A 57,671-nucleotide genomic window follows, 5' to 3' on the forward strand; every position below is an offset into this window, starting at 1 on the left:
TAAAATCTTTCAAAGAACTCTTTCTTTAGTTGCTAAGAGAAGTTGTATTTCTCAAAAGCGAGTGCAAAGGTATAAACATTTTCCGAAACCACCAAATATTTCCAAGAAAAAGTTTGAAAATTAACAGTATTTTAACACTTTCATCTTATTTTGCACTTATTTTGATACCAAACACTTTATTATATACATACACGCGCTCATATCTGCGTGTGGGCACACATGCATGCACATATACATAATGGTACCAGAAAACTATTCTGCCTCCAGATAGAGAACACGAGACGACCAGTCGTTCTTCTTACCCCAGTCTACCTCATGAACATACGGCATTTCCAAGCCATGTTCCATAAGATACTTACCAGAGTATGATTTTCCCTCACAATCAAGAGGCCTGTTATCAATTACATCAAGTTCTTTTACCTTATACATCTTATTCTCATCCAAACCAGCCATCTTAACTCTTGGCAAATGAACATTATAGAAGTTTGCCAATTTCCACCAATAGAAGACAGCCTTGTCTTTTGCTTCACTAACATACATAATAGAAGATAAGCCCTGATTATCGTACGGAGAAACCAAACGATAAAGGTCGCCAAACTGAACGACAGGACGGATTTCCTTGTATTCAGAGATAGCCTTTCGACAAAGAGCCTTCTCCTCATCCGTCATATTCTTTGGCTGGATTTCCATTCCAAGTCGTCCGCTCATAGCCACATCAATACGATACTTCAAAGAAGTAGTGCGGAATACGGTATGGTTTGGCACAGCAGAGATATGACTTGCCATGGCGATGGCTGGGAAGAAATAGCTGGTTCCATACTGCATATAAATACGCTGCATGGCATCCGTATTATCACTTACCCAAAACTCATCAAAACCACGGAGCATGCCCCAATTGGCACGGCCACCGCCACTTGCGCAACATTGAATCACCACATCCTTATACTTAGCACGAATACGGTCGACAACCTTCGCAAATCCCTGATGATAAGCGATGTAGAGATGGCTCTGATCGGCTGCAGACAAGTATTGGCTGCCATGATTCATAATAGGCATATTGGCATCCCACTTAATGTAGGCTATATCTGGATATTTAGTAAGTAAATTGTCTACTACACCGAAAACAAAGTCCTGTACTTTTGGATTTGAGAGATCGAGCACCAGCTGGGTACCGCCACGGCCCAGAACAGCATCTCGCTTAGGAGCCTTGATAACCCAATCAGGATGCTTCTCATAGAGCATACTGGTAGTATTGGTCATTTCCGGTTCGATCCAGATACCAAACTTTACCTGGTTTTTCCTGGCATCATTCAGCAAGCCTTCAATGCCATTAGGAAGTTTCTTGGTATCAACCACCCAGTCGCCGAGTGCACAGTTATCAGTAACACGAGGATATTTGGTTCCGAACCATCCATCATCCATTACGAAGAGTTCACCACCCATACTATGGATATCAGCCATCATCTGGTCCATTCCCTTCTGGTTGATGTCGAAATAAACACCTTCCCAAGAGTTGAGCAAGATATCACGCTCCTTATCTCCATGTGCCAAGATATATTTGCGTCCCCATTTATGGAAGTTTCTACTTGCACCGCTCAAGCCCTGCGTTGAATAAGTCAAAGCGAGTGCTGGAGTCTTGAAAGTTTCACCCTTCTTGAGATGATATTCTGAATTCTGCTCATTGATACCAGCAAAGAAATAATGATATTCTGTATCATCAGTTACAGTCTTAAGCTTATAGTTTCCGCTATAGGCAAGTGCAGCACCTATAACGGCACCCGTATTCTCCTGTCCCTTTCCATTGAGAGAGAACATCACCTCGGCATGATCGGTATGAGAATTACGCACACCATCATTATTGCGGATGACAAACTCGCCTGGCTGCAACTTCTCATGACTCAACTGAGCCTCAGCAGCCCATGTGCCAGAGAGATGACTCATCCATACATCACCACGGCGGATAGGAAGCATAGCTGATGCAAAGGTAGTCAGAGTAACAGTACCCTTCTCTCCATTACTGATTTCAGTCCAAGCCTCAATCATATCCACATCCTTATAGGCACGGTACTTCAGATCCACCTTGATATTATAAACAGGATCCTTGAGATGGATGGTAGTAACTGTGGCATTAGCCTCCTGCTTCACATCGCTACCGGTAGCCACGAGAGCAGTAGAAAGATTACCATCGCTGTGACGCATGGCGAGTGCAGCTTCTACAGGAGTATTCAGACCGTATGCAGGATAAGCATCCATACGACCATTGGTAGCTACTGTGAGATTCTGCAAATCAGCAGCGTTCAGCTTAGAACCGAAATAGAGATACTGTGCAGGTTTTCCGTTCTCCACATCGAGGATGAGCGAAATCCCCTTACTGTTTACCGAAACTTGTTCTGCCATCGCAGGCATGGCGATGGTCATCAGCAAGAGTGCAAGTGATTTTAATTTCATCATATTTATTATATACGTTATTAGTTATTGCTATTGATAAGTTTTCGAATGCAAAAATAAGAAAATAAACAAGAACCACCAACCCTTTCTTGATTTATTTTTGGAATAAAGCATAAAAAGTCAAACATCAAGCAAATAAAGCAAATAGAAGAGCCGGAAGCAGGGATAAACACCCCAGATTATCACATCCATATCATAACAATCACTAAAAAAATCATTAAAGTCGGAATTTCTTAGTATCTTTGCCCCGCAAACATCATATATCATACAATCCAAAAGAGACAAAAGAAATAAAGCTATATGAAACTCAAAATACATTTCAGTCACAAGGAGGAACTTTGGAACACCTGGTCGCATGCCGGAGGCATCCTGATGGGCGTTGTCGTAGGAGCCATCTTCCTTTATTGGTGCTTTACCATGCACAACGGATGGGCCACGGCAGGCATCATCCTCTACCTGTTCGGTATGCTGATGTCTTACATCGCATCTACCACCTACCACGCCATCTCTGCATGGAGCAAGTGGAAGGAGCGACTGCGCAAATGGGATCATGCCGCCATCTACTGGCACATTGCCGGTTCTTACTCTCCTATCACCCTGATTGCGATGCGCGAACAAGGCTATTGGGGATGGAGCCTCTTTATCTTCATCTGGACATGCGCCATAGCAGGCACGGTGATGAGCTTTGCCAAACTCAAGGACCACAGTAATCTGGAGACGCTCTGCTTTGTGGGTATGGGATTATCGGTACTTGTCGCATTCAAGCCTCTGATAGATTCCGTATCCCCAGCCACGGTTATCTGGATTATCGCAGAGGGCGTCTGCTACATCACGGGTGCCGTGTTCTACAGTATCAACAAGAAGAAATACATGCACTCCGTGTTCCACTTCTTCGTCCTGGCAGGTAGCGTCTGCCACATCATCGCCGTTTGGGACATTCTGATGAAATACATTTAAGGAAGTGTGAAGAGCATTTCATGACTCCATGGTTTATTCAATTCTCGAAATCAGGAATCCCGAGGTGCAAGTGGAGTATGTACTTCCTTGAAAAACAGAAATGAAGGTGCGTCATGGATTTATGACACACCCAAATCGGACTTCATTGAAATACGGATATTGGAAATCAAGGAATTACACAACAAGCGGCTGCAAAATCTTGCGGTAACTCTTGAAAACTTTCGACCTGTACGGTTGAAATTACCTTATACGCCCTGACAGGGCAGAGAGGGTGTGTCATAAGTTCTTTTCTTATTATTAACAATATACCAGCAAGGGTTCGCCACGCGCACACGTATAGATATTTTTTCTCGAAAAAAGTATCAAAGTCTCATTATTTATATAAAACCTAATGCTATATATCTAACACTCAGATGTTTTTAACGAATGAGACTTCTCTAAAAATAGAGAAAGAAGTATCATAGAAGTATCATTAATTAAGGAAATGTATCATAAAAATGCTAACAAGAAGCAGAAAATGTGCCCTCTGTGCCCACTAGCGGGTCCCACCATGCCCGTCGCATGGGCATCCGCAGAACAAGCGCTGGGCATCCGCAGAACAAGCGCTGGGCAACAAGTGCCCGTAGAACGGGCAACAAGTGCCCAAAAGACGGAATCAATTTTGGGCAATACAGATAAGAGTTTACACTGTTTACAATTGCAGCTTTTTGCCCAGGCACTTTCTGTCTTGAACAATGGCGAAAAGAGTTATTTCGATACGCAGCAGGTGAGGGTGACTATCTTACTGCCGTCGAGATTTTCGACTATCTGAAGAAGCAGATTGGTTCATCGTTCAAGGTAAACAGTCTGATGGGATTCGGCAGAAAACTGGCGAATATGAGTGAGTTGAAACACAAGAAATTTGCAGATGGAACGAAGTATCTTGTAAAGAAAAAGTGAAACAATGATACTTCTATGATACATTAATGAGACTTCCCGGCATCAGAACCGAGAAGTCTCATTCTTCTTATCTTATTATCTATCAAGTATTTAAGTCGGTATTTTCAACAAAAAAAATGAGACTATGAGACTTTTTTCAAAAAAACTATTCACGTAAGCGAAAACTATGAACCTTTTAAGCTGACCTTAGAAGAAAGTTCCATGGAAAATATGTCTTACCGACCATAATCAATCTTGCCATACTGTATATTGGTTGTTCCCTGCTATTAGGGCTTACTAAGGTCTAGACCCATTAGACAATGCTCATGCCGAGCATACAAACAACAGAAAAGCCTATCCTCTCGGACAAGCTTTTTCAACCGTACAGGTCGAAAACTTTCCTGCTATTATTTCACAAGAACATATTAAATAATCATCTTAAAATACCAAATTCCCCATCCAAGTAAAACCAACACAAGAATGTTAACCAACAATGAAATACGAGTCAAAAGAACCGGAACTTTACCTATAAAGTTACGCATCTTTTCACTTCTTAATTCAATACCATTTCTTTGTTTCATTTCTGAACTAGCCATATCTACTAAACTTAATTTCCTAATTCCAATTGATTTTTCACCAAATTATAATAAACACCCCGCATAGCGGTCAAGGTTTTATGATTACCCACTTCTACCACAGAGCCATGATCCAATACAATAATCTGATCAGCATTTTTAACTGTACTTAAACGATGCGCTACTACCACAACCGTTTTACCTTGGTAAAACCTATCCAAATTTTCTACTATCTTTCGCTCGTTATTGGCATCCAAAGCATTAGTAGCCTCATCCAAAAAAATATAATCGGGGTTTCTGTATACAGCTCTCGCTATCAAAATACGCTGCTTCTGCCCTTGACTCAATCCTACTCCGCCTTTTCCCACCAACGTATTGTAGTGTAAAGGCAATTTAACTATAAACTCATCGGCACATGCTATTTTCGCTGCCCATAACAATCGGTCTTTGTCTATACTATTGTCATCAGCAGCAATATTACGCGCAATCGTATCAGAAAACACAACACCTTCCTGCATAACAACACCACACTGACGTCGCCACCACTTTTTATTAATAGCTTCAATATCCACACCCCCGATTTTCAGTTTACCTCGCAATGGTTCATAATATCCTAGCATCATTTTAGTTAAAGTAGTTTTTCCACTTCCAGAAGCTCCTACAATAGCAGTTATCTTACCTTTAGGAATATGAATATTCACATTATCTATAGTATATTCCTCAGCATATTCATCATATTTGAATACCAAATCATTCATTTCAATGCCTTTTTGCGGCTCATCCAAAGCGACCTTCAAACCCGGTTTTCCATCCTCTATTTTCTTACGATGAATCTCATTGATACGCTCCAAGCTAATCCTGACATCCTGAATGGAATAAAAGAATTGCATCAATTGCTCTAAAGGATAATTAAGCTGACCTATGATATACTGTACCGCAAGCATCATACCTAATGTCATCTGTCCATCTATTACTGCAGCGGCAGCAATTACTGTAATAATTATATTTTTAATCTCATTTACAAAAATACTACCAGCCTCTTGTATTTGCTGGAGTTTCTGTATCTTCAACTCCACTTTGAACAATTCTGCTTGGACATCTTCCCAGTCCCAGCGACGTCGCTGCTCGCAATCCTGCAATTTGATTTCATGTATAGATGTTATGAACTCATACGTTTTATTGTTGTTTTCAGACTGCGCCTCAAAAAGTTCACAATCCAATATTTTTCTTGATTTCAAAAATAGAGCCATCCAACCACCATATAACAAACTGCCAACAATAAATATAGTAAATATCAATTTGTTATAAAATAACAAGACTATACTAAAAACGATAAAAGTCAACATTGCAAAAGAAACATTCAACACCTTTTGAGTTAAGAAAGTATTCACCCTCTGATGATCATTCATTCTTTGCAACAAGTCACCCATCAATTTTGTATCAAGGAATGACATCGGCAACTTCAATAATTTAATAAAGAAGTCGCTGACCATAGAAACATTGATACGTAGATTGACATGAAGTAACATCCATCTTCTTAAGAAATCAATGACCGTTCGACTTACAGTCAACACCAATTGCCCCAAGAGAATCAGCCAAACGATTTTCAAATCATTATGCTTAATTCCAACATCAACTATAGATTGAGTCAAAAAGGGAAGAACCAATTGAATAAGACACCCGACCATTAAGCCCAACAACACCTGTAAAAAATAAGAACGGTATTTCTTAACATACCCCCATAAGAAGCCAAAAGAACGGCGTTCCCCATTTTGATTATCCCCATTCATATTGTAAGAAAAGAACTTCTGAGTTGGTTCCAAGAACATGACAATTCCTTTATCTAACCCTTGCGAACAAGTACTAGTCCAATGCTGAGCAAACTCCTTTTGATTATAAGTCACCAATCCCTTTCCAGGATCTGCAACATAAAATTTTCGAGAACCTTTTACTTTATATAAAACAACAAAATGGCACTGGTCCCAATGTAACAAACACGGCATTGGACCTTTAATTAAGTCAGAAACAGCAACTTTTGCACAAAGTGCATGGAAACCAATTTCGGTAGCAGCACCATTTAATCCAAGCATAGAAACCCCTTGTGTCGTAGCCGAACAAATCTTTGACAGAGAATCAATCGAATAATCCCTGCCAAAGTACTTACATATCATTTGCAAACAAGCCACACCGCATTGCATGCTGTCGTGTTGGAAAATTATTGGAAATTTCATTATCTTCTTTTATTTAAAATGTCCCTTTATCTGTATCAACATTTTGAATTTTCTTCTTAATGTTTATCTTTTTTCCTGTGGAGAAATTCCAGCTAAAACCTATTGTCCACATAGATTTATTATCTAAAATCTTTGAATTACAAGAATTCTGCAAAACTTTATTTGGCAAAGTTTCAGTATGGTATTTAGAAACCGAAAACAGCCAATAGCATCCCATAGTCAAGCGGAAGTCCTTGTGCTGCCAATACATTTGAAAGTTATTGGCATTTTCATCTTGTAAAAGACAAGAACCATCATTTTGTCGAGAAACCACACTCCCTTGATAAGATGCACCAAAATTTCCTTTTCTCACATCTATTGAATAATATAATGGTGCATACAATCGTTTATATTTCCCGATAAAAGAACTGCTTGACTTCTGTTCAACTATCATACCATATAATTTGAAATTCAGCAACTCATTCTTAAAGGGCTTGATATTTAACAAATACATACCACCATACTGCAACATGCTTTTAGCATTTTCTAATGTAGAGATTACATATTGCTTACTATTCTTTATTTCCAGTCTATAACTTGTATAAATAGGATCTTTCTCGTATGAACAAAGACCACCTAATCGCATTTTCAACCAACCAAAATCTAAACCATACACCACATTTGACATATAATTATTGCCGCTGTGCAAATAAGGATTTCCACAACGCAACAGTTCACGGGTTATGAGCACGGCATTGTCACCCAATTGTGATATGGTAGGAATAATTGGTGTAGATGTTATCTGAAACTGAAAATTCTGGTGCTCATTCACATTATAAGCCAATACAATCTTCGGCGTAAATAGCCATTTCAAGAATCTCGTATCATCATTATAAGTTCTGACAAAAGTCTCACCAATACTAATCTTATACAACAGTTTCTTCCAAGAATTACCATACTCTGCATACAAATAATGGTTATCATTACCTGAATGATACTTGTATTCTTTGGCTGCTGAGAAAATATTGGAAATCGTAGAAAGAGAAGAAGACAAAGTTGCTTTATATCCAATAGATATCGTACTTAAACCATTCTTCTTAGTATAAGCAACTTCTCCTATCAAAGACTTCTTATGATTTCTAAGTTTCATATCATCATTCATCAAACACTCTTCATTTTCAGACGACACTTCATATTTATTCCTTTTCTGTTCATTATAATAATATGTACCGGTCAAATCCACCACTATTTCTTGCTCATGAGGCAGATTCTTGGAAAAATAAACATCTAAAGAAGGATTAAATGTTCTTATATGACTATCTTCTTCTCCATTTTCTTCCCTATAGCCTTGACCATCAAGAGAAAGAATCTGACTATTGGCTTGCTTAAAATTCGTTTCAAACTTAGGAGAAAAAGCTATTTGAAATGTATGAGACCCAGAAATGTTTTGCGAAAACTTCATGTTGACATCATGAGTCGTATATCCAAATTTATCTCTCGAATTATAGAGATGAGCGTATTCCGTATCCTCTATTCTGTAGCGATAGTCATCCGAAGTTAGACGTTTCTTATAGTCACGATAACGCAAAGAATAATCTAAAGAAAACTGATGATTGCCAACAACTCGTTTAATATAAACATCATCATTTCCAAATCCTGTTGCAAATGCATGATCTGCCTCAAAGCCACCATTCCACCCTGTATCTAATCTTCTAGTAATCACATTAACAACAGTACCTGCTGCTGCATAACGAGCTGGAGGGATATTATAGTATTCCACCTTCAAAACCTTATCTGCCGGAATCATCTTTAAGTCATTATCCGTGGCTTTTATTCCATTGAGGAGTATCTGCACAGAACCACCACTTATTCTTTTTATTTTTTTACCCACCACATCCATAGACAAGTCCTCTACCGTTCCCAACAAATCACTTGACTGACGAGCATTTTTAATTTGTTCTTTGGAAAACGTATAAACAGTCTTATCTATATAATTTATCTTGCGAGAGCCCTTTATCACCACATCACTTAAGTTAAAAGAGGTCTCCTCTATCACAAAATCTTTAGTGATGACATTTCCTGTCGATGGCATACGCAATCGGATTATTTCTGTTTTAGATAGGAAACCAACAGCAGACGCAACTACCCGATACTTTCCTGCCACCATAGCAGGAAGAGTATATTTGCCTTCCATATCAGAAACACAGCCACACAAAAACTTAGTTGAATCGACAGAAGAATAAACTGCCACATTGACGAATGGCTGCATATTTCCCGCAGAATCAGTAATCTTACCCTGTAAAACAACTTGAGCATCAACAGGAACAAGACAAATCATATGAAGTAATAAAATTATAAGCGTTCTCATTTTCATCCTATAAGATAGTTTTGAATTTCAACATATTGTAAATCTTAAAAAATCAACTCATTTTCCTTAAGAGTGTAATCAGGAGCTTTACATGTCTGTCCTACAGAAAGATGAATATTAACCACAGCACCATAATTTCCCCCCTCAGGCAGTTTATAGTACTCTAATTCTACTATCATGTCTAAAGGAATGACTTTTAATTGAGTATAGATGCCAGGAGTAACATACGTCCCATTCAAGAAAAAGCAAACACTTTCACCCGTACTAGAGTCAATCCAATCATTGCCATCTTTTTTAATTTCAGGAAGCATTGCCAAGGCATCAACAACATATTTTGCATTGCTTTTCTTCTTTAATCCTGCCAAAGGATACACTATCTTTTTAATCCTTGGAGTCAAAGCATCATTACATTTTTCCATTTTCACATTGATAGTAGCATTACCACTAAAAGGCTTACCATCCATGTATTCAGGAATCTCCTTCAAATTAAACTCCTTAGTCTTATATCCGAAAGCACTGACCACATAATGATATTGCTTCTTATAATTATATGGCTTCAAATAATAATTACCCTGCATACCACTTACAGAGAAATATTCCATTTTATCAGTATCCGTCAAATCATAAACACAGATTGTAGCAAAAGGTATCATCACCTGCTTACCTTCCACCTCTGTATATACATTTCCACTTATCCAAATTTCAGATTGCGCTTTCAACATAATGCTAATCATCAGCATTACCAATATCATCATGCTCTTTTTCATATCTCTTTAAAATCATTTTTTGTTTAACATTAAAAAGAATAACATCCTCCATTGTCATTCCTTTATCGAAAGGGAATGGACAAGATATATCATCAGGATTTGTATGTTCTAATAATTTCTGAGAACAAATACCAGGACAACATGGAAGCAATTTGCAAGCCTGACATTTAGCCGGAAACTTTAGCGCCAACCGCGTTTCTAACCGCTGAGTATCCCAAACTATCAAACCAGACTCTGCCAAATATCCATAATGATATTCCTCTCTAAAATCTCTTGCTGTACATTTGAATATCTTACCATCATAATTAATTATTGCCTGATTGTAATTATCAGCCTCGCAACCACAATAAGTATGAGTAAAGGCCATTGAGCTTAACATGAAACCCGCCTGATTAATCTTATTTATTGCATTCCACAAACTTTCAAGACCAATCTTCCCTTCATCAGTTTGCCAAACTTTCTGAAGACAACACTTCAATCTCAAACTCATTAAACTTTACCAAATTTTTCTTTTTCATTTTTTCAAATTTAAAAATTGTTACTAACTTTCTAATCACAATTCGTAAAAGAATTTAACATTTAATTCTTTTGTCAGAATTCTAATAATTATATAACCGGTCAATATTACTTATTATACAATGATTAAAGGAAGATTATTTCATCTTCATCACCTATCTCATCACCATCAGGAATATAAATTTTGGTTCCATTCCCTAATGTCACCCAATAGCCTCCTCCATAGACCTGTGACATTTCATCTTTTGTTAATATTTCTATTTTCATATTTCTGTTATTTTTGTTTTACGGCTGCAAAGGTACAGACTTTTCTGTATATCATTTCTAACGAAAAACTAATGTTTTTCTAATATTTTGCCTGCATTTTTATTAGAACACACTACACATTATTATATTAAAGCAAAAAAACAAGCATTAATCATTTGCAGTTTCCTTTTTTTTAATTACCTTTGCACGAAAAAGCATTCATATGAAGAAAGTACATATCATTTCGCTAATTGCTATCATTACAATTACTTGCCTGCAAGGATTTAATATATTCTTGCAATACAAGAACTATGCATTCGAGGAAATGGATAAGATAAATGAAACCTTATACAGCTCCATAGACGAAGAACTAAATTTAAGAAACAGAAAAGCTATTCAACCCGATAAGCTGGGAGAACAACATTTCATATACAAAGAATGCACACCAAATGAAAGAAATATAACAAATGGAGACAAGGAAATCGACCTGAGAGTTTTTGATGCCAAAGAATTAAAAAGAAAAGGATTGATTCGCTCTTCCACTGACATTCTCAATCTCACAATGCAAGACCATAATCTGGAAAAAGGAAATGATATCAACCTTTCCACATTAGACACAGTATTTACAAAGAATCTGAAGACAAAATACAAGCATATCATATATTTACTTGACAATAAGAAAAAGCATATTAAGTTTGCTGGATGCAAGGAAGAAGACATAAGTAATTGGCACATATCTAATGACGTGGCTGTCAATCTTGCCAAACCACGTTTTATACGAGTTGCTATACTTATCACTCCATCACAATTCATCATACAATCTTTTTGGGCTTTAGTCTTATCTGTCCTTTTCGTTATAATAGCAGCTATTTGCATTGGCTACCAACTGCGTGAGATAAAAAAACGTGATGAACTACTAAAGAGCAGAGCATTAACCGTAAACAGTATTATCCACGATTTAAAGTCTCCAATCAATAGCATCATTGCACTTATGGGAGTCATCAAACTCAAAATCATGGATGAGCCAACTAAAAGACTAACTGGACAAATAATCAACAAGTCCAAACTGCTCGTAAACGACATAGAGACTATCCTTTCCACAGCTAGTGATGGAAGAAGGATTATCTTAAATCCCGAAAAGGTTGATGTTGTTGAGTTGGCAAATCAGGCTAAGTCTGATATTGACATTATCTACAAGGACAAAGAGCATACTATTACCATCAACAACAACGATGTAAAAGGCGACTCTATCATAAACGCAGACAAAATGTACCTGCTCAACGTTATCAGAAACCTCATGGAGAATGCTGTAAAATATGCAGACAAAGGCGTTATTGTTAATGTTTCCATCAAAAAAGACAGCAATGGACTACAGGTTTGCATAGCAGACAACGGATGGGGCATCAGCAAGAAAGATCAAAAACTGATATTCAAGCAGTTTTATCGAGTACCACATGAGCATGGACCTAGAGGGCATGGCATCGGATTGGCACTTGTAAAATATGTAGTAGAATCACATGGAGGCCATATTTTAGTTAAAAGCGAAGTAGGTAAAGGCAGCAAATTTATCTTTAATATTCCCTCAATTTAAAACATAATAAAAAGACATCATGGACAAGATAAAAGTTCTCATCGTTGATGACGATGCTATATTAGGCGCAACTCTTACACTAGGGCTGGATGCACTAGGCATGCAACCTATCTATCAAACCTCCTTGACAGGTCTGCAGTCTGCCATACAATCAGCATCCCCTAACATCATATTGCTTGATGTAGAAATCGGAGAAGACAATGGTATCGACCAAATGCAACAGCTCAAACTATATGCACCCAACATACCTGTTATATTCATGTCATCACATATAGACGCAGGATATTTGACTAGAGCCATTGGAGAGGGAGCTGTCAACTTTCTTAAAAAACCCTTTGAAATAGAAGAACTTGTAGCCTATATTCTGCGATTTGCCAATATTGAAAATAAAAAAGATGCAGCATCCATCGTATCCATAGGAACACATTCACTCAATATCAAGACAAGGGAGCTATCCTTAAATGATAAAACAGAATACAGACTTACAACGAAACAATTTCAAGTCATTGTTTTCCTCTTGGAACATCAAGGCGAAACGGTCACCCGACAAGAATTGAAACACGAACTTTGGCCAGACGGGAATGACTCCGATGCTAGTCTCGACAACTACATTTCGCAACTGCGCAAGATATTTGTTGCAGATAAAGGCATCAATATCATAACTGTCCCTAAAATGGGCTTCAAACTCGAAATCTCTTAAAGTGTAAAGGCACTGAAAAGTGAAGGCTTTTCGGTGCCTTTGCTTTTTATAATAAGGTGATATTGTTAACATTACGTTAAAGTATGAAAATAATTGCCCAAAAGTTTGGAACTTATTGAGAAAAAGCATACCTTTGCAGTGTTCTATTGAAGTAGTACACTAAAACATTAAAGATTATGATACAGATTAAAGACATTGATTTTAGATACCCAGGTAGCAAGCACCTTGTATTTAGAGATTTCTCTTTGGAACTCAAGGAGAACAATATTTATGGCTTGCTTGGTAAGAACGGTACAGGCAAGAGCACCCTGCTCTACCTCATCAGCGGATTGCTCCGCCAGCAACAAGGTACCGTTCTCGTGGATGGCATTTCGGCACAAGATCGCAAAGCCGAGATGCTGAAGGACATCTTCATGGTGCCTGAAGAGTTTGAACTGCCAAACGTTTCCCTCGCCACCTACGTGAAGATGAATCAGGGGTTCTATCCTAACTTCTCGCAGGAAGTGCTGGACCGTTGCCTCAAGGATTTTGATTTACCACTCTCTCTCAAGTTGAACGAACTCTCGATGGGACAGAAGAAGAAGGTATTCATGAGTTTCGCACTCGCCACGGGTACCCGCTTTCTTCTGATGGACGAGCCAACAAATGGTCTCGACATCCCATCGAAGAGCCAGTTCCGTAAGGTCATCGCCAACAACATGACGGAAGACCGCACCCTCATCATCTCAACTCATCAGGTGCACGATGTAGAGTCACTGCTCGACCACATCATCATCATGAACCAGAGCCAGCTTCTGCTCGATGCATCGGTTTCAGAAATCTGCGGGAAATACACCTTCGAATATCGCAACCCACAGGAAATGGACGACACCGTGCTCTACGCCGAGCCAACCCTGCAGGGCAATGCCGCCATCTGCAAGCGACAGGAGGGTGAGCAGGAAACACAGATGAACCTGGAATTGCTCTTCAATGCAGTGATTAATAAAAAATTAAACGATTAAATGATTAGACGATTATGAAAAAGAATTTCGATTTACATAGATTAGGAATGATTATCCGTTGGGATGTATTAAACAACTGGACCCATAATTTGGGAGTTATTGCAGGACTCGCCATCTGTTTTTCAATCACAAACATCATCCGGCTTTACAAAATTAGTGGCTTTATTGCAGCATCCCATGAACTAGATGCCATGACCGACAGTTATAAGAAATCCGCATATATGTTCTTTGGATTCATTTCTTTTATGGTCATTTACGTATTGGCATCTTGCATCTTCAGAAACATGAAGACCAAGTTACAGCGCGAAAGTTTCCTGATGCTTCCTGCCACTAACCTGGAAAAATATGTGGCTCGATTCCTGGTTGTTACCGTTGGTGGTCTTGTGACTTTGCTAGGAGCCTTGGTCATTTCAGATGTTATCCAGCTCATCTTTAGCTTTTTCATCACTCCAGGCTTCCATATCAGCCTTACATGGCCAGTACTCAGCCACACCATTTTTGCCCTTTCCCCAATAGACAACTCTTGGCAAACAATTCTGGAGTTCTACTCCTTCCTGATATTTGCCCATTCCTTCGCAACCCTGGGAGGAGCCTTCTACCGTAAGTTTCCTGTGCTTCTGACAGCATGTACGGGATTGGCACTTTGTCTGATTTTGGGTTATATTATCAACGAACTGGGTGAAGCCGGATGGCTTGATTTCGTAGGAACCTTGCACATCGAAGAGGGTTCTTCTGCTCAATATTGTGCTGTATTCACCTCGTCTGCAGTATTTCTTGCTTTGACTGCCTTCAACTATTGGGCATCTTACAAGCTCTTCACCCGTATGCAGGTTATCTGCAACAAGTGGATCAACATCTAAGAATTAAAATTTGAAGATTATGAATTTCAGTAATGATAAAGCAATATACGTACAGATAGCCGAGCGACTGAGCGATGAGATTCTGGCGGGCAAGTACAAGGAAGACGAGAGAATACCGAGCGTCAGGGAATACGCCGTGCTGCTGGAGGTAAATGCCAACACAACCGTGAAGGCATACGACCTGCTTGCCACCGATGAGATTATCTACAACAAGCGAGGCCTAGGCTACTTTGTTTCCGCTGGAGCCAAGAAGCAGATTAAAAAGACCCGCAAAAAGGAGTTTATGAAAGAAAGACTCCCGGAACTCGCCCGACAAATGCAGCTTCTCGACATCTCCATCGATGAAGTGAAGGAAGAGTTGGAGAAGAATCTCAAAAAGATAAAGATATGATGACACTATTCATCCTCAAATATATATTTATAGCTTCTGTTTTTGCCTTATATATAATAAGGTGTATGTAATAACGTTTTAAAAAAAGAGTTACGCTTGCAACTTTCTGAAAGTTGCAAGCGTCTAATGGTTTAAATTGATATCCATAAAACGAAAGTAATATGTCATTAATTCATCTAAAAGACGTCAACAAGACCTATCAGGGTGCTCAGCCACTCCATGTGCTGAAGGGCATCGACCTCGACATCGAACGTGGCGAGTTCGTCAGCATCATGGGTGCTTCCGGCTCGGGAAAATCCACCTTATTAAATATACTGGGTATTCTCGACAACTACGATACGGGCGAATACCGACTCAATGATGTGCTCATCAAAGACCTCTCGGAAACCCGTGCTGCCGAATACCGCAACAAGATGATCGGCTTCATCTTCCAGTCGTTCAACCTCATCTCGTTCAAGACAGCGGTAGAAAACGTAGAACTTCCACTCTTCTACCAGGGCGTGAGCCGCAAGAAGCGCCACGAACTGGCGATGGAATATCTCGAAAAACTGGGCTTGAAGCAATGGGCCAACCATTATCCTAACGAGATGTCGGGAGGACAGAAGCAGCGTGTAGCCATCGCCCGTGCCCTCATCACCAAACCCGAAATCATCCTTGCCGATGAGCCTACCGGAGCTCTCGACTCCAAAACGAGCGTGGAAGTGATGGACCTGCTGAAGGAACTGCACCAGAAAGAGGGAATGACTATCGTGGTGGTAACCCACGAAAGCGGTGTTGCCAACGAGACCGATAAGGTTATCCATATCAAGGACGGACTCATCGGAAGCATCGAAGACAACAGAGACCATCATCTCGTATCGAAAGACTACGTGAAATAACTTTGAACTTGGAACATGAGAGAATTAATCAAAGAAATATGGAGCACGTCGAAGCGCAACAAGCTCCGCACTTCGCTCACGGGATTTGCCGTTGCCTGGGGAATCTTCATGCTGATATTCCTGCTGGGCGCCGGAAACGGACTGATTAATGCCCAGTTGCAGCAAAGCACCCGATTCCTTGCCAACTCCATGCGAGTATTCCCGGGCGAAACCTCCAAGGCTTACAAGGGACTGAAGGAAGGCAGAAGCATCACGCTCAACGACAAGGATATCCTCATCAGCAACAAGACCTACGGTCAATACATAGATGATGTGGGCGGAAGACTGGAACAGTATAACGTGAACATCAACTACGGCGATAATTATGTGGCAAGCCAGTCATTGGTGGGTGTGGCTCCTACGCATCCCAAAATCGACAAGACGGAGATGATAGCCGGACGATTCATCAACGAAATCGATATGAAGGAGCAGCGCAAGAATGTGGTGCTGAGCCGAAGCCAGGCCAAGGAACTCTGCAAAGACTACCGTTCGCTGGTGGGCAAGAACGTAAAAATCAGCAACCTCAACTTCCAGGTGGTGGGAATCTACAAGGATGATGAATCGCGCAATAATACCGAAGCCTTCATCGCCTACTCCACCATAAAGACCATCTACGCCAAGGGCGATGATGCGGGAAGTCTGGAGTTTACCATCAAGAATCTGAAGACCAGGGAGGACAATAAGCAGTTTGAAAAGAACTACCGCGCCAGCATCAACAACAACCATCAGGCAGCACCTGATGACGAGCGAACCATCTGGCTCTGGAACCGATACATGGACAACATCCAGATGAACCAGGGAATCGCCATCATGCAGACGGCCCTCTGGATAGTAGGTCTGTTCACCCTACTGAGCGGAATCGTGGGCGTAAGCAACATCATGCTCATCACCGTGAAGGAGCGAACCCGAGAGTTTGGCGTAAGAAAAGCCATCGGCGCCAAACCTTGGTCGATACTGAAGCTCATCATCACCGAGAGCATCATCATCACCTCGTTCTTCGGCTACATCGGAATGGTATGCGGCGTGGCGGCAAACGAAATCATGGACGCAACCATCGGCCACACCACCGTAGATACCGGACTGTTTAAAGCCGCCATGTTTGTGAACCCTACGGTGGGCCTCGGCACCTGCATCGGCGCCACCATCACCATCGTCATCGCAGGCACCATCGCAGGACTCATCCCAGCCATCAAGGCTGCAAGAATCCGACCGATAGAAGCGCTGAGAGCGGAGTAATGCAAAATGTTGAATGTTAAGTGTTGAATGTTGAATTCATTCTTGCTTACACCTTATTATATATATAGAATAGGCTATGCGATTAGATTTAGATACATATAAAGAGATTCTCGACACCATCACGAGGAACAAGAGCCGCAGTCTGCTTACGGGCTTCGGTGTGTTCTGGGGCGTGTTTATGCTCATCGCCCTGATGGGTGGCGGACAGGGACTGAAGGAGATGCTGCAAAACAACTTCACAGGCTTTGCCACCAACACCGCTATCATCTGGGCGCAGAACACCACCAAACCCTACAAGGGATTCAACAAGGGGCGCTCCTGGCAGATGGAAGAGAAAGACCTGGACAGATTGCGCCACCAGGTGCCCGAACTCGATGTCATTACCCCGCTGCTCTTCGGCGGCAACAAGTCGGTGGTATTTGGCGACAAGAAATTCAGCGGCAGCACCCAGGGCGTAAATCCTGACTACGCCAAAGTTTCTGCGCCACAGATGTTTTACGGCAGATACATCAACGAGATGGATGTGCGCCAGCAGCGCAAGGTTTGCGTCATCGGTAAACAGATTTACAAGAATCTCTTTCCTGGCGGCGGTGATCCGTGCGGCAAGAGCGTAAGAGTAGACTCTACCTATTATATGGTGATAGGCGTAGATTACCGCTCGGGCAACGGCGTGAACTTCGGCGGTCGTGCCGATGAAACCATCACCCTGCCCCAATCGGTTTTGCGCAGCGCTTATAACCGGGGTAAGGCAGTAGACATCATAGCCACCACCGGCAAACCGGGCGTAGTGATGAGCAGCATTGCCCAGCGGATGAGAGAAACCGTGGCAAGAGCCCACAGCATCGACCCTACGGACGAAAAGGGCATTATGGTGTTCAATACCGAAGTTCTCTTCCAGATGCTCGACAACCTGTTCAAGGGCGTCAACTTCCTCATCTGGCTGGTAGGCATCGGTACCCTTCTCGCCGGCGCCATCGGAGTTTCCAATATCATGATGGTAACGGTAAAGGAGCGAACCACCGAGATAGGCATCCGCCGAGCCATCGGAGCCACGCCTAAGATGATTCTCTCGCAAATCATCTCCGAGAGTATTCTCCTCACCCTGGTAGCCGGCATGAGCGGCATTCTCTTCGGTGTTGCCATCCTGCAGATGCTGGAAGTAGGAAGTACCACGGATGGCATTCTTACCGCCCACTTCCAGGTAGATTTCTGGACGGCCATCTCTTCTGCCATCCTCATCTGCATCCTTGGCGGCCTAGCCGGACTCGCCCCTGCATGGCGAGCCATGAGCATCAAACCGGTAGATGCAATGAGAGACGAATAAATAACTTTGAACTTTGAGATTTGAACATTGAACTTTATGAAATGCTTCAAGTCAATATCTCAGAGTTCATCAGGTAATCATAAAGTTCAACGTTCAAAATTCAAAGTTCAATGTATAAAAAGTATTCAAAGTTGATTGTTGCGGCGATTGTCGCCTTGATTTTCATCGGAACCTTCGTGTTCCTTTATGAGAAATCGCAGCCGAAGCCTGTGGAGTATACTGAGTTTACTCCTAAGATGGCTGATGTTTTGAAAACTACCGTCATCACGGGCAAGATTGAGCCTCGCAACGAGGTGAGCGTAAAGCCTCAGATTAGCGGTATCATCACCGAGATTTGCAAAGAAGCGGGTGATTATGTTCAGGCGGGTGAGGTTATCGCCAAGGTAAAGGTGATTCCGGATATGGGACAGCTCAGTTCGGCTCAAGCACGCGTGCGCCTTGCTGAAATCAACCTGAAACAGGCACAGGTGGATTATGGCCGTGAGGAACAGCTCTTCAAGAAACATCTGGTCAGCGCCGATGAGTTTGATAAGGTAAAGCAGGCGATGAAACAGGCACGCGAGGAGGTTACCGCTGCTGAAGATGCTCTCCAGGTGGTGCACGATGGTGTAAGCAAGAGCAATGCCAGCGCTTCTTCCACCCTCATCCGTTCTACCATCTCAGGCATTATCCTCGATATTCCGGTCAAGGTGGGTAATTCGGTGATTCTTGCCAACACTTTCAACGATGGTACTACCATCGCCAGTGTAGCCAACATGAACGACCTCATCTTCCGTGGCAATATCGATGAAACCGAAGTGGGAAGTCTCGTTACAGGAATGCCGATGAAGATTACCATCGGAGCCTTGCAGAACCTCAACTTCGAGGCAAACCTGGAGTATATCTCTCCTAAGGCTGTAGAAAACAATGGTGCCAACCAGTTTGAGGTAAAGGCAGCCATCCGTTCTACCAAGGGCGGCAAGATTCGTTCCGGTTACAGCGCCAATGCCGAGATTGTACTGGCCAAGGCTACCCATGTACTCACCGTTCCGGAGAGTGCCATTGAGTTTAGCGGCGATTCTACCTTTGTATATATCATAAAAGGTAGCGGCGAGAAGAAGACTTATGAGCGCAAACAGGTAACTACCGGTTTGAGCGATGGAGTAAATATAGAAATCAAGAAGGGTCTGGGCCTCAAGGACAAGGTTCGCGGTCCTCAGGTAATAGCAGAAAATAAGGATGATGACGAATAGTCATCATCCTTATTCTTTTTTATAGGCATCAGATAACTTAGATGTTATCCTTTTCTATATCCTTGAAATAGCGGTAAGTACCCACCTTCAGTTCATCGCAGGCAATCTCATCACAAACGATGATACCATGCTGGTGCTGCTGCAGAGCGCTGATGGTCCAAGCCTGGGTAACAGGACCTTCGATGGCAGCCTGCAGGGCGCGGGCCTTGTTATGACCGTTGCAGAGAATCATTACCTCTCGGGCAGCCATCACGGTACCCACACCTACGGTCAGAGCCAGACTAGGTACCTTCTCAGGATCATTATCGAAGAAACGGGAGTTGGCAATCTTTGTATCTGTAGTGAGCGTCTTTACTCGGGTGCGGGAGGTAAGAGAAGAGAATGGCTCGTTGAAAGCGATATGGCCATCAGGACCGATACCACCGATAAAGAGGTCGATGCCACCCGCTTCTTCTATCATCTGCTCATAATGACGGCACTCCTCTTCCAGATTCTCGGCATTACCGTTCAGGATATGAATATTTTCCTTAGGGCAGTCGATATGATTGAAGAGATTGGTAGCCATGAAAGAGTGATAGCTCTCAGGATGGGATTCCGGCAAACCTACATATTCATCCATATTGAAGGTGATGACATGCTTGAACGAAACCTTGCCTTCTTTTACCGCCTTTACAAGATTGGCATACATGCCCTGAGGTGAAGAACCGGTTGGCAAACCCAGAACAAAAGGACGTTCAGCAGTTGGTTGAAATCTGTTAATTGTTTCAACTACATGATCAGCTGCCCACTTTGACAACTTCTCATAATCTTTTTCGATAATAACACGCATAATCTATTTCTTATTGTTTAGTTGTAAAATTCAGAAAACAAAAGTAATAAAAATCTGTTTCATTACCGCTAAAAGATGGCAAAAATTATATTTTTTTACAGTTTGCGGTATCTACTTCTTCATAGCCCTCCTGCTCTACATATTCATCAAAACCGATGCTGATATCGGCGCCATTCTGCTCGAAGAGACGCAGTAATTTCTGCTGCATATCGGGTGCGATGAGGATGGCGCCGCGCTTCGCCTTGCAATAGGTGCTTTCGCTGATATAGGGCGAAAAGTGCCAGAAATGAGGCGTATTGGCAGAAGGTATCGTGCCGAACATGCGGCGGAATCCGCGTGCCATGCGTATAATCTTCTTCTGAAGACGATAGGCGCAGCCCTGCTCGTTGCAGGCTATATGGTCCGGGTTCAGAATACTGAACACCTTTTCCGACTTACGCAACTTCTGATAACGCTCAAAACGAGCACAAAAATGATGTACCGGACACGCCTCCTTGAGACATACCGTATCAATGGAATGGATTGAAATATTGTTCATACTCATTACTTTTTTAGTTGGATAAATAATTTTTTCTACGAAAGATTGAGGGGCTGTTATCGGCAAACAGGAAACTGGCGAACCACAGACAGCCAACTAGTCGCTATGAGAACAGTGGGCTGTTCTAGCCAGACAGCTATCGGAAAAGCCTGAGAAAGAATTTTAAGAAAGGAACTGCGAGAAACTCTTCACTCTTCACCTAATCCTCGGAAATGCCGATAAACAGAGGGGATTCGAGGGGTGAAGAGTTGTTTCTCACTCTTCACCCACTCTTCACCACTCTTCACCCGCCTGCCGCTTAGCTATATTTTCAGATTCTTACAAGCAGATAGGCCTGACCCTTCTTGGTATGCTTCATCTTGCAACCCAGAAGTTTGAGCGACTGGCCTATGCGAATCTTGGTACTCAGATTGCTTATCAGCATCGGAAATCTTTCGTGCAGAACCTCGAAAACATCCGAACAGATGAGCCATTCGCCCGTTTCATTATCTTCAGGAACACGGAAGCAACTCTTCAGCATCGATTCAAAATCATCTACCTTGAAGAAAGGAAGATTGCACTTCTGGATACGATCCACCTCGGCATTGGTAAACCAGTAAGGCGTCTTCTTATGGCAAAGCTCATACATAACTTGTGCATAGAGCTGGTCATAAATGATGGGTGAACCGTTGTCGATATATTCACCTGCCGGAATGTGCAGACAGACGAAGCGGCGGCTACCCGTAGGGTCGCAGAGCGGATGCTCATCATTGGTGGTTGCCAGGAAGGAAGCATAACGTGAACGGTCATCCTGACACTTGCCGAAGATAGGACGCCCGTTCACCTTCACCTTCGAAAGCATCTGCTTCAGCTTGCCCTGCTGCGATGGTCCCATATTCGCAAACTCATCTATGTTGACAAAGAGATTATGAGTGAGCGCCATCTCGGAGTCAAACTTATTGGCAAAGTTGATGTGGTCGAGGAAATACTGGCGCAGATGATCCGGCAGCAGGCGATAGGCAAAGGTACTCTTGCCGCAACCCTGCTTGCCGATAAGCACAGGAGTGGTTTCGTTGCCATGAAACATATCCATCTGCAACCAGTGGGCGACAGCTGAACGGAGCCAGGTGGCGCACCATCCCAACTGTTCACTTGTAAGCCCCGGAATCCTGCCAAAGAGTTCAGCCACATGATTCTTACCATCCCATTCCGGCAGGTTCTCGAGATATTCCCTGATAGGGTCAAACTCCGGAACCTCTTCAGAACGTACGAACTCCTCAATATCCTGTCGGGGCGACTTCTTACCTCCTACACCCAACCGCTTGGCGTGACGGACGATGGAATTGAAAGCCTCCGGAGTCAGCACCTTCCAGGTTGAGTCAGAAGATTCCTCCTCTTCCCCACCGATTTCCGGTTCCTCTTCTACGGGCTCCTCTGTTTCGTCCTCATTCTTTGAGAGAGTGAGATACTCGGTTTTACCACTTAGCACATTTCTACGGAAGAGATAATACTCATCGAGAAAACTCTCAACAAGAGAGAGTGCAGAAATTTCGTTTGTCATCTTATCTGATGACGATAAAGCTGTAACTTTGTTCATATATTAATTTTTTTAGTTAATAATATTCATTCTTTTAGCCCTTATATATAATAAGGTGAAGAGTGGTGAAGAGTGGGTGAAGAGTTGTCTCTGACTCTTCACCCCTCGAACCCCCTCTGTTTATGGGCATTTCCGGGCTTCAGGTGAAGAGTGAAGAGTTTCAGCTCATTCATGGCTCAGCATTTCGCCGCTCTTTCGTTTTCGATTGCAAAGTTAATACTTCCCTTCGCCGATTCCAAATTTTCCCCGCCACCTTCCCGCTACTTTTCTGAAATCAGGGAAGAAACAAGGGGGCTACGGGGAAAAATATGGGGAATTTCTCCAAAATCCTTGTCTTAATCTGGATAATTTGCTTCGAATTCGCTCATTTGTGTAGAAGATAATTTGCCTAAATAGTGACAACAATTAATACTTTGTAATTTGGGTGTATAAATAGAACTTTTAGCAAACGTGTTACACGAATTGAGACACCTTAGCCGTAATTTTGCAGCCGAAATAAAAAATAATTGTATTATGACATTAAAAAAATTACTAGACTCGCTTTCGTTTGACGAAATTGCACCATACCTTATAAGGCATTATACATGCGATTATGCGCCAGGAGTTTTTTTTGTGGATCTGCTTCCTAAAATATTTTGTCACAGACTTGACAATACTCTTGGTAAAGAAATAAGAATAGATGTGGCTTATTACGAATAAAGAAATGACTTCAAACAATATTGAAGAGTATAGAACGTTTTCCATATAAAAAGATTCAAAATATGACTGCATTGGAGAAATATATTTGGATAGTAAGAACACTCTATAACAAAGGAGATAGAGGGTTGTCGCTGAAAGAACTCAACGACAAGTGGATACATGACGAGAACATCAGCAATGGAGAGCCTTTGCCACGGCAAACCTTCGACCGGTGGAAAGGAAACATTCTGATGATACTCGGCGTGAACATTGAATGCCGGTTAAAAGGCGGTTACCGGTATTACATCTCCAATCCAGAATGTTTGAGTAAAGGTGGGCTGGTCCGTTGGCTACTGGATACATATTCTACAGCAAATACCTTGTCGCAAAGCACTCAGTTGAAAGACAGAATTCTTGTTGAAGAAATACCATCTAACCGTAACTACTTGACAGACATCATAGAGGCGATGAAGAGTAATAAAGTGGTAACGTTGACGTACAAGAGTTTTATACATGGCTCCTCTCATACGTTTTCTGTAGAACCTTACTGCCTAAAGATGTTCCAAAAAAGATGGTATTTATTGGCGAAGAATCTCGTTGATAACAATCTGCGTATCTATGGGCTTGACCGTTTGGAAAATTTTGAGGAAACCAAAGAGCATTTCACGATGCCCAAGAATTTTGATGCAAACACCTATTTTTCCTCATTCTATGGAATAGTAACAGACGAGACCATCCCATTGCAACGCATTGTGGTTCGGGCAAATAGGCAACATCAGCATTATCTTCGTTCTCTGCCATTGCATTCTACGCAGAAAGAGATATTCACCTGCAAGGACTACGCAGACTTCGAACTGACATTGCGACCTACCTATGATTTCATCATGGAACTGTTACATTTTGGAAATATGATAGAGGTATTGGAACCACAATCCCTACGACAGACCATGAAAGGTTGGGTAAGTGACTTGTGGGAGTTATATGAAAACGACTAACAAAATCTAGATTATGGAAAGATTTGATATTAACAAAGAGCTCAAAAACTTAGAAGGACTGTCTGTCAGAGCTAAATGCTCTGCATTGGATGACCTATGCTGTACACTAAGAGAAGCCATATCAGATATCAGTAATGCCAAAAATGAGATTTTGGAAGAATACGAGCGTTCTTGCCGAAAGAAAATCATCGATGAGATCAATTCGGAGATTAAAGCAAACTTCGATGGCAGAATACCCTACGTGGACAATTACGGATATAAAGTTAGCTACGATGGGATTCCCACGTATATCAACTTCTCATGTATAGAAGGAGAATGGTATATCTATTTTACTATATTGGAAGGTAGCCTGAAGCCTGTAAAAGAACTTGTCAAAAGAATGGGAGGTGATTCCGAATCCCTGGAGCTACGTGTTTCAGAAGAAGAACTTATTTGGAAATTCCGGTACGCTTTTTCCTATACGGATGAAGATACCCGTTTAGTCCAGGAAAACCTGGCCATCGAAGAAGAAGTTATCTTCAAGTTCGGTGACCAGGCTAATACTGTCAGTTCAGAAAACTGGAAAACAATACCATTAGAAACCATGGATTCAAGAACAGATTGGGTTGTAATTCTGACTGATGACGCAGAAGCTTATCTCAATGAAATAAATGCGATAGTTGCAAAAATGAAGCATCCCAAGACTTGCTTTGTGATAGATTTGCATCCATGTGCCAATTACAAGCATTTACAGAAACTATGGGACAATTATATCATGACAGACAAGGAATCTGTAGGAGTACTTCTTAATTTTATACATCATCACTTGGTGAATCCAAGTAGGATAACTTTCTTCATACAAGATTTCAGAGAATACAGCGTTCCATATCCACTTGTGAGAGCTGTCTCTACTGAAATCGGGAAGAAAGTCACAATTGATTCTAACGCAAAAGCTATATATTATGGTCTATGCTTCGAACTGAATTGTGAATTTGCAGATTCTTACATGAATACGTTTAATGAAAATTTAGACGAAATGGGTGAAGATATTGGTTTGCAGTGGTCTATCCAAAACTCTACAGACAATGTTGTAGAGGTTCTATACTTGTACGAACCAAAAGTTTAATTATAAAACATATTAATTATGAACAATTTAACAAAACAACTGGCTAACTTATATGAGCCAAAGTGGAATGAACTGAAACAACAGTTGGATGCTAAAGGCATCAAGGTACAAGCACCTTTTATGCTGGGTGTAGCATTGGAACATAACAACCAAGGAGGTTATGTTGACGAAAGTTGGTGGACTGATGCCGACTTGAAAGTCATGGTGTTCGGGCAGGAGCCTCTCAATTGGCCTATGCCAATATTGGATGATGGCTCCCAAGTACAGTCTGATGATTTCGTAGAACTATACCAACGTTTTTATTCTGACAACTATAAAGGGGAATATTTCCTTACAGATTCTGACAACCACTTGGCTAAGAATAAGTTCTTCAGCATGGGATTCAATGGTATCATGTCGGGTATCAAAGACTTCGTTCTCGGCGAACAGTATTCCGACAAGAAAGTAGCATACCTTTGGAACAACATTTCAAAGTTGTCTGTAGGTGGACGCAAGGGTGTTGATTCTGGCATTCATGATTTGGAGAAAGAATACTTCCATGTCATCCCTCAGGAGATAGAGATATTGAAGCCTGATGTTCTCATCTTCCTGACTGGTCCTGGCCAAAACACCTATTACAGCTACATCCAAGAGAACTTCAACGTAAAGGGTTCGCCAATTCCTTTGGCAGGAAATGATATTGACGCAGTGGCAAAACTTGACATTGAAGGCGTCAGCCTTGCTTACAAGACCTATCATCCTACAGCGACCAAGGATGGAGACAGAGGTATAAAAGACGCAGAAAAATGGCAATACTATCATGCCATCTTTGATGATATGAAGGAGCATCTCGATGATATTTTCAACAATAAATAGATGAATCATTCTAAGATTATATTTCTCGATTTTGATGGTGTTTTGAACACAGAACACCATCAAAGACAATTACTGTATGAAAGGAAAGCGTGGCAAGACAAATATGGAACTTGTTTTGACCCAGAAGCCGTGAAACAACTGCAAACCATAGTAGATATGACCCATGCGGACATCGTAATAGAATCCTCATGGAAATATCTCGGTTTGGAGGCAATGCAAGACATGTGGAAAGACAGACAATTGCCAGGAAAAGTAATAGGTATAACTCCGTCTGCTATCAGTGATAACATTTTGCTCTCGACAGACTTGGATGTGTTAGATTCTTCTATGCTTCATTGTAAAGGGGCGGAAATAGCTTCGTGGCTTCATGAGAATAATATGCAAGAGGTTCCGTATGTCATTATTGATGATGAGTATGTTATATTGGAATCTCAACTTCCTCATTTCATTTTAACCAATCCCTACGATGGTATTATAGAAGAATTGGCAATGAGAGCCATTGGTATTCTGAATCGGCAATAAAAAGCAAAATAATTTAATCTTAGTCTCGACGTGTCATAATTTGTGGGACACCATCGCCATATCTTTGCACTCAGTTAAACAATTAAAGTTTCAAAGATATGACTAATGATAAATCAAACAAAGAGTTGGATAAATCTACTTTGCGTATTCCTACATTCAATATGATACTTCGTCAGATTCTTGTTGTTAATGCTTACGGAGACAAAAGCCTTAGCGATGAAATTCTCCTCCAAGATGAACTGTTCTACAACACCGTCAGGCAGTTGAACTTTTCAAAGGATTCAAGCGAAGTAAGACAGCTGTTGTCCTATCTTCTCGAATTGACAGGAGAGCCTGATAGTTATCTGGTGGAGGAGATTCTGCTGGACTTTGTGATAGGAAAGGGATGCACGGAATGTTCGAAGACCATTTGTGAAGATGCTTTTGGCAAGCATCCTACGTTTGCCGACATGATGCGCCATCCTTGGTTTGAACACTTGATGAATCATCCTGCACAAACCGAACCCTACAATCCGCTTTCTCCATTTGTTCGCAATGACGCTTTCTATTGGCGCAATTTCCATTTTCCTCTGTTCTACCATCTTCAGGAAGGTAACAGTTTGGCTTTGGAAGTGTTGGAGCATCTTGCGGCTAAAGGCGACATTCCTTCCATGGAACGTGTGTCACTTTACTACTTCGATAAATGTCAATTTTCCAAGGCGTTTCTTTTATTTAAAGCTTTGCATGAGAAAATGCAGACAACCGAATGGTATGATTGGGCGATTAAGCAAGAAATCACTAACAAACTCGCTCATCTATATACCTATGGATTAGGTGTAGAGCAAAACCTCGACAAAGGGGCTCAATACTACAAAGAGCTTGAAAATGGTTACTGCTGGGGAAACAGAGCCCAATACCAGTTGGGAAGAATGGCAGAGAAAAGGCATAACTATATAGAAGCGATGTGGTACTATAGGAAAAATATTGATAGCCGCGAGTATGGCAAGTACAGCTTCTACAGGAGAGATAAGCCGAAAGACTTGTTTCCACTTCGATTGGAGATTGCTTTTAGACAGATGAAGAAGAAGCTCAACCCTATAGTTGACTGTCTGACACTTGCGACTTGCCAAAAATGTAACGACATGGTTCTTCAGTTGAAGGTCATGATGAATGCAATAGTCACAATTGAATGGGGTGATGGTGAAACTGAATCAGTAAAATGGAAAGTGGATGACTGGGGACAGGTAAGACATTCATATCAATCGCCAGGTTATTACTGTATTACAATAAAAACAGACGAGGAGAACGTATTGACGGGATTCCATATTGTTTCTCACAAGGCAATATGCTCAATAGATGTTTCCGGCTGTAAGGGATTGACGCATCTATTGTGTCCAAATCAAATGTTGAAACAAATGTCTTTAAGCAAGACTGAATATCTCTCTGTGCTTGATGTACATGGAAATAGGCTGCAAAGAATCAACCTCAGAAAGAATCCGTTGCTTACAATCGTTGATTGTTCTAACAATCCGTTGCAAAAGATAGAAGCAGTGAAGCATCCTCCATTCAGTTTAATATGCATAAGAAAAACAAGGCTGGGAACTAAAGCAAAAAGGAGATTTCATGAAATCGTTCGTTTGAATGCAGGTCGATTATTGAGTGAGGGCTTTGTTAACCAATTGACAGAGCCGCTTTTGCCTACGTTGCTGTTTTATATAAAGAACAGCACTTGGGAAGATGTCTTGGCATGCTTGCAACAGAAAAACGAAGATTCAAAGGTAAATAATAACTTCACGGTATTGCACAAAGTCTATGCCTTGCTTAAAGCATATCGTCACGTCACTCCGTGCCCATACAAAAATGGTTTTATGTGGGCGTCAGGAACATGGGTAGTTATTGCACATAAGTTTAAAACCAAAAGGACGGGGCAAATAGTAGAAAGTCAGGCTCTCGAAGAAGAGTTCTATTTGTATGAACGCCCTTGGAGTATGATTCTTGGAACACCAGTAAAAGCATGGGACAATCGCCTGCCTTTCATGATGCTTCCACAACATCCAAATGCCTACTATGCAGCCATGTGTTTATATAATATGGTGGACAATAACACTGAAATGAAGAAACATAAAATTCCTAAGATCACTTATGGAAAAGAAAGTTGCTAAAATCATCTTTTTTGACTTTGATGGTGTTCTGAATACAGAATACCATCAAAGACAATTACAGTTTGAAGGAAAAATATGGCAAGACAGGCACGGTGCAATGAGAGTCATCAACATATTGAATCAACAATAAAACTTTCAATGAATTTTAATTTAGTTCTAACCTGTCATAAATAATGGGGCACCATAGCCATACCTTTGCACCCAATAGCGTAATTAAATTTTCAAAGATATGGCAAATGATAAGTTAAACAAAGAGTTGGTTTCTCGTATGATGGACGATGCTGCATGGAAAGAACTCTCCAAAGACTTTCCATGGACAGAACAGTTGCTTGAGAAGTATATGAACTATGTGGACTGGAAAGAAATTTCAAGAAACTACAATGTAGTGTGGACCAAAAGCCTACTTGAAAAATTCAAGCACAGACTTGACTGGCACGAATTGACATCAAACAGTAGTACACTATTGTTTACAGAAGATAACATAGAGACATTTAAGGATTGTTGGGATTGGGAAGTGCTATCAGACAAGTCTTGTATCGATATGACCCACGAACTTTTAATCAAGTATGCTGACAGATGGAATTGGGCATACATAATAGATCGATATGGTGACGATTCTATTACCTACAATGAGGAATTTCTCGAAAGGTATGGTGAATATATCCCTGCCTCAGAGTTGGGCGGTTCAAAATTATGGGACTGTATTATAGAAAAACGAATAAAAGCACTGAAACAGGAAATACTGGCTTAAATTACTCTTTTATGGTACAGAACACTACTATTGTTAAATGATAGCATGCTGTGCATATGGTCTTAGTTGAAATACCTTTCATCTCTAAAGCTGTATGCATAGCTTTTGTCTTTACTATAATGCCACTTTTCCTGTAAAACCTAAATCAACAGTTACTACACCAAGAGCCTTGAATACTCTTCTCATAGTAGGTATAGTTATGCTGTAACATTTTGAAAGCTGATAAATTGCACATAAAGAACACACAATGGTTGAATTGGAGTAAAGCGAACATCAACTGAAAATAAAATCTAAAAAACAGATATGATTTTCATTAATCCATTTAATTGTTGTACCTTTGCCATCGAAAAGAGTTGTTTGACAAGCAAACTTGTGTATAATGCAGAAGTTGAAACTATTGCCAAATCATCACCTATATTGAGGTGAAAAGCTCAAAAATAGCTCATTTTAAGCTATTCGGCAAATTTTAGTGTATTTTTTCTTAAAAACAAACTGCAATGAATGAAGATAAAGATGAAATAGAATTCAGCTACGAAGTCTTCGACCGACAGCTCGACAACTTCTGCCGAATGCTCAGCATTCTGGTAGATGCATGGGAAGATTACAGTCCGCAGGAACTTACCTTCGATATCCGTTCGCTCTGCACCAAAGCCACCCGGCTCTGCTATATGGCAGAGAAAGATATGGTGCTGCAGCACAACGACATAGCCAAGCAGCGAAAGGAGCAGAACGAAACCCATGAAGTAAGCATCAGCATCATCGTAATGCAGAAGTTTACACCCCTGATGGCGCATATCATGGAAGACATGAAAAAGGGAAAACAGATAGAAGGAAAACGGATGAAAGTGGTGCCGCTGGATATGACCCGCATCCTGCCGAAACTCAACGAATTTTTTGAAACCGATGAACTGGGCAAAGGAAGTACTATCGATGTAAACGAAGTAACCAAACTCCAGAAAGAACTGTTACGCCAGGTAAAACCCACTCATATCCCCGGCGTAAAACCCGTAGAGCGCCTCTGGAATCTCTTCCAGCTATACAGCATGGCCTGTTATCTGATGCTCCACTTCCGCCAGCTGAGCCATTTCACCAACCTCGCCATGAGCGAAGAGCAGACCACCCGCCTCTTCGAAATGTCGCTACAGGAATATCAGGAAGAACCAAAGGGCATCAGCGACATAGACCGATACTTTACAACCCTGGAATATGATAACAACGGAAAGCAGCTCTCCGTCAGCCAATTGCTGGAAGTAAGAAAAACGCTAAAAGACGAGGTACCGGAAAATCTGCGCCTCGACTTTATGAAATATATAAGAGATACCCAACTGCTGGGCGCCCAGCTTGCCCACGTCAATTTTACAGCACAAGAATATCTCAAGCTGGTATCAGCCACCGTAAAATGGCACATCATCGAGCAGGAAATCTACGATTTGGAACATCCCGAAGGCATTCCGGAAACCCTTCCCAACGAGGTTTTCTACAAAGTAAAAGACGGCAAATACATCGACATGCAGAATCTGAAGGCTCAGATAGCCAATATGTTGAAATTTGTTACCCGCAAGAACCATTGGTTCTGCGTATGGTGTGTATTGAATCACAACTGCATGCTTCAGGACAACCAGAACTTCGAAGCCTTTGCCACCCAGATGATGACTCCCGAATGGTTTGGCGACATCGACGATTATCTCCATTTCTCAGGCGACAATCTCCGCGACTACCGCCGTTATTTCTCAGAGATAGATTATCCGCAATGGGAGGAAAAGAAGTTTAAGGAAATCAAGGACCTTTACAACATGACGAAATGGTCAGACAAGCTCCTCAGCAAGTTCCAGCATCTCTGCATCACAATGAATGGTGTATTTGATAAGAAAAGCCTCTGATTCAGGCTTGTTTTATGCATAAAACGTCATTTAAATACCTGATTTACAAAATAATATTAAAAGTTCACAAGTTTGTGGTCCACAACCTTGTGAACTCGATTTTTATCCAAATATTGCAGATACGGAATATAATGGATAATTGGCAAGCCAATCCTGCTCTCTATAAGGTGACATGGATAGGCGCATACCTTTCAATCCCTGATTGCGCTCTACAAACACCCTCAAACTCTTAGCCTGCAAAGGTCGTTGCTTGCTTTCCATTGATATAGGTATTTGATGGCATTTCTCTTCATAACTATCTGATTATTTGATATTTCTGAATGCAAAGATACATTTTTTATTTCAAAGAGTACAAAAAGTCGTCCTTAAAAGTGTATTTTGATAAAGTATATCAAACATATAACAAACAGAATGTTTTTTCCATAACCAATCTCTATATCGACCTTTACTACATCCCCACTTACTCTTCCATATCGAAAAAAATATAATTTTTATTCAATACAACGATTATATTGAATATTTTTATTACCTTTGCGATGTAGAAAAGGAAGAGCCGGCAGGCTCCTAACCACATACCGGTGAAGAGTGGTGAAGAGTGGGTGAAGAGTGAACAAAAACTCTTCACCACGCCAAATGCCTTGGTTATAGGCATTTACAAAGGAAAGGTGAAGAGTGAAGAGTTTCTGGCTCTTCGCCGTAATAAAAAATATAAGGAATAATGGACATTAAAGGTATTTATCATGCTGACGCCAATCGCTATAGCGATGCAGAAGCGCTCTACAAGAGATGCGGCAAGAGTGGTATCTTGCTGCCTAAAATAAGTTTGGGATTCTGGCATAACTTCGGAGAGGTAGATCCTTACGAAAGAAGTCGTGCCATCACTCACTATGCCTTCGACCATGGTATCACCCACTTCGACCTGGCTAACAACTATGGACCTCCATACGGAAGTGCAGAGGAAACGATGGGCAGACTGATGAAAGATGATTTCAAACCCTATCGCGATGAACTCTTTATATCAACCAAAGCTGGTTATGATATGTGGGAAGGTCCTTACGGCAACTGGGGTTCCCGTAAGTATCTGATGGCCAGTCTGAATCAGAGTCTCAAGAGAATGAATCTCGAGTATGTTGACCTCTTCTACAGCCACCGCTACGATCCGAATACACCGCTCGAAGAAACCCTTCAAGCCATGGTAGACATCGTGAAGCAAGGCAAGGCTCTTTATCTCGGCATCAGCCGCTGGCCACTGGAAGCCCTGAAGTTTGCTGACCAATATCTGAAGGAGCGCGACAGTCCGCTGCTCATTTTTCAGGACAGACTCAACATGCTCGACCATGCGCCACAAGAGAATGGAACCTTAGATTATTGCGCAGAAAACGGCATCGGTTTCATCTCGTTCTCACCTCTGGCACAGGGACTTCTCACCGACCGATATCTCAACGGAATACCAGCAGACAGCCGTATGGCAAAAGAGCATTTTCTGAAACACTCTGCTCTAACTCCAGAACTGCTGGAACAGCTCAAGAAATGGAACGCAGAAGCAGGAGAAAGAGACGAAACACTCGCCGAAATGGCACTTGCCTGGATATTGCAGCAGAAAGGTGTAACCAGCGTATTGGTAGGAGCCAGCTCTACCGCCCAGCTGGAAAAGAATATGAAGTGTGTGCATGCTAAGACATTAAATTCATAAAAAACTTGCATTTTATTTTGTTATGTGCCAAAATAAATGTAATTTTGCACCTTGAATAGGGTTACACCTTATTATATTTAAGAAAAGAAACATAATTATTAGATAAAACAATGGAATACAACTTCAGAGAAATCGAGAAGAAATGGCACCAGAAATGGGTCGAGAACAAGACCTACAAGGTGACTGAGGATGAAAACAAGAAGAAATTCTATGTGCTCAACATGTTCCCTTATCCATCAGGAGCAGGTTTGCACGTAGGTCACCCACTTGGTTATATCGCTAGCGATATCTATGCACGCTACAAGCGTTTGAACGGATTTAACGTACTGAACCCTATGGGTTACGATGCTTACGGATTGCCTGCAGAGCAGTATGCTATCCAGACAGGTCAGCACCCAGAGGTTACTACCGTAGCCAACATCAACCGCTATCGTGAGCAGCTCGACAAAATCGGCTTCTCTTTCGACTGGGACCGCGAGGTCCGCACCTGCGACCCTAAGTATTACCATTGGACTCAGTGGGCTTTCCAGAAGATGTTCAACTCATTCTTCTGCAACGGCTGCCAGAAGGCTCAGCCTATCGAAAAGCTCATCAAGCGCTTCGAGGAGAAGGGTTCTGCTGACTTGAACGTGGCTCAGAACGAGCAGATTGACTTCACTGCCGAGGAGTGGAACAGCTTCGACGATGTGAAGAAGCAGCAGATTCTGATGAACTACCGCATCGCTTACCTCGGTGAAACGATGGTAAACTGGTGCCCAGGCCTGGGTACTGTGCTTGCCAACGACGAGGTAGTAAACGGCGTAAGTGAGCGTGGCGGTTATCCTGTCATCCAGAAGAAGATGCAGCAGTGGTGCTTGAGAACATCTGCTTACTCTCAGCGTCTGCTCGACGGATTGGAGACCATCCAGTGGAGCGATAGTATCAAGGAAACCCAAAAGAACTGGATTGGCCGTTCTGAGGGTACAGAGGTAGTATTCTCTGTAAAGGACAGCGACGTGAAGTTCACCATCTTCACCACCCGTGCCGATACTATGTTTGGCGTAACCTTCATGGTTCTGGCTCCAGAGAGCGAATATGTTCAGCAGGTAACTACTGCCGAGCAGAAGGAAGAGGTGGAGAAATATCTCGACTACGTGAAGAAGCGTACCGAGTTGGACCGTATGGCTAACCACAGCGTAACCGGTGTATTCTCAGGAAGTTATGCCATCAATCCATTCACTGGCGAGGCAATTCCAGTATGGATTTCAGAATATGTATTGGCAGGATATGGTACAGGTGCCATCATGGCTGTACCTGCTCACGATAGCCGTGACTACGCCTTTGCCAAGCACTTCAACCTGCCTATCATTCCTCTTATCGAGGGTGCTGATGTTTCAGAGGAGAGCTTCGATGCCAAGGAAGGTATCGTAACCAACTCACCTGTAGCAGGCAAGAGCAGCATGGATGGCTTCTCTCTGAACGGACTCACCGTGAAGGAGGCTATCGCAGCTACCAAGAAGTTTGTTACCGAGAAGGGCATCGGCCGAGTAAAGGTAAACTATCGTCTACGCGACGCCATCTTCTCCCGTCAGCGCTACTGGGGCGAGCCATTCCCTGTATATTACAAGGACGGAATGCCACAGATGGTTCCAGAGGAGTGCCTGCCACTCGAATTGCCTGAGATTGAGACCTATAAGCCAACAGAAACTGGCGAGCCACCATTGGGTCGCGCTAAGAAGTGGGCTTGGGATGCCGAGAAGAAAATGGTGGTTGACAAGAGCCTCGTAGACAACAAGACCGTATTCCCACTGGAACTCAACACCATGCCAGGTTTCGCAGGTTCATCTGCTTACTACCTGCGCTACATGGATCCTCACAACGATGAGGCACTCGTAAGCAAGGAGGCTGATGAGTACTGGCAGAATGTAGACCTCTACGTAGGCGGTTGCGAGCATGCTACCGGTCACTTGATTTACTCCCGTTTCTGGAACAAGTTCCTGTTCGACCTCGGCGTAAGCTGCAAGGAAGAGCCATTCCAGAAGCTGGTGAACCAGGGCATGATTCAGGGCCGTTCTAACTTCGTTTACCGCATCAACAGCGATGACCACGACAAGGCTCCTGTATTCGTAAGTTTGAATCTGAAGAAGGATTACGACGTAACTCCTATCCACGTAGATGTAAACATCGTAAGCAACGATGTTTTGGATATCGAGGCATTCAAGGCTTGGCGCCCTGAGTATCAGAACGCTGAGTTCATCCTGGAGGATGGCAAGTACATCTGCGGATGGGCTATCGAGAAGATGAGTAAGAGTATGTTCAACGTGGTGAATCCAGATATGATTGTCGAGAAGTATGGTGCTGATACCCTGCGTCTCTACGAAATGTTCCTGGGTCCTGTAGAGGCAAGCAAGCCTTGGGATACCAATGGTATCGACGGTTGCCACCGCTTCCTGAAGAAGTTCTGGGGTCTGTTCTACGAGAACCGCACCGACAACTTCCTTCCTTCAGCCGACGAGGCAGCGAAGCCAGAGAGCCTGAAGAGCGTTCACAAGCTCATCAAGAAGGTAAGCGAGGATATCGAGAAGTTCTCTTACAACACTTCTATCTCAGCCTTCATGATTGCCGTGAACGAACTCGGTCAGCAGAAGTGCCGCAACAAGGAACTCCTGACAGATCTCGTCATCCTCATCGCTCCATTCGCTCCACACATCGCAGAAGAGTTGTGGGCAGCACTTGGCGAGCAGGGCAGCGTTTGCGATGCAGCATGGCCTAAGTATGATGAGCAGTATCTGAAGGAGAACGACATGCAGCTCACTATTTCCTTTAATGGTAAAGCTCGTTTCCAGATGACTTTCCCTGTGGATACTCCTAACGAGGAAATCCAGAAGCAGGTATTGGCAGACGAGAAGAGCCAGAAGTACTTGGAAGGATTCAACGTGTTGAAGGTGATCATCGTACCAAAGAAGATTGTCAACGTTGTGTTGAAAAAGTAATTTATAGATAATATACAGAAGGTCGTCTCATCTAAAAATGGGCGACCTTCTGTGCTTTAAAAATACGAGGAAAATATTATGCAAATAGCAATCAGTCAAACAATTAAGAATGAGTGCAAGGATTATTTCTACATTACTCTTGGACTCTTGCTTTACACATTTGGATGGACCATTTTTCTGCTTCCATACCAGATAGTAACGGGTGGCGTAACGGGTATCGCAGCCGTGATTTACTACGGCACGGGGATACCTATCTATTTGTCTTATTTTCTCATCAATGCCGCCTTGCTGCTTGCCGCGCTGAAGATTCTGGGATTCAAATTCATGGTGAAGACCATCTATGCCATCATCATGCTCTCCCTATTCCTGGCTCTGGCGCAAGACTGGATGATAGGTGAAGATGGCAAGATGGTGCAGATATTGGGAGAGGGACAGGACTTCATGTCGCTCATCATCGGCTGTCTGTTTACGGGTTTATCACTCGCCATCGTCTTTCTGCATAATGGAAGTACAGGTGGAACGGATATCATTGCTGCCATCGTCAACAAATATCACAACATCTCGCTGGGCCGTGTGCTTATCTTCGTGGATCTCCTTATCGTGGGCAGTTCATTCTTCGTCTTCAATGCAAAACCAGAGTTTACCACGATAGACGCTGTTAGAAAGGTAGTATTCGGTCTCTGTACGATGGTGATAGAAAACCTGGTACTCGACTATGTGATGAATGCCAAGCGAGAAAGTGTGCAGTTTATGATATTCAGCAAGAAATATCAGGAGATAGCCAATGCCATCGGTATGCAGATGGATCATGGCGTAACCATTCTCGATGGCCATGGCTGGTACACGGGCAACGAGATGAAGGTGCTCTGTATCCTAGCAAAGAAGAACGAGAGCGTCACCATCTTCCGTATCGTCAAGATCATCGACCCAAATGCCTTTGTAAGTCAGAGTTCCGTAATCGGTGTGTATGGCGAGGGATTTGATGAGATGAAGGTGAAAATCAAAGATAAAGACATTAAAACAATTAAAAGTTAAAAGTTTATAGCGGCTTCGCCGTATAGCAAGAAGCACTATTGCAAGAATGCCCTATAAACTATTAACTATAAATTATAAACTTATGAAAAGGATAGTTTTTGCAACAAATAACCAGCATAAACTCCAGGAGATTCGCGACATCCTGGGCAGCGACTACGAGGTTGTATCGCTGAAGGAGATAGGATGCGATGTGGATATTCCTGAAACAGGCAACACATTGGAAGAGAATGCCTTGCAGAAGGCGCAGTATGTTTATGACCATTACCACGTAAGTTGCTTTGCCGATGATACCGGTCTGGAGGTAGAGGCACTTGATGGTGCCCCTGGCGTTCATAGTGCCCGCTATGCCGAGGGTACCGACCACGACAGTGAGGCTAACATGGCTAAGCTGTTGAGAGAACTGGATGGTAAGGAAAACCGCCAGGCCCGCTTCCGCACCGTTATCTGCTACATCGAGAAGCAGGATGTATGTCCTTGCGGCTGCACCAGCATCAAGAAAATTCACCAGTTCGAAGGTATCGTAAACGGCCATATCGCCACCGAGAAGCATGGTACCGAAGGCTTCGGCTACGACCCAATCTTCGTTCCGGAAGGATATGACCAGAGTTTTGCTGAGCTGGGTGAGGAAATCAAGAACGGCATCAGCCACAGAGCCAGAGCCGTGGCTAAATTGGCAGAGTATTTGAAAAAGAAATAATATTCATTCTTGTTCAATACAGAATAGAATAACATTATAACAAAGAAAAGGCATCATGATCAGGACACTCAATTCCCTGCGATTCATTCTTATCCTAATGATTGTGATTTCGCATTCCACCCTACCCATATCCCAAGATTTAATCAATTACTTGGGCGAGTTTCCTGTTGCCATTTTCTTTGTTATCAGTGGTTTTGTACTCTCTTTAAGCAAAGGAGAAAAACTACAGAAAGAAGTATTGGGAAACAGAAATTTTTTCCTTTCCCGTATCATCAAACTCTATCCTCTTCATATTCTGATTCTCGCCATTCTCATATTAATGGATTGGCGATTAGGGCGTATATTACCATGGTATCAGATTCTATCCCATTCGCTGTTGATACAAACCTGGTATCCGGCACATGACTTTATGGCTCATCTCAATGCAGCTACATGGTTTATTTCTGATCTTATCTTCTTCTATCTTATATTTAAGTATTTATACGCTTGGATTATGCGACATTTCTGGTTATACTTATTAGCAACAATAAGTATATATATGGCAGTTTATATCAGTATCTCGCTCTGTGCACAAGCAGATTATTCAGCCGGCTACATTTATGCCCACCCATTATTCAGAATGATAGATTTCATAATAGGTATCCTTTTATATAAAGTATGCAGATCAGAAAAAGGTAAAAAAATAGCAGATAAGATAACAAACTCAACTTCTTTCTGGCAAGTAAACCTATCGGATATGGGAGTGGTATTGCTGTTTATCGCAATGTATTTCCTATCAATCCATTGCAATCCGAACATTCGCTGTGCCATTATTTATTGGATACCATCAGCCATAACCGTGTTCTATTTTACAGCAAGAGATCAAGGTAAAGGTTGTTTTATTAGGATATTCCATAATAAACTCTTGCTATGGCTAGGCAGCATCAGTTTTGAAATATTTCTCTGTCATAATCTCTGCTTTCGCATCATACAGAGTATATTTCTTAAACGATATGGAGAAGGAAATCCACATCAAGAATTCCAATTCATCCTATCCCTCGCTTTTATTATCCTCACAGCATGGATAGCAAAGAAAGCTATCGTTTTACCCATCCAGCATCAACTTCAAAAATATCTATAAGTATCTGTTTATAAAAACAATAAATAATTATATTTGCAGTTAATATAGTATTAGGCTTTAAAATAACAGACAATGAAGACAATAACATTATTAATTACAATACTATTCATGGTACTTCCCTTATCGGCCACAGATAAGGAAAGTTGGGAAATATACACCAGTTATAATGATATAACAGAAATCGAGCCAGCAGGAAACCTAGTGTTTGCCTTAGCATCTAACGGACTTTTTTCTTATCATATAAAAAATGGTTCAGTTACTACATACGATAAAGCAAACACTCTTTCCGACTTTGATATTAATCATATAGCTTGGAATAAGACTACCAAAAAATTGGTAATTACATATACCAATGGCAATATTGACCTGTTGGATGCCAATGGAAATGTAGTTAATGTGCCTGATTTGTATCTGAAAAGTATGACAGATAATAAACAGATAAACCATATAAATATAAGTGGGGCAAATGTTTATTTATCTCTCTCTTTTGGAATTATTAAACTAGATACAAAAGAAGGAAAAATACTCGATACATACAAGTTGGGCTTTAATGTTAACTATAGTTATATAGAAGACAACTGTCTTTATGCAGCTTCGAAAGAAGCTGGCTTATATAAAGGAGTTTTAAAGAATAACTTGTTAGATAACAATAATTGGGAAAAAGCCGGTAATTTCAAAGAACAAACAATAAATTCTACTAACGTCTATGATACAACTAATAAATATTGGTGGACGGTAAAAGAAGGCAAATTGACATACTATACCTTAAATACTGATAAGGAAAAAATATATCAAACGGAAGGTATTATTCCTGATGGTCCTGCATCTAATAAATTCTACCGTTTATACATTAATAAAAATAAATTATATGCAGTAGCGGGTGCTTGGTCACAAGAAAAAGACTGTAATAACATGGGAGAAGTGCATGTTTGGAATGGAGAAAAATGGGAAGAATTTGAGCAACCTTCAGATGCTTCATTAGGCCATCTGTACAGAGACCTGCTCTATCTTGACTTTGACCCATCAAAAGAAGGACATATCATGGTAGGTTCAAAGGCTGGATTATATGAATTTCAAGATGGAAAATTCATAAAGTGTTACAATAAAGACAATACAAGCGTTATTACATCACCGTTGGGTAATAATTATACTATTATTTCATCCGTAAAATATGATGCAAGAGGAAAATTATGGCTTTTAAATAGCTTAGGAGATAATTCTATTCTATCGTTTGACCAAACTACACAAGAATGGAAACACTATCCTCATTCGGAAATAGGTTCTAATGACAGATATAATCTAACAGGATTAATTATCGGCAAGAATAATGGGAATATATGGTTTGTAAACAATTATTATGAAAAGAATAGACTATATAAATATAACTATAATACAGATGAATTAACAATGTATGGACCTACATTTACCAATGAGGATGGAAGAGACATTACTCCAATTTACGTACATTGTTTGGCAGAAGACAGAAATGGTAATATTTGGATAGGAACAACATCTGGTCCTCTTTATCTTTCAATGTCAGACATCAAAAATGGTAACAATATATTTACACAACATAAAGTACCTCGTAATGATAATACTAATTATGCAGACTATCTATTAGATAATAGTAATATACGTTGTATAGCAGTAGACGGAGCAAACCAGAAATGGTTCGGTACCGATAATGGAGTATATTTGGTTAGTGATGATTGCAATACACAAATTTATCATTTTGATACAGATAATTCTCCATTAATATCGAATATCGTATATAGTATTGCTGTCAATAACAATACAGGAAAGGTATATTTTGCTACAGATAAAGGACTGTGCTCTTTCAATAATGGAATTGTCGGTTCTAACTCTGAAATGACCAAAGATAATGTCTATGCATATCCAAACCCGGTGAAACCAGATTATACAGGCAAAATAAACATCGTTGGATTATCTTTCAATGCTAATATTAAAATTGTATCAACAAATGGAACTTTAATAAACGAAGGCAGAAGTGCAGGAGGCAGTTATTCCTGGGATGGTTGTGACCTAAACGGCAAGAAAGTAGCCAGCGGTATCTACATGGTAGAAACTGCGACAGAGAGTGGTGAAAAGGGAATTGTTTGTAAAATAGCTATTATTAGATAAAAGACTATCAATGACAGAAAATAATATATTATCACGTCAAAATACTTTATGGATGCAAGGTGTATCAGCATTATTAATCATGCTGATGCACTTTGTTATGCAGTTAGAGAACTATCTTCGCTTTTTTAATATTTTTGATAGCGTTGCTGTTGCTGTTTTCCTATTTATTTCAGGATTTGGAATTAATGAAAGCCATAAAATAAATGGCATCAATAACTTTTGGAAAAAGAGATTTCTTCGTGTAATCATCCCATGCTGGACTATCTTTTTATTTCAACTACCATTCGTTGAACATTTTAATTCAGTACAACTTCTAAAGAATTTGACTTTTTACGCTTCAGATCTCTGGTTCGTCGATTATATCATACGATGGTATCTTGTATATTGGATAAGCAGAAGATTTTTTACGAAAAATACGAAATACATTCTTTTTGTTTTTGGAATATATAATGTATTCCAGCAACAACTATATAGTGAACAAGCTTTCTCCTTTTTCTGTGGATACTTAGCATCAGAATATGTTGGGAAGCTGAACAAACTAAACAAAAAGCATGTATTGAAGTATACTTTCCTAAGCGTAATATACGGAATTATATTCCTGTTAATCAAAGAAATACCAACTATTCAGCAAATAAAGGGATCGATACTGTTTAATGTTATACTGCTTAACATTAAACTGCCGTTAGCTATGTCTATCATAGCCGCACCTTTCCTTTTTCCACTATTAAAAAAAATTGGTATATTCAATAAATTAGGTAAAATCAGTTACGAATTATATATAGTTCATTACAACTTCATGCCAGCCATCACTGGTATTATATCCATATTCATCTATTCTGCATATTCAATTATCATAAGTGTTATTTTCAGAAGAATCAATCAGCTTCTAAGTAAAAAAAGCTATTTCATTTATAGCTTAACAGGCATTCTCTATATAGGGATATGCTATACACTCATGTGCAAATATAGTATGAGAGTTACAGAACACTATGGATACATCTGTATTGGATACGCTTTAGTTTTGGCTTTAGGTCTACTCTTCTTTGCAACAAAAGAAGAAGAAGAGAAAAAAATAAACAAATATTTACCCTATCTGTTTGCTGCAACAACTACAGTTCTTGTAATAGGACTATTGATAGTACAATACCATTTTGACCCTTTGACCAACAAAGTTGATCGATGGTCAGCCTTAGCTTATCCTATCCAAAATCTTTTCAATGGACAATTTCCGTATTCTGCCAAAACACATCTAGGCGGAAATGCATCACCATTTCCTATATGGCTGGTATTCCATATACCATTCTATCTATTACAGAACGTAGGATTATCAGAAATATTCACTTGCATGATATTTATCTACAGTATTAAGTTATTATCAGGTTACAAAGCAGCCATCAAGGCTACACTTTTATTGTTCCTTTCTATTAACCTTTGGTATGAAGTAGCTGTAAGAAGCGATCTCATATCAAACTTCTTTCTGCTAGCAGCTTTTATCAATATACTGCAAGTCTATCAAATTAATTTCAAACAGCACCCATGGATTCTGTCTGTGTGTGTAGGTTTATGGTTATCTACCAGACTGAGCGTAGCATTTCCTCTGTTCATTCTATTTTTTCCATACTATATAAAATTAAAAGTAAAGAAGCAGATTCTTATCCCACTTCTTATTGTGGGAGTATTTGCAATGACATTTCTACCATTAATATTATGGGATGCCAAGGAGTTATTTGGAGCTGAAAATAATCCTTTTTCCTTACAGTTTAGACAAGGTAGCCCTATTGCAACAATATTCCTTGTTACAATAACTCTTACCATGTCACTAACCTGGAAAGGTAGTTACCAATTTCAGGTTCTATATTCTGTTATAATACTACTGCTCATCCCAATAATCTCCTATGGATATTCTATGTATATTTATGGGAATTGGACAGATATATTTAATTCAAACTACGACATAACCTATATAGATGCAGCCATTCCATTTGCAATAACAATTCTATCTCTTCCTAAACTTAAAGGCTGACGTAATAGCCTAGTTTATAGAGTTTAAATATGAAAAGAGAAGGCATATTGCTACAAAGATTCATAAGCTCCCAACCTTTACAGAGAGCATGAAACTTTCGGAAAGCGCCCAGAAGATGAAACTTTCTCAAGATATTTCTTGCATGCAATAATGGAGAGTAATCATTCAACTCTCCTTCAAATGCATGCAAAGTACGTAATGCTTCTTCTATTTTTCGAAGATAAACCAGATTTTCCTCAAACTCAGTATAGGCAACAGGATTATCAATATGGGTTACTTTTATCTTCTTTTCACTTAATGCCTTTCCCAGCAAAACATCCTCATAACCATACCCCTTAACCTGTTCATTATAAGGAACTTGTTCCAATACAGACTTATGATAAAAGAAATTGGTTGTACGAAAGGATTTATAAGGTTCAGACTTTCTCACTATATATGAATGTTTAGATTCTTCATGCTTTTCGTATCTAAAACGCAAATTCTCACGACATAATTGAACAGTAAGAGAACCACCATCCACACAAACTCCTCCACAGGCAACTTCTCCAACCCGAACACCACAACTAAGATAACGTATCAAAAAATCATTATTCACTAATATCAACCTAGCATCTATCATTAAATGCCACTCATACTTTGCCTGTCTAACTAATGAATTTCGCATCGCAGCACGACAATCATGATGTTCTGAACATATATAACGACAATTTGGCAAAAGAGTCAATGAATAATTATTTTCAATAGTTTTTTTGTTAGTACTACCATCATCAAAAACAATAATTTCATAACACAAACCAGAAACAGCTTGTGCTTGTTTATGAAGAGATTTTACCAGCGAAGTGGCTTCATCATTATAAACAGGAATAAGTATAGACAGCTCTTGTATAATCATACTATTTAAACGAAAATAATCCTGTTTTATTGCTAATAGCAAGGAGTATATGATAAGAATTATTAAATATAACAAGTATTTTTGGTAGATAAATTGAAATATCGTATTTTTGTGAATAAATAAATCTCATTATTATTATATAAAATGGAAATAGTATATGTTATAGAAGATTTTTCAATAAAAGGTGGAGCAGAACGAATTATTGCTGAAAAGGCTAATTATTTAGCCTCAAGATTTCAACATCATGTTACTATTGTTTCCATATATCATGATGAGCATCCTATAAGCTACCATCTAGAGGAAAGCGTGGATTTCATCTCTCTTGAAATTCCGTTCACTCCCAAAAATAATTCTATTCTATTAAAAACTCTTTTTAGAATAATAACAATAGGAAAAATTATCTTTAAATTTCAAACTATTATCAATCGTATCCAACCTAAACTCATATTCTATACTATGAGTTTGGGAGCTATCTTATTACCCTTAATCAAAACAAAAGCAAAAAAAGTATACGAGTCGCATTCTGCTCGTTCATTTACTCCTTATCATAAATTATTTTTTCTTATGGAAAAAGCGGCCGATCAAGTAGTTTGCTTAACTAAAGGTGACGCTAAAGAATATAAACATACAAAAAAAATAAGTATTATACCCAATTTTATCAACACACCCCATAAACTAGTGGAAAACTATGACACCAAAAGAGTAATAGCTGTTGGTAGATTAGAATATGCTAAAGGATTTGATGTTCTTATAGAATGCTGGAAAAAAGTTGCAAAAAAATATCCAAACTGGCAACTCCATATCTATGGAGAAGGTAGTTGCTATGAACAATTACAACAACAAATCAATTTTCTCAATCTAAAAGAACAAATTATACTTTGTGGCAGAACCGATAATATATGGGATATCTATCCTAATTATAGTATTCAAGTTATACCATCAAGATATGAAGGTCAACCCATAACTCTTATCGAAGGGCAAGCCTGCGGAATACCAACTGTAGCATTTGACTTTAAATATGGTGCAAAAGATATTATAACCAATGGATATAATGGTTTTTTAATACCACAAGGGGATAAAAATAAGTTTTCTGAAGCAATCATACAAATGATAAGTTCAGAAAACCTGAGACAAAAATTTGGAATCCATGCTATAAAAGTAGGAAAACAATACTATCGTGAACAGATATTTCCTAAATGGGTAAAACTTATAGAACAATTATATAACACTTATGTTTCTACATGAGTGAAATAAATAATTGTTCATACTCTTTTGCCACCTTCCTATAATCGTGGTATTTCATAACGAAAGAGATACTTTGGTGCGAGAGAGAGGTTAGATTTCCAGGAAGGAAAAAAGCCTGCTCGATGATTGCCACATTCTGAGATTCTGAATACTCAGGACTCACATTGATGATAGGGCGTAATTCTGTTTCACCAATGAACTCATAATATTCTTCCTCTCCTCCACCGATAACCACAGTACCACGTGCCATGGCTGCCAACGAATTCATGGATGGAGTATAACTGTAAAACTGATCTACCAGAACATCTGCTTCATCCAGCATCCGGCAATATTCATCATAGTCTACTCCTTCTACATATTTGAGTTCTATCTTACCAGGATTTTTCTTTGCCAGAATTTCCACAAAATGAGCTATCTTTAAAGCACCTTTCAGATACTCGCGCTTGGGTTGTAAACCTACAAGCACTTTGATAACCTCACCATTCCCTTTCTGCCTGTTTTCATCTATAGCAGGAATTATCATAGGGAGAGGAATATAGTAGAGTTTTTTATGAAATTCAGAAACATCGTAACAGAGGTAATATTCATAAAGACAGGCTATCAAAGCATCAGAATGATAAGATACAATATGCCAGCACTTATCAAACTGAGGCATGAAATGAAAAGCCATACGTTCTTTATTCTCCTCGATATTCTGTAATTTACCATTCCAAAAAGTATCAGAATAAGCTGGAATACCCTTGGCCTGTTGTCTGAACAGATGTGGGTCATCGGCAAAACAGCCTTTAATGATTCGCTTATTGGTAAGCTTGAGAAACCAGAATATCAGCATGTTCCACCACCCCATCAAAGGCACAAATTGATAGTTATGTACCTGAACAATATCATTTCCACATATCTTATGAAGATTGCAGACAATTTTCCACAACACCATAAGCCCGCTCCATCTTCCATAACGCTCCATATTACGGCGCAAGTCGATGTCACGAGGAGAGTTGTGCCAATCATTGCCGTCGGACATCAGCGTTACCTGATGTCCAAGTTCTACTAATCCCTTCTTGAGAGTATTATGTAGCAAACTAGACTCACCAACCAACAGAATCTTCATAACTTTATATGATACTTATTTATAAGATACTTGAATATAAGAAACTTAAGACAATTCAATATACCTATTTTCTACAATATAATCAGATTTGCGCAGTCCCATGCTTACCACCAGTTTTATGGCCATTTTCTCCAGGCAGAACTTCAATGGCATCCAGCGCTTTTCTTTTTCATCACGCCAAGGACTCATCGCTTTATACTTATCAAATTCCTTTTTCCATGGATGCTTGCAGTTCTTATACCATGGTTTAGGAATACCCGTAAAATGGATAATGGCCGGATGAGCCTGAGCTTCCAATATCTGTTCATCAAATTCCCAGGAGATAAGAGAATAACGCAAATCAAACCAATACTCATTCAGTACATTATATTTGATAGGTAATACCAACTTAGAATCCTTGAACAGATAGTTCAGTACATCCTGATCATGACATCTCAACCTTTCCGTATTAGATTTCACATAATCAAAGAATTTGAGAAGCACCTGCTTTTCACGCCAATATTTCAGATTGACAACTAACATACCTGCATTAAAATATCCCAAAGTTTGGGGATAACGCAGGCGATTATAGTGTTCTATCTTATTATTATAACTATCTGGAACAGCAGCAATTGCATAGTTTTCAACAGAAGTATTCCACAATTTAACAAGTTTATCCACAACCAGAATATCGCCATCTAGATAGATAACCTTATCAATATCAGCAGGCAGAATTTCCGTAAGATATAAACGATAATAAGTAGCAAACGAAGTTCCTACATGATCTACCTGAAAATCCAGACCAACTGGAAAATGTTTGAAAATCTCATCGCTGATAAGATAGAAATGAATTGTTTGCTGATAACGGGCAGCTATGGTTCTGATAAGATTCAATAATGCAGCAGAATTCTGATCATGCAAGAGATGTACATTGACAACTTCTCCTCTGTTGCTCTCAAACAAAGAGGTCAACATGATACCGGTCGGCATGATATATTTACTATCAGTAGAACAAACTATTTCCATTTTTATGTTTTTTGTACTACTATTAATACGTAAATTAAATCTTTTTATTATCTTTGCAGTCATAAAAAAGAATAACTTATGCAGAAAGAATTAATATCAGAGATATCTTCACCATTGGTGAGTTTCATCATTACTACAAGCAACCATCAGAAGGAACATCTTGTAGAATGCATCAATAGTATCCTTCAGCTTTCGCTCAATGCCAAAGAGAGGGAAATAATTCTCGTTGATGATGGTAGCGAAGAATTGGTAGCCAGCCAGATAAAAGAGTTGCTGGATAACCTGCTCTATTTAAGATTACCAGGCTTAGGCAGCAGTATGGCACGCAACTATGGCATATACTTAGCCAAAGGAAAATACATCCAGTTTATAGAAGGAGATGATTATCTTCTTCAGCCAACCTATGAACATTGCCTTGACATCGTGAGATTCCATAATCCAGATATCGTTACATTCTGTTTCAGCAAGGATGATACAGGAGAACCGTCTTACGAACTTCCTACCCCAATCAGCGGCACAGAATACCTCAACAACAATACCCTTTTAGGCTCAGCCTGTTCCTATATATTCCGCCGCGCCATTGTGGGGAGCCTGCTGTTCTCACCAAACATCAGTTTTGGCGAGGACGAGGAATTTACACCACAACTCTTCTTACGGGCAGAACGAATATTCAAGACTCAGACCTCACCTTATTATAATAGAGTGGATAAATACGCGCCTGGCGAATTAGAAAATAAGGATAAGATAGATATCCACATGGACAATAAACTGGAGGTGATTCTACATCTTCAGAAGTTGCTCGATACGGTTCCTGTAGCAGAGCGCCAGGCACTCAACCGCCGTATAGCCCAGCTCTCGATGGATTATCTGGTTAACAATATCCGTTTGAAGCATTCATTGATATCCTTGAATCATGCGATCAGAGAATTAAGGAAACACGGATTATATCCTCTTCCGAACAAAGAATATACCAAGAAATATATGATGTTCAGAAAGATGATAAGTACATACGTAGGACGAATTGCACTTCTCTTTCTTATCAAGAAATAAATGAATGAAGGCATAAAGATTTCTCCCATCCGGATAAGCATACAGAGGAATAAGAGAAAATCCTATATAAACAAAAATAGAGCATTCAAATCACTTGAACGCTCTATCTTTATAATTAGATTAAATTTTCTAATATTATTTGTATAAGTAAAAGATGATGAAATGACGTTTCACAACGTCCGTTTGTTTTAACTGATGCAAAGATACGACGATTTTTGTCTATAAAGTCGTAAATTATACATTTTATGGTAGCGAAATATGATTTTTTCACCCATAAAAAAACAAATTTTACCACTAATCTTATAATTTTCACCACATCATTCTACGATAGTGATAACATCTTTTCTATTGGTTTGACCGCTTTTTTCGCTATTTCAGGAGCCACTTCAACTGTTGGCCAACCAAATTTCAATGCATTATATATCTTCTTGAGCGTATTCATCTTCATATACTCACACTCATTGCAGCTGCAACCTACTCCACCCTCGCTTACCTCTGGAGGTACGGGATAGAAAATTACGTTAGGACAATTACGCTCCAGCTCATGCAGGATACCAGCCTCTGTAGCGATAATATACTCCTTGATTTCAGGATGCTCTTGGGCATAATGCAACATGGTGGCTGTAGAGCCCTTTACATCAGCTACAGCAAGTACTGGTGCCTTACACTCCAGGTGAGCCATCACAACAGCCTCAGGATGCTTCTGCTTCAGTTTACCTATAGCCTCTACAGAGAATTTCTCATGTACATGGCAGCCACCGTTCCAAAGCAACATATTGCGGCCTGTAATGCTGTTTATATAGTTACCGAGATTATAGTCTGGACCAAAGATGATTTTTTCGTCCTGTGGGAAACTGTCAATCACCTTCTTGGCATTACCGCTTGTCACTACACAATCAGTTAGCGCCTTCACTGCAGCCGTGGTGTTTACATAACTCACAACCTTATATCCTGGATGCTCTTCCTTGTACTTTTTCAAATCCTCAGCCTTACAGCTGTCAGCAAGCGAGCAACCAGCATTCAAGTCAGGACAGATCACAATTTTGTCAGGACTCAAGAGTTTGCATGTCTCAGCCATGAAGTGCACGCCACACATAACCATTAGCTGGGCATCGGTTTCTGCAGCTTTACGAGCCAAAGCCAGAGAGTCGCCAACAAAGTCGGCGATGTCCTGAATCGCACCTACCGTATAGTAGTGGGCGAGGATAATAGCATCTTTCTCCTTGCAAAGCTTTCTGATTTCAGCTTTCAAGTCCAAGGCTTCGTCAACAGGTTCGTCAACGTATCCTTTCTCAATCCATTCTTTTTTCACCATAACATTCATATTATATTTCTTATTTTTTATTTTTTTAAAAGAGAATATAGAGATGATGATATGCCGTGGATAAGTGGATAACATTCTGCATAAAAACTTGCGTATTTCGTTATCCAAGTCTTATTCCTGTTTATCCGCAGAGACCTTTGAAATCTTTTTCTTGTCTCTTAATGCATTAACCGGTTTATCAACATTTCCCCAATTCGGTGCAAAGTTAATAAGTTTATATCTTTTTTCGGTCAAAAACTGCGAAAAAGTTTCTAAAAACTTAATAATATCTATGTGGATATCCTCTTTTTGTTGGTTTGAGATAGGTATGTGTGGATATTTACAAACTTATTAAAAAGTTATTATTGGGCTTTTCCGTACACTTATCCACGCTTTTGTGGAAAACAAAAAAGAGCAGAAATCCATCAGGATATTCTGCTCTCTGGTCGTATGCTCGGCATGAGCTTATTCTAATGGGTGCAAGTCCCTAACAAGCCCTAATAGCGGGAATTGTATAGCCAATAGCAAGGGTGTCCACTGCGAGATGGAATCTGAAAGAAGCTGGCGGCAAACATCTGACCTAACGTAGAGAAACTTCATATAAGGCATTTGACCATGGATGAGATTGCCACACAAATCAAAGTCCTATAGCTATTCGGAATGGTTGGTGTAAATGAAGTGGGTATAAGATGGAAAGAATAAGCCCTTATCCGAGGAGGTCTCACGGACATGGCGATTAGTTGCCTTTACGAAAGTCATGGAGTAAAGCTTGCTGTGAGAAGTCAGCAGATGCCATAGTAGTGGAGTTCTGGATAACGCTCCATGAAGGGCAGAACCTATAAATTAAACGATAGTAATTGAAACGTACCTTATGAAGGAAAGAATGCAGAAAACATTGGCAGAAGTCAAGGGCTGCCCACAGAAAGATAGGACGGAATCCGAAGGATATGTGGGAGCGCAGACCTTCATGTGGATATGTGAAGACAACATCGTGGAAGTACCATTCGACAAGGAACACCTGTTGGAGCGCATCATCAGTCCTGATAACCTACTCAAAGCCTACAAGGCAGTGCAGCGTAACAGGGGCTGTAGCGGTATCGACAAGATGTCATGTGAGCAAATGCTCCCTTGGCTCTTGGCTAACAAGGATGCCCTAATCCGTTCCTTGCTTGACGGTTCATACCGTCCGAACCCAGTAAAAAGGGTAGAGATACCCAAAGACAATGGCAAGATGCGCCTGTTGGGCATTCCCACGGTCATAGACTGTCTGGTTCAACAAGCCATCAACCAGACCCTAACTCCCATCTATGAGCGTCAATTCTCTCCAAGAAGCTACGGCTTCCGTCCGAGAAGAGGCTGCCATGATGCCCTAAGAGGTGCTCAGAAAATAATCGATGATGGCTACATTTATGTGGTTGACCTCGACTTGGAACGTTTCTTCGACACGGTGAGCCACAGTAAACTCATAGAAATCCTCAGCCGCACGATAAAGGACGATAGGGTGATAAGCCTTATTCACAAATATCTTCGCAGTGGTGTGATGAACAAAGGTATGTTCGAGGCAAGTGAGGAAGGTACTCCCCAAGGAGGACCTCTAAGTCCGCTCTTGAGCAACATCATGCTCAACGAGTTGGACAAGGAACTCACAAGCCGAGGTCTCCCTTTTGTCCGCTATGCCGATGACTTGATGATATTTTGTAAGTCCAAGCGTGCAGCCAAGCGTGTAAAGGAATCCGTAACCCGATTCATCGAAAGAAAACTTCATCTGAAGGTAAGCAGGGACAAGACGGTTGTGTCCTATGTGCAAGGTGTGAAATACCTTGGTTACTCCTTTTATGTAATGAAAGGCAAATGCCAACTCACGGTACACCCAAAAGCCAAATCCAAGATGAAAGCCAAACTCAAGGAGTTGACTTCCCGAAGCAATGGTTGGGGATATGCCAAGAGGAAGCAAAAACTTGAAGAGTACATAAGGGGGTGGGTAGGTTTCTATCACCTTGCCAACATGAAACGTTTCCTCATGGAAACTGACGAGTGGCTAAGGCGACGGCTACGTATGTGTATATGGAAGTCGTGGAAGAGAGTGAAAACGAGAATTGCCAACTTGATAAAGTGTGGTATAGATAAATACCAGGCTTACATGTGGGGCAATAGTCGTCTGGGGTATTGGCGCATAGCTGGCAGTTACATACTATGTCGTGCGATAACCAACGAAAAGTTGAGCATGGCAGGCTATGCTACATTGATGGGTTCATACATCGAATGGCACCCAAAATAGGAACCGCCGTATGCGGAACCGCATGTACGGTGGTGTGAGAGGTCGGAAAACGAAAGTAGGAGAAAAACTACTTCGTTTTCCTCCTACTCGATTGAGTTATTTATATGGTTGGTTTTGGTTATAGGATTTTCATCTGTTTCTTTCTATTCAATACCTATTTATATATAGGTTTCTGATATATTATTATATATAGAAGTTCTGATTCCCTATCTTTTGTTCAAAACAGAATCAATTTTTTCTGTTACCAGTTCAGGAGAGATATTCTTCATACATGCGAAGTCTCCCCTAGCGCAAGGCTTGTTACCATAGATACTGCAAGGGCGGCAAGGTAAGTCAAGCTGTACGGCATTGGCAGGATCCTGATGCCAGCCCATGAAACCTGCGTATGGATGGGTAGCTCCCCAGATGCTTACTACAGGAGTGTTTACAAGCGATGCCAAGTGCATATTGGCACTATCCATGCTCACCATAACGTGCAGATGACTAATCAGGATGAGTTCCTGTTTCAATCCGTTAAGATGAGAAGAAGCGTTAATGAGCTGTGGATACTTCTCAGCCCAGTCGTTCATCACTGGTGTTTCGTCTTTACCTCCACCGAAAAGGAAGATATGAGCGTGTGGATGATTGTGGATAAGTCGCTGGATAACTTTTTCCATCAGTTGTATCGGATATATTTTTCCCTCGTGTGCAGCGAAGGGAGCAATACCAATCCACGGATCTGTTATGTGCTTGTCTTCTAGTGAGATAGCGTTCTCTCCTACTCCGAACACCTCCTGTGGTAAGATACTTAAATCTCCTTGTTTTCCATCCCCATAGATAGATGTGAAATCCATGTGGATAGGATATCCAAGTTGTGCAAAAACATCAGCATAGTTTTGGAACGATGTAGGTTGCTGCACAAGTTTTTTACCATTAGAAGCTACCAGCTTGCGTTTTCCCTTGCGATGTTTGTCAATATGTGCAACCTTGAAGTTATCCAGGTTGAAGCGCATACGCAGATAATCGGAACGCAGCACGCTATGTAAATCGGCAATTGCTGTAAACTGTTTGGCTATCAATCGGCGATAGAGTGCGTTGAGTCCTTTCACCCCTTTGTACTCCTCCTTTATATCAGCTTCCATAAAGCCAACGTTAGGAGCCAAGTCTTCAAAGAAAGGACGGGCAAAGGGACGACTGAGCACAGTAATTCTAACTTTCGGGTATTGTTTGGCCAAAGATTGAATTACAGGTACGGTCATGGCTACATCGCCCATGGCTGAAAATCTAATTACCAGGATATGCTCAGTTTTCATCGTTTTTTTCTTCTATATATAATATAAGGTGAAAAAAGAGAGCCATACCTCTTATTATATAATAAGGTATATGCGCTCTCCTATTCTGTTTTTTTTATTTCTTGTAGAGTACAGGATTTGTTGAAGGATCGTTGTACATCTTCATCTGTCGGTAAACCTTCATGTATTTGCGTCCAGCCTCGATATCTTCCAAGAGTTGGTCGATAGCTGTAGAAAGGTCTACCTGCTGTTCCAGGAGTACATCCAGTTTGGCTTGGCATTTCGCTTTGTGCTCAGCCGAAGCTTCCGGGCGTTCCACCTGCTCCTTCATGTGATAAATCTTGAGGGCAAGAATACTCAAGCGGTCAACAGCCCATGCAGGACTCTCAGTGTTGATGCGTGCATCATCCAGAACCTTCACGTCTTTGTATGTTTCGCGGAAGTAAGTATCGATTTGCTCAACGAGGTCAGTTCTGTCCTGGTTGCTCTTGTCGATTCTGCGCTTTAATACGAGTGCTTCAGCCGGGTCTATCTGAGGATCACGGATAATATCCTCGAAATGCCACTGTACAGTGTCAATCCAGCACTTCAGATAAAGGCAGTTCTCGATACTACCTTCCTGGTATGGATTATTGATTGGTGTATCAATGTTGTCTTTGATATGATAATCGGCTATCGCCTGATTAAATATCTTATTGGCTTTTTCTGTAAATGTCATAATGGATTTAAATGTTTAATTAATACCGTACAAAAGTAACAAAATAATCTGAAACGACCAACAAAAATGGAAAAAAATGCCAAAAATATGCACAATTAGGGGGTGTTTGTGCACAATAATGCACTTTTTTCGCCAAAATATTTGTTTATCTCAAAAAAAAAGTGTTCCTTTGCACTCAGATTTTTAATTAGAAATTGATTTATAAACATTTTAAAAGTTACAATTATGTCAGAAATTGAAAGCAAAGTAAAGGCAATTATCGTTGATAAACTCGGTGTTGATGAGGCTGAAGTTAAGCCAGAGGCAAGCTTCACAAATGATCTTGGTGCAGATTCTTTGGATACTGTAGAGTTGATCATGGAGTTTGAGAAGGAGTTCTCTATCTCTATCCCAGACGATAAGGCTGAGAAGATTGCTACTGTAGGTGACGCTATCTCTTACATTGAGGAGAACGCTAAGTAATTTAGCAGCTAAATTATACTAAATGGAATTAAAGAGAGTTGTTGTAACAGGTCTCGGTGCTGTGACTCCAGTTGGTAATACTCCTGAGGAAACTTGGGAGAGCCTCCTTGCTGGTAAGAGCGGTGCTGCGCCTATTACTCATTTCGATACAACCCTTTTCAAGACCAAGTTCGCTTGCGAGGTTAAAGGCCTGAACATCAATGATTGGATTGATCGTAAGGAAGCTCGCAAGCTTGACCGTTATACCCAGTTGGCTATGATTGCTGCCATGCAGGGTGTAAAGGATGCTAATATCGATCTTGAGAAGGAAGACTTGAACAACGTTGGCGTTGTATTCGGTGTAGGTATCGGTGGTATCAAGACTTTCGAGGATGAGGTGAAGTACTATGGTACTCACGAGGAGAATGGTCCTAAGTTTAACCCATTCTTCATCCCTAAGATGATTGCAGATATCGCTTCAGGTCAGATTTCCATCCACTTTGGATTCCACGGACCAAACTACACTACTACATCTGCATGTGCTTCTTCAAGCAATGCATTGGCTGATGCCTTCAACCTGATTCGTTTGGGTAAGGCAAACATCATCGTTAGCGGTGGTGCAGAGGCTGCTATCTGCGCTTGTGGCGTAGGTGGTTTCAATGCTATGCATGCATTGTCAACACGTAATGATGACCCAGAGCATGCTTCACGTCCGTTCAGCGCAAGCCGTGATGGATTTATCATGGGCGAGGGTGCAGGTTGCTTGATTCTCGAGGAACTTGAGCACGCTAAGGCTCGTGGTGCGAAGATTTATGCTGAGATGGTAGGTGAGGGCGAGAGTGCCGATGCTTATCACATCACAGCATCTCATCCTGAGGGTCTTGGTGCTAAGCTCGTTATGGAGCGTGCACTTGCTGATGCCAATCTGAAGCCAGAGGACATTGACTATATCAATGTTCACGGTACATCTACCCACGTAGGTGATATCTCTGAGGCTAAGGCTATCAAGGCTGTCTTCGGTGATGCAGCTTACAAGCTCAACATCAGTTCTACCAAGTCAATGACTGGTCACCTCCTTGGTGCTGCTGGTGCAGTAGAGGCTATGGCTTGTGTTCTTAGTGTGAAGAACGATATCGTTCCTCCTACTATCAACCACGAAGAGGGTGATGATGATCCAGAGCTCGATTACAACTTGAACTTTACCTTCAACAAAGCTCAGAAGCGTGAGGTTCGTGCTGCATTGAGTAATACTTTCGGATTCGGCGGTCACAACTGCTGTGTAGTATTCAAGAAGTATGCTGAATAATTTTATAGATAGGATAAAGCTCTCTTTCCGCAAGGATAAAGAGCTTTATTTGTCTTTATATGAAATCCTCGGTTTTTATCCTCACGACATCAGCTACTACAAGATGGCGCTGTTGCACAAGAGCATCATGCACCGCAATTCTAAGGGAAAACCAGTGAACAACGAGCGGTTGGAGTTCTTGGGTGATGCGGTTTTGGATGCTGTAGTAGGAGATATCGTGTACCAGCATTTCCCTGGCAAGCGTGAGGGATTCCTTACCAATACCCGAAGCAAGTTAGTGCAGCGTGATACGCTGAATAAACTGGCACAGGAAATGGGCATCAACCAGCTGATTCTTTCTAATGGCCACAGTTCTTCTCATAACAGTTATATGGGAGGAAATGCGTTCGAAGCTTTGGTAGGTGCCATTTATCTGGACCGTGGTTACGATGCCTGCATGTATTTTATGCAGAAACGTATTCTGGCACAAATGATAAACATCGATAAGGTGGCTTATAAGGAGGTTAACTTCAAGAGCAAACTCATCGAATGGAGCCAGAAAAACCGCGTGAAGCTGGATTTCGTTATGCTAGACCAGCAAAAAGACAAGAATGGTAGCCCGATTTTCACCTATCAGGTTGTACTCGAAGGTGTTGAAGGTGGAGTAGGAAAGGGCTATTCCAAGAAGGAAAGCCAGCAGGTGGCTTCTAAGACTAGCTTGGAAAAACTGCGCAAAGAACCACAGTATATTGATGCTGTGTTCACAGCTAAGGCTAACCGCACCAAGATGGAAGAGGAACCTGTTGAAAACGTGCCTAACACAGACGTGAAAGACGATTTCATCATCTCGCAGGATGCTGATGCACAAAACGCACCGGTAGAGGAGAAGCACATCAATGTTTTCAAAGAGGAGGTTTTCACAGAGAAATCTGCCGAAACTGCCCAGGAAACTGAAATGCAGGTCGAGGTGAAGGAGGAAAAGAAGGAGAGTGATGAGTTCGATTTGAGCGACATCACGGCTCAGCCTAAGGAATTATCAAGAGAAGAGATTATTGCCGCTGCCGAAGCGGCTGCTTTCGATAACGGTGAGTAAACTGTATCTCTTTCCGGATAGGAAATACGATTTAATAGAAGACTCCCATGAGATGGTAAATATCGCCACTTATGGGAGTCTTTTGTGTTGTATATTTCCTTTTTGTATACTTTATCTTACCCTTTTGTATTAAAAAATAGTAAAAACTTTCTCTATATCAAAAGTTTGATTTA

50 protein-coding genes are annotated in these 57,671 nt (G+C 40.8%); 33 read left to right on the forward strand and 17 right to left on the reverse strand.

Translation table 11 applies throughout. The features are described from left to right. Window positions 1-252 precede the first annotated feature (252 nt). A complete protein-coding gene (locus DWV53_RS05610; RefSeq protein ID WP_118152327.1) occupies window positions 253-2,448 on the reverse strand; it encodes an alpha-galactosidase in 2,196 nt (731 codons plus the stop codon). Window positions 2,449-2,748: 300 nt separating this feature from the next. Between DWV53_RS05610 and trhA the strand changes: the two genes are divergently transcribed. Next, window positions 2,749-3,405, forward strand: a complete 657-nt coding sequence (gene trhA / locus DWV53_RS05615) for a PAQR family membrane homeostasis protein TrhA (protein WP_118152224.1) — start codon at window positions 2,749-2,751, stop codon at window positions 3,403-3,405. Window positions 3,406-4,224: 819 nt separating this feature from the next. Continuing rightward, complete coding sequence (locus DWV53_RS16070) at window positions 4,225-4,344, forward strand: hypothetical protein (RefSeq protein ID WP_259318916.1); 120 nt, start codon at window positions 4,225-4,227, stop codon at window positions 4,342-4,344. Window positions 4,345-4,748: 404 nt separating this feature from the next. Here the strand turns inward: DWV53_RS16070 and DWV53_RS15675 are convergent, their stop codons facing one another. The 6 genes from DWV53_RS15675 to DWV53_RS05645 form a co-directional block, all read right to left on the reverse strand. Beyond that, a complete protein-coding gene (locus DWV53_RS15675; protein WP_181992417.1) occupies window positions 4,749-4,919 on the reverse strand; it encodes a hypothetical protein in 171 nt (56 codons plus the stop codon). An 11-nt stretch (window positions 4,920-4,930) separates the two neighbouring features. Next, complete coding sequence (locus tag DWV53_RS05625; protein WP_118152228.1) at window positions 4,931-7,129, reverse strand: peptidase domain-containing ABC transporter; 2,199 nt, start codon at window positions 7,127-7,129, stop codon at window positions 4,931-4,933. Window positions 7,130-7,142: 13 nt separating this feature from the next. Further along, window positions 7,143-9,476, reverse strand: a complete 2,334-nt coding sequence (locus DWV53_RS05630) for a carboxypeptidase regulatory-like domain-containing protein (RefSeq protein ID WP_181992418.1) — start codon at window positions 9,474-9,476, stop codon at window positions 7,143-7,145. A 44-nt stretch (window positions 9,477-9,520) separates the two neighbouring features. After that, entirely contained in the window at window positions 9,521-10,231 is a 711-nt protein-coding gene (locus DWV53_RS05635) for a hypothetical protein (RefSeq protein ID WP_147468741.1), read from the reverse strand. Further along, a complete protein-coding gene (locus DWV53_RS05640) occupies window positions 10,203-10,733 on the reverse strand; it encodes an SPASM domain-containing protein (protein ID WP_118152234.1) in 531 nt (176 codons plus the stop codon). The genes DWV53_RS05635 and DWV53_RS05640 overlap by 29 nt, the downstream gene beginning before the upstream one ends. 152 nt (window positions 10,734-10,885) lie before the next feature. After that, on the reverse strand, window positions 10,886-11,026 hold the full coding sequence (locus DWV53_RS05645; protein WP_118152236.1) for a bacteriocin: 141 nt from the start codon (window positions 11,024-11,026) through the stop codon (window positions 10,886-10,888). A 202-nt stretch (window positions 11,027-11,228) separates the two neighbouring features. On the opposite strand from DWV53_RS05645, the gene DWV53_RS05650 reads away from it, so the two are divergent. The 9 genes from DWV53_RS05650 (at window position 11,229) to DWV53_RS05690 (ending at window position 20,257) form a co-directional block, all read left to right on the forward strand. Beyond that, on the forward strand, window positions 11,229-12,596 hold the full coding sequence (locus DWV53_RS05650; protein ID WP_118152238.1) for a sensor histidine kinase: 1,368 nt from the start codon (window positions 11,229-11,231) through the stop codon (window positions 12,594-12,596). A gap of 19 nt (window positions 12,597-12,615) precedes the next feature. Then, complete coding sequence (locus DWV53_RS05655; protein WP_118152240.1) at window positions 12,616-13,296, forward strand: response regulator transcription factor; 681 nt, start codon at window positions 12,616-12,618, stop codon at window positions 13,294-13,296. A 176-nt stretch (window positions 13,297-13,472) separates the two neighbouring features. Then, window positions 13,473-14,297: an ABC transporter ATP-binding protein gene (locus DWV53_RS05660; RefSeq protein ID WP_118152242.1), complete on the forward strand. Its 825-nt coding sequence runs from the start codon at window positions 13,473-13,475 to the stop codon at window positions 14,295-14,297. Window positions 14,298-14,311: 14 nt separating this feature from the next. After that, window positions 14,312-15,157 (forward strand): hypothetical protein, encoded by an 846-nt coding sequence (locus tag DWV53_RS05665; protein ID WP_147468742.1) that lies wholly within the window; start codon window positions 14,312-14,314, stop codon window positions 15,155-15,157. Between the two features lie 19 nt (window positions 15,158-15,176). Then, the gene (locus tag DWV53_RS05670; protein WP_006848205.1) at window positions 15,177-15,548 is read left to right on the forward strand and encodes a GntR family transcriptional regulator; all 372 of its coding nucleotides are present in this window, start codon (window positions 15,177-15,179) and stop codon (window positions 15,546-15,548) included. 161 nt (window positions 15,549-15,709) lie between these two features. Next, window positions 15,710-16,426, forward strand: coding sequence for an ABC transporter ATP-binding protein (locus DWV53_RS05675; RefSeq protein WP_006848206.1), 717 nt, complete (start codon window positions 15,710-15,712; stop codon window positions 16,424-16,426). 15 nt (window positions 16,427-16,441) lie between these two features. Then, the gene (locus tag DWV53_RS05680) at window positions 16,442-17,701 is read left to right on the forward strand and encodes an ABC transporter permease (RefSeq protein ID WP_118152246.1); all 1,260 of its coding nucleotides are present in this window, start codon (window positions 16,442-16,444) and stop codon (window positions 17,699-17,701) included. A 76-nt stretch (window positions 17,702-17,777) separates the two neighbouring features. Next, window positions 17,778-19,025 (forward strand): ABC transporter permease, encoded by a 1,248-nt coding sequence (locus DWV53_RS05685; protein ID WP_118065455.1) that lies wholly within the window; start codon window positions 17,778-17,780, stop codon window positions 19,023-19,025. Window positions 19,026-19,135: 110 nt separating this feature from the next. Then, the gene (locus tag DWV53_RS05690; protein ID WP_118152247.1) at window positions 19,136-20,257 is read left to right on the forward strand and encodes an efflux RND transporter periplasmic adaptor subunit; all 1,122 of its coding nucleotides are present in this window, start codon (window positions 19,136-19,138) and stop codon (window positions 20,255-20,257) included. A gap of 37 nt (window positions 20,258-20,294) precedes the next feature. Here DWV53_RS05690 and nagB read toward each other — a convergent pair whose 3' ends face one another. The 3 genes from nagB to DWV53_RS05705 form a co-directional block, all read right to left on the reverse strand. Beyond that, window positions 20,295-21,086, reverse strand: a complete 792-nt coding sequence (gene nagB / locus DWV53_RS05695) for a glucosamine-6-phosphate deaminase (protein ID WP_118152249.1) — start codon at window positions 21,084-21,086, stop codon at window positions 20,295-20,297. Between the two features lie 85 nt (window positions 21,087-21,171). After that, window positions 21,172-21,624 (reverse strand): DUF6078 family protein, encoded by a 453-nt coding sequence (locus DWV53_RS05700; protein WP_147468743.1) that lies wholly within the window; start codon window positions 21,622-21,624, stop codon window positions 21,172-21,174. A 310-nt stretch (window positions 21,625-21,934) separates the two neighbouring features. Continuing rightward, window positions 21,935-23,200, reverse strand: a complete 1,266-nt coding sequence (locus DWV53_RS05705) for a VapE domain-containing protein (protein WP_118152253.1) — start codon at window positions 23,198-23,200, stop codon at window positions 21,935-21,937. A gap of 761 nt (window positions 23,201-23,961) precedes the next feature. Here DWV53_RS05705 and DWV53_RS05715 point away from each other — a divergent pair. From DWV53_RS05715 to DWV53_RS05750, 8 genes are all read left to right on the forward strand, one after another. After that, window positions 23,962-24,873, forward strand: a complete 912-nt coding sequence (locus DWV53_RS05715; RefSeq protein WP_118152329.1) for a helix-turn-helix transcriptional regulator — start codon at window positions 23,962-23,964, stop codon at window positions 24,871-24,873. Window positions 24,874-24,886: 13 nt separating this feature from the next. Further along, entirely contained in the window at window positions 24,887-25,978 is a 1,092-nt protein-coding gene (locus DWV53_RS05720) for a hypothetical protein (RefSeq protein ID WP_118152257.1), read from the forward strand. Between the two features lie 18 nt (window positions 25,979-25,996). Beyond that, entirely contained in the window at window positions 25,997-26,833 is an 837-nt protein-coding gene (locus DWV53_RS05725) for a hypothetical protein (protein WP_118152259.1), read from the forward strand. After that, window positions 26,834-27,355, forward strand: coding sequence for an HAD domain-containing protein (locus tag DWV53_RS05730; RefSeq protein ID WP_118152261.1), 522 nt, complete (start codon window positions 26,834-26,836; stop codon window positions 27,353-27,355). A 98-nt stretch (window positions 27,356-27,453) separates the two neighbouring features. Further along, complete coding sequence (locus DWV53_RS05735) at window positions 27,454-29,496, forward strand: sel1 repeat family protein (RefSeq protein WP_118152263.1); 2,043 nt, start codon at window positions 27,454-27,456, stop codon at window positions 29,494-29,496. Further along, entirely contained in the window at window positions 29,477-29,626 is a 150-nt protein-coding gene (locus DWV53_RS15680; RefSeq protein ID WP_181992420.1) for a hypothetical protein, read from the forward strand. Before DWV53_RS05735 ends, DWV53_RS15680 begins: the two co-directional genes overlap by 20 nt. Before the next feature lie 99 nt (window positions 29,627-29,725). Continuing rightward, a complete protein-coding gene (locus DWV53_RS05740) occupies window positions 29,726-30,247 on the forward strand; it encodes a hypothetical protein (RefSeq protein WP_118152265.1) in 522 nt (173 codons plus the stop codon). 497 nt (window positions 30,248-30,744) lie between these two features. Further along, window positions 30,745-32,127 carry a hypothetical protein gene (locus tag DWV53_RS05750; RefSeq protein WP_118152267.1) on the forward strand — a complete coding sequence of 461 codons (1,383 nt, stop codon included), beginning with the start codon at window positions 30,745-30,747 and terminating at the stop codon, window positions 32,125-32,127. Window positions 32,128-32,229: 102 nt separating this feature from the next. Here DWV53_RS05750 and DWV53_RS05755 read toward each other — a convergent pair whose 3' ends face one another. Continuing rightward, window positions 32,230-32,388 carry a hypothetical protein gene (locus DWV53_RS05755; protein ID WP_181992421.1) on the reverse strand — a complete coding sequence of 53 codons (159 nt, stop codon included), beginning with the start codon at window positions 32,386-32,388 and terminating at the stop codon, window positions 32,230-32,232. Between the two features lie 317 nt (window positions 32,389-32,705). On the opposite strand from DWV53_RS05755, the gene DWV53_RS15685 reads away from it, so the two are divergent. From DWV53_RS15685 to DWV53_RS05790, 8 genes are all read left to right on the forward strand, one after another. After that, the gene (locus DWV53_RS15685; RefSeq protein ID WP_181992422.1) at window positions 32,706-32,846 is read left to right on the forward strand and encodes a hypothetical protein; all 141 of its coding nucleotides are present in this window, start codon (window positions 32,706-32,708) and stop codon (window positions 32,844-32,846) included. Next, window positions 32,846-33,820 carry an aldo/keto reductase gene (locus tag DWV53_RS05760; RefSeq protein ID WP_118152269.1) on the forward strand — a complete coding sequence of 325 codons (975 nt, stop codon included), beginning with the start codon at window positions 32,846-32,848 and terminating at the stop codon, window positions 33,818-33,820. The genes DWV53_RS15685 and DWV53_RS05760 overlap by 1 nt, the downstream gene beginning before the upstream one ends. 110 nt (window positions 33,821-33,930) lie before the next feature. After that, on the forward strand, window positions 33,931-36,792 hold the full coding sequence (leuS, locus tag DWV53_RS05765; protein WP_118152271.1) for a leucine--tRNA ligase: 2,862 nt from the start codon (window positions 33,931-33,933) through the stop codon (window positions 36,790-36,792). A 78-nt stretch (window positions 36,793-36,870) separates the two neighbouring features. Next, the gene (locus DWV53_RS05770) at window positions 36,871-37,827 is read left to right on the forward strand and encodes a YitT family protein (protein WP_006848224.1); all 957 of its coding nucleotides are present in this window, start codon (window positions 36,871-36,873) and stop codon (window positions 37,825-37,827) included. Between the two features lie 82 nt (window positions 37,828-37,909). Further along, window positions 37,910-38,524 (forward strand): non-canonical purine NTP diphosphatase, encoded by a 615-nt coding sequence (locus tag DWV53_RS05775; RefSeq protein WP_118152273.1) that lies wholly within the window; start codon window positions 37,910-37,912, stop codon window positions 38,522-38,524. Between the two features lie 55 nt (window positions 38,525-38,579). Then, the gene (locus DWV53_RS05780) at window positions 38,580-39,644 is read left to right on the forward strand and encodes an acyltransferase family protein (protein WP_118152274.1); all 1,065 of its coding nucleotides are present in this window, start codon (window positions 38,580-38,582) and stop codon (window positions 39,642-39,644) included. A gap of 72 nt (window positions 39,645-39,716) precedes the next feature. Further along, window positions 39,717-41,786 (forward strand): two-component regulator propeller domain-containing protein, encoded by a 2,070-nt coding sequence (locus DWV53_RS05785; protein ID WP_118152276.1) that lies wholly within the window; start codon window positions 39,717-39,719, stop codon window positions 41,784-41,786. A 10-nt stretch (window positions 41,787-41,796) separates the two neighbouring features. Further along, window positions 41,797-43,809 carry an acyltransferase family protein gene (locus tag DWV53_RS05790; protein WP_118152278.1) on the forward strand — a complete coding sequence of 671 codons (2,013 nt, stop codon included), beginning with the start codon at window positions 41,797-41,799 and terminating at the stop codon, window positions 43,807-43,809. Here DWV53_RS05790 and DWV53_RS05795 read toward each other — a convergent pair. Beyond that, complete coding sequence (locus tag DWV53_RS05795) at window positions 43,799-44,701, reverse strand: glycosyltransferase family 2 protein (protein WP_118152280.1); 903 nt, start codon at window positions 44,699-44,701, stop codon at window positions 43,799-43,801. The two genes, DWV53_RS05790 and DWV53_RS05795, sit on opposite strands and share 11 nt — an antisense overlap. 144 nt (window positions 44,702-44,845) lie before the next feature. Between DWV53_RS05795 and DWV53_RS05800 the strand changes: the two genes are divergently transcribed. Next, window positions 44,846-45,946, forward strand: coding sequence for a glycosyltransferase family 4 protein (locus DWV53_RS05800; RefSeq protein WP_118152282.1), 1,101 nt, complete (start codon window positions 44,846-44,848; stop codon window positions 45,944-45,946). Here DWV53_RS05800 and DWV53_RS05805 read toward each other — a convergent pair. Both DWV53_RS05805 and DWV53_RS05810 read right to left on the reverse strand, forming a co-directional pair. Beyond that, entirely contained in the window at window positions 45,939-47,054 is a 1,116-nt protein-coding gene (locus tag DWV53_RS05805) for a glycosyltransferase (protein ID WP_118152284.1), read from the reverse strand. The genes DWV53_RS05800 and DWV53_RS05805 overlap by 8 nt on opposite strands. A 45-nt stretch (window positions 47,055-47,099) precedes the next feature. Then, on the reverse strand, window positions 47,100-48,059 hold the full coding sequence (locus DWV53_RS05810) for a glycosyltransferase family 8 protein (protein WP_181992424.1): 960 nt from the start codon (window positions 48,057-48,059) through the stop codon (window positions 47,100-47,102). Between the two features lie 78 nt (window positions 48,060-48,137). Between DWV53_RS05810 and DWV53_RS05815 the strand changes: the two genes are divergently transcribed. Beyond that, complete coding sequence (locus DWV53_RS05815; RefSeq protein ID WP_118152288.1) at window positions 48,138-49,109, forward strand: glycosyltransferase family 2 protein; 972 nt, start codon at window positions 48,138-48,140, stop codon at window positions 49,107-49,109. A gap of 322 nt (window positions 49,110-49,431) precedes the next feature. Here DWV53_RS05815 and nadA read toward each other — a convergent pair whose 3' ends face one another. Continuing rightward, window positions 49,432-50,424: a quinolinate synthase NadA gene (nadA, locus tag DWV53_RS05820; protein WP_118152331.1), complete on the reverse strand. Its 993-nt coding sequence runs from the start codon at window positions 50,422-50,424 to the stop codon at window positions 49,432-49,434. Window positions 50,425-51,283: 859 nt separating this feature from the next. Here nadA and ltrA point away from each other — a divergent pair. Beyond that, window positions 51,284-52,690: a group II intron reverse transcriptase/maturase gene (ltrA, locus tag DWV53_RS05825; protein ID WP_118152289.1), complete on the forward strand. Its 1,407-nt coding sequence runs from the start codon at window positions 51,284-51,286 to the stop codon at window positions 52,688-52,690. A gap of 206 nt (window positions 52,691-52,896) precedes the next feature. Here ltrA and DWV53_RS05830 read toward each other — a convergent pair whose 3' ends face one another. Further along, window positions 52,897-53,982 (reverse strand): glycosyltransferase family 9 protein, encoded by a 1,086-nt coding sequence (locus DWV53_RS05830; protein WP_118152291.1) that lies wholly within the window; start codon window positions 53,980-53,982, stop codon window positions 52,897-52,899. Between the two features lie 94 nt (window positions 53,983-54,076). After that, window positions 54,077-54,679 (reverse strand): DUF4254 domain-containing protein, encoded by a 603-nt coding sequence (locus DWV53_RS05835; protein ID WP_118152293.1) that lies wholly within the window; start codon window positions 54,677-54,679, stop codon window positions 54,077-54,079. Window positions 54,680-54,904: 225 nt separating this feature from the next. Here DWV53_RS05835 and DWV53_RS05840 point away from each other — a divergent pair, with 225 nt between their 5' ends. Genes DWV53_RS05840 through rnc form a run of 3 tightly spaced genes read left to right on the forward strand, consistent with a single transcriptional unit; the run spans window position 54,905 to window position 57,498 of the window. Continuing rightward, a complete protein-coding gene (locus tag DWV53_RS05840; RefSeq protein ID WP_006848240.1) occupies window positions 54,905-55,141 on the forward strand; it encodes an acyl carrier protein in 237 nt (78 codons plus the stop codon). Between the two features lie 22 nt (window positions 55,142-55,163). Further along, a complete protein-coding gene (gene fabF, locus DWV53_RS05845) occupies window positions 55,164-56,426 on the forward strand; it encodes a beta-ketoacyl-ACP synthase II (protein ID WP_006848241.1) in 1,263 nt (420 codons plus the stop codon). Next, window positions 56,416-57,498 (forward strand): ribonuclease III, encoded by a 1,083-nt coding sequence (gene rnc / locus DWV53_RS05850; protein WP_118152295.1) that lies wholly within the window; start codon window positions 56,416-56,418, stop codon window positions 57,496-57,498. Before fabF ends, rnc begins: the two co-directional genes overlap by 11 nt. Window positions 57,499-57,671 lie beyond the last annotated feature (173 nt).

Origin of the sequence: Segatella copri (assembly GCF_003465495.1) — a bacterium.
In the GTDB taxonomy this organism is placed as follows: Bacteria; Bacteroidota; Bacteroidia; order Bacteroidales; family Bacteroidaceae; genus Prevotella; species Prevotella copri_G.

What these genes read in the sequence shown, in the direction of transcription:
- DWV53_RS05610 (WP_118152327.1), bottom strand. Translation starts at nt 2,448, where the DNA reads ATGAAATTAAAATCACTTGCACTCTTGCTGATGACCATCGCCATGCCT.
- trhA (WP_118152224.1), top strand. Translation starts at nt 2,749, where the DNA reads ATGAAACTCAAAATACATTTCAGTCACAAGGAGGAACTTTGGAACACC.
- DWV53_RS15675 (WP_181992417.1), bottom strand. Translation starts at nt 4,919, where the DNA reads ATGGCTAGTTCAGAAATGAAACAAAGAAATGGTATTGAATTAAGAAGT.
- DWV53_RS05625 (WP_118152228.1), bottom strand. Translation starts at nt 7,129, where the DNA reads ATGAAATTTCCAATAATTTTCCAACACGACAGCATGCAATGCGGTGTG.
- DWV53_RS05630 (WP_181992418.1), bottom strand. Translation starts at nt 9,476, where the DNA reads ATGAGAACGCTTATAATTTTATTACTTCATATGATTTGTCTTGTTCCT.
- DWV53_RS05635 (WP_147468741.1), bottom strand. Translation starts at nt 10,231, where the DNA reads ATGATGATATTGGTAATGCTGATGATTAGCATTATGTTGAAAGCGCAA.
- DWV53_RS05640 (WP_118152234.1), bottom strand. Translation starts at nt 10,733, where the DNA reads ATGAGTTTGAGATTGAAGTGTTGTCTTCAGAAAGTTTGGCAAACTGAT.
- DWV53_RS05645 (WP_118152236.1), bottom strand. Translation starts at nt 11,026, where the DNA reads ATGAAAATAGAAATATTAACAAAAGATGAAATGTCACAGGTCTATGGA.
- DWV53_RS05650 (WP_118152238.1), top strand. Translation starts at nt 11,229, where the DNA reads ATGAAGAAAGTACATATCATTTCGCTAATTGCTATCATTACAATTACT.
- DWV53_RS05655 (WP_118152240.1), top strand. Translation starts at nt 12,616, where the DNA reads ATGGACAAGATAAAAGTTCTCATCGTTGATGACGATGCTATATTAGGC.
- DWV53_RS05660 (WP_118152242.1), top strand. Translation starts at nt 13,473, where the DNA reads ATGATACAGATTAAAGACATTGATTTTAGATACCCAGGTAGCAAGCAC.
- DWV53_RS05665 (WP_147468742.1), top strand. Translation starts at nt 14,312, where the DNA reads ATGAAAAAGAATTTCGATTTACATAGATTAGGAATGATTATCCGTTGG.
- DWV53_RS05670 (WP_006848205.1), top strand. Translation starts at nt 15,177, where the DNA reads ATGAATTTCAGTAATGATAAAGCAATATACGTACAGATAGCCGAGCGA.
- DWV53_RS05675 (WP_006848206.1), top strand. Translation starts at nt 15,710, where the DNA reads ATGTCATTAATTCATCTAAAAGACGTCAACAAGACCTATCAGGGTGCT.
- DWV53_RS05680 (WP_118152246.1), top strand. Translation starts at nt 16,442, where the DNA reads ATGAGAGAATTAATCAAAGAAATATGGAGCACGTCGAAGCGCAACAAG.
- DWV53_RS05685 (WP_118065455.1), top strand. Translation starts at nt 17,778, where the DNA reads ATGCGATTAGATTTAGATACATATAAAGAGATTCTCGACACCATCACG.
- DWV53_RS05690 (WP_118152247.1), top strand. Translation starts at nt 19,136, where the DNA reads ATGTATAAAAAGTATTCAAAGTTGATTGTTGCGGCGATTGTCGCCTTG.
- nagB (WP_118152249.1), bottom strand. Translation starts at nt 21,086, where the DNA reads ATGCGTGTTATTATCGAAAAAGATTATGAGAAGTTGTCAAAGTGGGCA.
- DWV53_RS05700 (WP_147468743.1), bottom strand. Translation starts at nt 21,624, where the DNA reads ATGAACAATATTTCAATCCATTCCATTGATACGGTATGTCTCAAGGAG.
- DWV53_RS05705 (WP_118152253.1), bottom strand. Translation starts at nt 23,200, where the DNA reads ATGAACAAAGTTACAGCTTTATCGTCATCAGATAAGATGACAAACGAA.
- DWV53_RS05715 (WP_118152329.1), top strand. Translation starts at nt 23,962, where the DNA reads ATGACTGCATTGGAGAAATATATTTGGATAGTAAGAACACTCTATAAC.
- DWV53_RS05720 (WP_118152257.1), top strand. Translation starts at nt 24,887, where the DNA reads ATGGAAAGATTTGATATTAACAAAGAGCTCAAAAACTTAGAAGGACTG.
- DWV53_RS05725 (WP_118152259.1), top strand. Translation starts at nt 25,997, where the DNA reads ATGAACAATTTAACAAAACAACTGGCTAACTTATATGAGCCAAAGTGG.
- DWV53_RS05730 (WP_118152261.1), top strand. Translation starts at nt 26,834, where the DNA reads ATGAATCATTCTAAGATTATATTTCTCGATTTTGATGGTGTTTTGAAC.
- DWV53_RS05735 (WP_118152263.1), top strand. Translation starts at nt 27,454, where the DNA reads ATGACTAATGATAAATCAAACAAAGAGTTGGATAAATCTACTTTGCGT.
- DWV53_RS15680 (WP_181992420.1), top strand. Translation starts at nt 29,477, where the DNA reads ATGGAAAAGAAAGTTGCTAAAATCATCTTTTTTGACTTTGATGGTGTT.
- DWV53_RS05740 (WP_118152265.1), top strand. Translation starts at nt 29,726, where the DNA reads ATGGCAAATGATAAGTTAAACAAAGAGTTGGTTTCTCGTATGATGGAC.
- DWV53_RS05750 (WP_118152267.1), top strand. Translation starts at nt 30,745, where the DNA reads ATGAATGAAGATAAAGATGAAATAGAATTCAGCTACGAAGTCTTCGAC.
- DWV53_RS05755 (WP_181992421.1), bottom strand. Translation starts at nt 32,388, where the DNA reads ATGGAAAGCAAGCAACGACCTTTGCAGGCTAAGAGTTTGAGGGTGTTT.
- DWV53_RS05760 (WP_118152269.1), top strand. Translation starts at nt 32,846, where the DNA reads ATGGACATTAAAGGTATTTATCATGCTGACGCCAATCGCTATAGCGAT.
- leuS (WP_118152271.1), top strand. Translation starts at nt 33,931, where the DNA reads ATGGAATACAACTTCAGAGAAATCGAGAAGAAATGGCACCAGAAATGG.
- DWV53_RS05770 (WP_006848224.1), top strand. Translation starts at nt 36,871, where the DNA reads ATGCAAATAGCAATCAGTCAAACAATTAAGAATGAGTGCAAGGATTAT.
- DWV53_RS05775 (WP_118152273.1), top strand. Translation starts at nt 37,910, where the DNA reads ATGAAAAGGATAGTTTTTGCAACAAATAACCAGCATAAACTCCAGGAG.
- DWV53_RS05780 (WP_118152274.1), top strand. Translation starts at nt 38,580, where the DNA reads ATGATCAGGACACTCAATTCCCTGCGATTCATTCTTATCCTAATGATT.
- DWV53_RS05785 (WP_118152276.1), top strand. Translation starts at nt 39,717, where the DNA reads ATGAAGACAATAACATTATTAATTACAATACTATTCATGGTACTTCCC.
- DWV53_RS05790 (WP_118152278.1), top strand. Translation starts at nt 41,797, where the DNA reads ATGACAGAAAATAATATATTATCACGTCAAAATACTTTATGGATGCAA.
- DWV53_RS05795 (WP_118152280.1), bottom strand. Translation starts at nt 44,701, where the DNA reads ATGATTATACAAGAGCTGTCTATACTTATTCCTGTTTATAATGATGAA.
- DWV53_RS05800 (WP_118152282.1), top strand. Translation starts at nt 44,846, where the DNA reads ATGGAAATAGTATATGTTATAGAAGATTTTTCAATAAAAGGTGGAGCA.
- DWV53_RS05805 (WP_118152284.1), bottom strand. Translation starts at nt 47,054, where the DNA reads ATGAAGATTCTGTTGGTTGGTGAGTCTAGTTTGCTACATAATACTCTC.
- DWV53_RS05810 (WP_181992424.1), bottom strand. Translation starts at nt 48,059, where the DNA reads ATGGAAATAGTTTGTTCTACTGATAGTAAATATATCATGCCGACCGGT.
- DWV53_RS05815 (WP_118152288.1), top strand. Translation starts at nt 48,138, where the DNA reads ATGCAGAAAGAATTAATATCAGAGATATCTTCACCATTGGTGAGTTTC.
- nadA (WP_118152331.1), bottom strand. Translation starts at nt 50,424, where the DNA reads ATGGTGAAAAAAGAATGGATTGAGAAAGGATACGTTGACGAACCTGTT.
- ltrA (WP_118152289.1), top strand. Translation starts at nt 51,284, where the DNA reads ATGAAGGAAAGAATGCAGAAAACATTGGCAGAAGTCAAGGGCTGCCCA.
- DWV53_RS05830 (WP_118152291.1), bottom strand. Translation starts at nt 53,982, where the DNA reads ATGAAAACTGAGCATATCCTGGTAATTAGATTTTCAGCCATGGGCGAT.
- DWV53_RS05835 (WP_118152293.1), bottom strand. Translation starts at nt 54,679, where the DNA reads ATGACATTTACAGAAAAAGCCAATAAGATATTTAATCAGGCGATAGCC.
- DWV53_RS05840 (WP_006848240.1), top strand. Translation starts at nt 54,905, where the DNA reads ATGTCAGAAATTGAAAGCAAAGTAAAGGCAATTATCGTTGATAAACTC.
- fabF (WP_006848241.1), top strand. Translation starts at nt 55,164, where the DNA reads ATGGAATTAAAGAGAGTTGTTGTAACAGGTCTCGGTGCTGTGACTCCA.
- rnc (WP_118152295.1), top strand. Translation starts at nt 56,416, where the DNA reads ATGCTGAATAATTTTATAGATAGGATAAAGCTCTCTTTCCGCAAGGAT.